Annotated in this window: 44 protein-coding genes and 1 pseudogene; 26 read left to right on the forward strand and 19 right to left on the reverse strand. The window is 51.9% G+C overall.

The genetic code is table 11. From position 1 onward, the window contains the following. The first annotated feature begins 492 nt into the window (after positions 1–492). The 3 genes from H6F91_RS18535 (at position 493) to H6F91_RS18545 (ending at position 4,710) form a co-directional block, all read left to right on the forward strand. Complete coding sequence (locus H6F91_RS18535; RefSeq protein ID WP_190775313.1) at positions 493–2,445, forward strand: ATP-binding protein; 1,953 nt, start codon at positions 493–495, stop codon at positions 2,443–2,445. 93 nt (positions 2,446–2,538) lie between these two features. Next, a complete protein-coding gene (gene proS / locus H6F91_RS18540; protein ID WP_190775314.1) occupies positions 2,539–4,347 on the forward strand; it encodes a proline--tRNA ligase in 1,809 nt (602 codons plus the stop codon). 165 nt (positions 4,348–4,512) lie between these two features. Beyond that, complete coding sequence (locus H6F91_RS18545; RefSeq protein WP_190775315.1) at positions 4,513–4,710, forward strand: hypothetical protein; 198 nt, start codon at positions 4,513–4,515, stop codon at positions 4,708–4,710. A 501-nt stretch (positions 4,711–5,211) separates the two neighbouring features. Here the strand turns inward: H6F91_RS18545 and H6F91_RS18550 are convergent. Both H6F91_RS18550 and H6F91_RS18555 read right to left on the reverse strand, forming a co-directional pair. Continuing rightward, positions 5,212–5,754: a late competence development ComFB family protein gene (locus tag H6F91_RS18550; RefSeq protein ID WP_190775316.1), complete on the reverse strand. Its 543-nt coding sequence runs from the start codon at positions 5,752–5,754 to the stop codon at positions 5,212–5,214. Positions 5,755–5,903: 149 nt separating this feature from the next. Continuing rightward, positions 5,904–6,815 carry a M23 family metallopeptidase gene (locus H6F91_RS18555; protein ID WP_190775317.1) on the reverse strand — a complete coding sequence of 304 codons (912 nt, stop codon included), beginning with the start codon at positions 6,813–6,815 and terminating at the stop codon, positions 5,904–5,906. A 384-nt stretch (positions 6,816–7,199) separates the two neighbouring features. Between H6F91_RS18555 and H6F91_RS18560 the strand changes: the two genes are divergently transcribed. The 3 genes from H6F91_RS18560 (at position 7,200) to H6F91_RS18570 (ending at position 11,124) form a co-directional block, all read left to right on the forward strand. Then, positions 7,200–9,500 carry a cation:proton antiporter gene (locus tag H6F91_RS18560; RefSeq protein ID WP_190775318.1) on the forward strand — a complete coding sequence of 767 codons (2,301 nt, stop codon included), beginning with the start codon at positions 7,200–7,202 and terminating at the stop codon, positions 9,498–9,500. 33 nt (positions 9,501–9,533) lie between these two features. After that, complete coding sequence (era, locus tag H6F91_RS18565) at positions 9,534–10,496, forward strand: GTPase Era (RefSeq protein ID WP_190775354.1); 963 nt, start codon at positions 9,534–9,536, stop codon at positions 10,494–10,496. A gap of 379 nt (positions 10,497–10,875) precedes the next feature. Next, on the forward strand, positions 10,876–11,124 hold the full coding sequence (locus H6F91_RS18570; RefSeq protein WP_190775319.1) for a hypothetical protein: 249 nt from the start codon (positions 10,876–10,878) through the stop codon (positions 11,122–11,124). Between the two features lie 139 nt (positions 11,125–11,263). Here H6F91_RS18570 and H6F91_RS18575 read toward each other — a convergent pair whose 3' ends face one another. Next, entirely contained in the window at positions 11,264–11,734 is a 471-nt protein-coding gene (locus tag H6F91_RS18575; protein WP_190775320.1) for a hypothetical protein, read from the reverse strand. Positions 11,735–11,745: 11 nt separating this feature from the next. After that, the gene (locus H6F91_RS18580) at positions 11,746–12,363 is read right to left on the reverse strand and encodes a hypothetical protein (protein ID WP_190789425.1); all 618 of its coding nucleotides are present in this window, start codon (positions 12,361–12,363) and stop codon (positions 11,746–11,748) included. 35 nt (positions 12,364–12,398) lie between these two features. Here H6F91_RS18580 and H6F91_RS28345 point away from each other — a divergent pair, with 35 nt between their 5' ends. Further along, positions 12,399–12,527, forward strand: coding sequence for a hypothetical protein (locus H6F91_RS28345; protein ID WP_277874406.1), 129 nt, complete (start codon positions 12,399–12,401; stop codon positions 12,525–12,527). A gap of 219 nt (positions 12,528–12,746) precedes the next feature. Then, positions 12,747–14,492 carry a CHASE domain-containing protein gene (locus H6F91_RS18585; protein WP_190775322.1) on the forward strand — a complete coding sequence of 582 codons (1,746 nt, stop codon included), beginning with the start codon at positions 12,747–12,749 and terminating at the stop codon, positions 14,490–14,492. Positions 14,493–14,767: 275 nt separating this feature from the next. Here the strand turns inward: H6F91_RS18585 and H6F91_RS18590 are convergent. The 5 genes and pseudogenes from H6F91_RS18590 to H6F91_RS18610 form a co-directional block, all read right to left on the reverse strand. Further along, positions 14,768–15,199 (reverse strand): annotated as a pseudogene (locus H6F91_RS18590) (solute carrier family 23 protein); the annotation flags it as partial. 415 nt (positions 15,200–15,614) lie between these two features. Next, complete coding sequence (locus H6F91_RS18595; RefSeq protein ID WP_190775324.1) at positions 15,615–16,415, reverse strand: ABC transporter permease; 801 nt, start codon at positions 16,413–16,415, stop codon at positions 15,615–15,617. Beyond that, positions 16,412–17,206 (reverse strand): ATP-binding cassette domain-containing protein, encoded by a 795-nt coding sequence (locus H6F91_RS18600; RefSeq protein ID WP_190775355.1) that lies wholly within the window; start codon positions 17,204–17,206, stop codon positions 16,412–16,414. The genes H6F91_RS18595 and H6F91_RS18600 overlap by 4 nt, the downstream gene beginning before the upstream one ends. A gap of 194 nt (positions 17,207–17,400) precedes the next feature. Then, a complete protein-coding gene (locus tag H6F91_RS18605) occupies positions 17,401–18,417 on the reverse strand; it encodes an ABC transporter substrate-binding protein (RefSeq protein WP_190775325.1) in 1,017 nt (338 codons plus the stop codon). Between the two features lie 436 nt (positions 18,418–18,853). Continuing rightward, positions 18,854–19,537 carry a response regulator transcription factor gene (locus H6F91_RS18610; RefSeq protein WP_190775326.1) on the reverse strand — a complete coding sequence of 228 codons (684 nt, stop codon included), beginning with the start codon at positions 19,535–19,537 and terminating at the stop codon, positions 18,854–18,856. Between the two features lie 291 nt (positions 19,538–19,828). Here H6F91_RS18610 and H6F91_RS18615 point away from each other — a divergent pair, with 291 nt between their 5' ends. After that, a complete protein-coding gene (locus H6F91_RS18615) occupies positions 19,829–21,301 on the forward strand; it encodes a CoA-acylating methylmalonate-semialdehyde dehydrogenase (protein WP_190775327.1) in 1,473 nt (490 codons plus the stop codon). 83 nt (positions 21,302–21,384) lie between these two features. Here the strand turns inward: H6F91_RS18615 and thrB are convergent, their stop codons facing one another. Both thrB and H6F91_RS18625 read right to left on the reverse strand, forming a co-directional pair. Next, positions 21,385–22,302 (reverse strand): homoserine kinase, encoded by a 918-nt coding sequence (thrB, locus tag H6F91_RS18620; RefSeq protein ID WP_190775328.1) that lies wholly within the window; start codon positions 22,300–22,302, stop codon positions 21,385–21,387. Between the two features lie 330 nt (positions 22,303–22,632). After that, on the reverse strand, positions 22,633–23,496 hold the full coding sequence (locus H6F91_RS18625; protein WP_190775329.1) for a metal-dependent phosphohydrolase: 864 nt from the start codon (positions 23,494–23,496) through the stop codon (positions 22,633–22,635). 620 nt (positions 23,497–24,116) lie between these two features. On the opposite strand from H6F91_RS18625, the gene H6F91_RS18630 reads away from it, so the two are divergent. Together H6F91_RS18630 and H6F91_RS18635 are read left to right on the forward strand one after the other, a co-directional pair. After that, positions 24,117–25,973 carry an AAA-like domain-containing protein gene (locus H6F91_RS18630; RefSeq protein WP_190775330.1) on the forward strand — a complete coding sequence of 619 codons (1,857 nt, stop codon included), beginning with the start codon at positions 24,117–24,119 and terminating at the stop codon, positions 25,971–25,973. 34 nt (positions 25,974–26,007) lie between these two features. Further along, positions 26,008–29,454 carry a GAF domain-containing protein gene (locus H6F91_RS18635; RefSeq protein WP_190775331.1) on the forward strand — a complete coding sequence of 1,149 codons (3,447 nt, stop codon included), beginning with the start codon at positions 26,008–26,010 and terminating at the stop codon, positions 29,452–29,454. A gap of 421 nt (positions 29,455–29,875) precedes the next feature. On the opposite strand, the gene H6F91_RS18640 is transcribed toward H6F91_RS18635, so the two are convergent. Next, complete coding sequence (locus tag H6F91_RS18640) at positions 29,876–30,274, reverse strand: hypothetical protein (protein WP_190775332.1); 399 nt, start codon at positions 30,272–30,274, stop codon at positions 29,876–29,878. A gap of 116 nt (positions 30,275–30,390) precedes the next feature. After that, positions 30,391–31,047, reverse strand: coding sequence for an iron-sulfur cluster biosynthesis transcriptional regulator SufR (gene sufR / locus H6F91_RS18645; RefSeq protein WP_190775333.1), 657 nt, complete (start codon positions 31,045–31,047; stop codon positions 30,391–30,393). Positions 31,048–31,207: 160 nt separating this feature from the next. Here sufR and H6F91_RS18650 point away from each other — a divergent pair, with 160 nt between their 5' ends. The 5 genes from H6F91_RS18650 to H6F91_RS18670 all read left to right on the forward strand — a co-directional run bounded on the left by H6F91_RS18650 (position 31,208) and on the right by H6F91_RS18670 (position 37,039). Then, a complete protein-coding gene (locus H6F91_RS18650) occupies positions 31,208–31,570 on the forward strand; it encodes a ferredoxin-thioredoxin reductase catalytic domain-containing protein (protein WP_190775334.1) in 363 nt (120 codons plus the stop codon). A gap of 143 nt (positions 31,571–31,713) precedes the next feature. Then, on the forward strand, positions 31,714–33,150 hold the full coding sequence (sufB, locus tag H6F91_RS18655) for a Fe-S cluster assembly protein SufB (RefSeq protein WP_190775335.1): 1,437 nt from the start codon (positions 31,714–31,716) through the stop codon (positions 33,148–33,150). A gap of 406 nt (positions 33,151–33,556) precedes the next feature. Then, positions 33,557–34,339, forward strand: a complete 783-nt coding sequence (gene sufC, locus H6F91_RS18660) for a Fe-S cluster assembly ATPase SufC (protein ID WP_190775336.1) — start codon at positions 33,557–33,559, stop codon at positions 34,337–34,339. Positions 34,340–34,395: 56 nt separating this feature from the next. Next, on the forward strand, positions 34,396–35,745 hold the full coding sequence (sufD, locus tag H6F91_RS18665) for a Fe-S cluster assembly protein SufD (RefSeq protein ID WP_190789426.1): 1,350 nt from the start codon (positions 34,396–34,398) through the stop codon (positions 35,743–35,745). Positions 35,746–35,776: 31 nt separating this feature from the next. Beyond that, entirely contained in the window at positions 35,777–37,039 is a 1,263-nt protein-coding gene (locus H6F91_RS18670) for a SufS family cysteine desulfurase (protein ID WP_190775338.1), read from the forward strand. Between the two features lie 79 nt (positions 37,040–37,118). On the opposite strand, the gene cobO is transcribed toward H6F91_RS18670, so the two are convergent. Beyond that, positions 37,119–37,802, reverse strand: coding sequence for a cob(I)yrinic acid a,c-diamide adenosyltransferase (gene cobO, locus H6F91_RS18675; protein WP_190775339.1), 684 nt, complete (start codon positions 37,800–37,802; stop codon positions 37,119–37,121). Between the two features lie 59 nt (positions 37,803–37,861). Continuing rightward, on the reverse strand, positions 37,862–38,059 hold the full coding sequence (locus tag H6F91_RS18680; RefSeq protein ID WP_190775356.1) for a CopG family transcriptional regulator: 198 nt from the start codon (positions 38,057–38,059) through the stop codon (positions 37,862–37,864). Positions 38,060–38,175: 116 nt separating this feature from the next. Between H6F91_RS18680 and map the strand changes: the two genes are divergently transcribed. Further along, positions 38,176–38,994, forward strand: coding sequence for a type I methionyl aminopeptidase (gene map, locus H6F91_RS18685; RefSeq protein WP_190775340.1), 819 nt, complete (start codon positions 38,176–38,178; stop codon positions 38,992–38,994). 178 nt (positions 38,995–39,172) lie between these two features. Next, on the forward strand, positions 39,173–39,919 hold the full coding sequence (lepB, locus tag H6F91_RS18690) for a signal peptidase I (RefSeq protein WP_190775341.1): 747 nt from the start codon (positions 39,173–39,175) through the stop codon (positions 39,917–39,919). Positions 39,920–40,163: 244 nt separating this feature from the next. On the opposite strand, the gene H6F91_RS18695 is transcribed toward lepB, so the two are convergent. The 3 genes from H6F91_RS18695 to H6F91_RS28350 all read right to left on the reverse strand — a co-directional run bounded on the left by H6F91_RS18695 (position 40,164) and on the right by H6F91_RS28350 (position 42,154). Beyond that, positions 40,164–40,580: a DUF4278 domain-containing protein gene (locus tag H6F91_RS18695; protein WP_190775342.1), complete on the reverse strand. Its 417-nt coding sequence runs from the start codon at positions 40,578–40,580 to the stop codon at positions 40,164–40,166. A 608-nt stretch (positions 40,581–41,188) separates the two neighbouring features. Continuing rightward, positions 41,189–41,845, reverse strand: a complete 657-nt coding sequence (locus H6F91_RS18700) for an HAS-barrel domain-containing protein (protein ID WP_190775343.1) — start codon at positions 41,843–41,845, stop codon at positions 41,189–41,191. A 183-nt stretch (positions 41,846–42,028) separates the two neighbouring features. After that, positions 42,029–42,154: a hypothetical protein gene (locus H6F91_RS28350; protein WP_277874407.1), complete on the reverse strand. Its 126-nt coding sequence runs from the start codon at positions 42,152–42,154 to the stop codon at positions 42,029–42,031. A 29-nt stretch (positions 42,155–42,183) separates the two neighbouring features. Here H6F91_RS28350 and H6F91_RS18705 point away from each other — a divergent pair, with 29 nt between their 5' ends. Next, the gene (locus tag H6F91_RS18705; RefSeq protein ID WP_190789427.1) at positions 42,184–44,034 is read left to right on the forward strand and encodes a glycosyltransferase family 39 protein; all 1,851 of its coding nucleotides are present in this window, start codon (positions 42,184–42,186) and stop codon (positions 44,032–44,034) included. Positions 44,035–44,132: 98 nt separating this feature from the next. On the opposite strand, the gene H6F91_RS18710 is transcribed toward H6F91_RS18705, so the two are convergent. Next, positions 44,133–46,895, reverse strand: a complete 2,763-nt coding sequence (locus H6F91_RS18710; protein ID WP_190775345.1) for an ATP-binding protein — start codon at positions 46,893–46,895, stop codon at positions 44,133–44,135. 488 nt (positions 46,896–47,383) lie between these two features. Here H6F91_RS18710 and H6F91_RS18715 point away from each other — a divergent pair, with 488 nt between their 5' ends. From H6F91_RS18715 to H6F91_RS18745, 7 genes are all read left to right on the forward strand, one after another. Then, a complete protein-coding gene (locus H6F91_RS18715) occupies positions 47,384–48,274 on the forward strand; it encodes a circadian clock protein KaiA (RefSeq protein WP_199307919.1) in 891 nt (296 codons plus the stop codon). A gap of 81 nt (positions 48,275–48,355) precedes the next feature. After that, a complete protein-coding gene (kaiB, locus tag H6F91_RS18720; RefSeq protein ID WP_190775347.1) occupies positions 48,356–48,688 on the forward strand; it encodes a circadian clock protein KaiB in 333 nt (110 codons plus the stop codon). Positions 48,689–48,721: 33 nt separating this feature from the next. Continuing rightward, positions 48,722–50,290: a circadian clock protein KaiC gene (gene kaiC / locus H6F91_RS18725; protein WP_190775348.1), complete on the forward strand. Its 1,569-nt coding sequence runs from the start codon at positions 48,722–48,724 to the stop codon at positions 50,288–50,290. Between the two features lie 332 nt (positions 50,291–50,622). Continuing rightward, entirely contained in the window at positions 50,623–50,784 is a 162-nt protein-coding gene (locus H6F91_RS18730) for a hypothetical protein (protein ID WP_206754951.1), read from the forward strand. Between the two features lie 17 nt (positions 50,785–50,801). Further along, positions 50,802–52,382 carry a glycosyltransferase family 39 protein gene (locus H6F91_RS18735; protein WP_190775350.1) on the forward strand — a complete coding sequence of 527 codons (1,581 nt, stop codon included), beginning with the start codon at positions 50,802–50,804 and terminating at the stop codon, positions 52,380–52,382. Positions 52,383–52,585: 203 nt separating this feature from the next. After that, complete coding sequence (locus H6F91_RS18740) at positions 52,586–53,185, forward strand: hypothetical protein (RefSeq protein ID WP_190775351.1); 600 nt, start codon at positions 52,586–52,588, stop codon at positions 53,183–53,185. Positions 53,186–53,451: 266 nt separating this feature from the next. Further along, positions 53,452–55,380, forward strand: coding sequence for a mechanosensitive ion channel family protein (locus tag H6F91_RS18745; RefSeq protein WP_199307917.1), 1,929 nt, complete (start codon positions 53,452–53,454; stop codon positions 55,378–55,380). Positions 55,381–55,543: the final 163 nt, after the last annotated feature.

Here is a 55,543-nt window from a genome sequence, read left to right on the forward strand (position 1 = left end):
CCAGGCTCTCCGTCACCGTGACTTGAAAAGGACGTCCTGTCATCGCCCATCACCTCAAAGAGGACTCTTCTAGTTTGGCGCAGCTTCATATTTGTTTGGTATCAGGTTAAATAGTGTTCTAGGCCTGTGGATGGGGTGAAAGGGGCACTTCGTACCCTTTTCACCCCATCCACAGGTTTGAAACATGACCTCTACCTAAAACATGAGATCCATCTTTGGATTGAGAAGTAGGTATATAGGGAGAGAGCGAAGTGCAAAAATCGACACTTCTACTTATCCCACCCTGACGTTAAGATAATTAAGAAAAAATAAACGCTGGCTGATTTTCCTTTTTTAGAAATAAAGATTCGGTAAGTTCAACCCCTTGGACATAAAGATTCTGGTGTTGCCAGAGTTAATATCAGGGTTTGCACGGCCCTCCCAAATGAGGCGCTGTTCAAGGGTGAGTTAAATTAGCTTCTACAGATCCATTTGGATTGGCAGGACTAAAAAATGGCGGATCAGCCTTCTTTCCGTCGGTTCCTCCTGATGCGGTTGCTGGTTTTCAGCATCCCAATTTTGCTATTGGGAATGGGAGTGACCTACCGCAAAACTCGGGCTACGCTCCTGGAAACTGCTCACCTGCACCTGACGGAGCGGGCAATTCGGCGAGCCGACGGCATCCGGGCCGACCTGGAAGCCGTTAAAACCCAACTGGCGATCGCCAGCCAAACCCAAACTGTGCAAAGTAGCCATCCCCAGATTGCTCAGGCTTACTTGCTATCGCTGTTGCAGCAATTTCCCTCGCTGATCTGTCTGCAATTAATGGACCTAAGTACCCAGGAATTAGTCGAAACGACCTGTGGAGCCCAACCCATTACTACAACCCCGCCTGAACCCTGGGGCATTCAACAACCGCTTGGATCTTCCCCCTATTCTCTAGCGGTCGTCCGTGCCGCGTCCCGCTTCCCTGATCCGCCCGATGCAAAGCGTTCTCTGGAGGTGGTCGTCAGCGTACCGGTGTACGATTCTAGCGGCAAGCTGATGTATATGCTCAGTGGGCAGACCGCGCTGCAAGCCGAGCAGTACACCAATCCCCTGGGGTACACTATTGTGCTGGATCAAAAAGGCACCATTCTGGCCCACCCCCTCAAAAACTGGGCCGGACACCATGCCCTGGAAATGGGGGATCGCAATTACCAGGCTCTCCTCAAAAACATTCAAAATATTCACTCTTCACCCGGAACGGAACCCCTGGTGGAGATGATGGGCGATCGCTCCCAATGGTTAGTGGGGGCCAGCCCGGTTTCTATTATGGTTAGCCCCAGCGAAAGTCAAACGTGGACGGTGCTCTCCGTTACACGGCTGGAGGATGCGCTTTATTCTCTCAATTCCATCACGCAAACCCTTGCCATCCTCACCATCGGTTTGGTGCTAGCCAATCTATTTGCCAGCATCTACACAGCACGGGGATTAGCCCGCCCCATTGAAAAATTGGGGGATTATGCCCGTCAAATTCAGATGGGAGCACCCGAACCTGCCCCACCTCACCAACTCGGTGTTCAGGAGTTAAATCAACTGGCCGACGTGTTGAATGACATGGTGGAACGGCTAGAAGAGCGCGCTACAGAGCTTGAAACCGCCTGGCAAACGGCAGAAGCCGCCAACCAGCTCAAGAGCGAATTTCTGGCTACCACGTCCCATGAATTACGGACGCCACTCAACGCCATTATTGGCTGTCTACAACTGGTCGCAGATGGCTACTGTGATAGCCCAGATGAAGAACGAGAACTTCTACGGCAGGCCGAAAAAGCCGCCCTACACTTGCTCAAAGTCATTAACGACCTGCTGGACATCCGAAGTATTGAGGCTGGCAGCATCCGTCTCTACCTGGAGAATGTCAATGTCTGTCAAATTTTGAGCGAGGTTATTGAGATAGAGCAGGTTGAGTTACAACGCAAACATCTGACCCTTCAGGCTCCTGATCTGAACCAACCGATTCTGGTACGGGCCGATGCCGGCCGTTTGAAGCAAGTGGTGCTCAACGTTGTTGCCAATGCAATCAAGTTCACAGATACCGGGCACATCACTATTACCACTCACCTTGAGCCTCGCATTCCAACCCCGTCACCCGATCTCATAACTGAAAAATCCGATGGAGTAGAACAGCCCTTCATCATCATTACCGTTAAGGACACTGGGATTGGCATTGCCCCTGATCAACAACAGAAACTGTTCCGTCCCTTTGTCATGGCTGACGGCTCAACTACCCGCAAATTTGAAGGAACGGGCCTGGGCCTGGCGATCTCTCGCAGCTTGATTGAACGCATGGGAGGCACCATCAGCCTTTACAGCGAAGGGTTGCAGATGGGTACCTGTGTCGAAATTGCCCTGCCCATCCTGGAATTGCCGGCGGCTGGACGTGGGCAAGATCCAGCGAGCGAATCCATGGAGTCGGTCGTCTAGGGAAGCGCTGCTCCTCAAATACCCAGGCGCATGACTTTCCCCCAGATGCTCTAGACTGAGATACGAATTGGCATATCAAAGGAATCCCTGGTCATGCGACTGTCGCAAATGCTTTTTGTCACCCTACGGGAAGATCCGGCTGAGGCGGAAATTCCCAGCCATAAGCTGTTGCTGCGGGCAGGCTATATTCGGCGCATTTCTAGTGGGATCTATGCCTACCTGCCGTGGATGTGGCGAGTTTTACAGAAGGTATCGCAGATCGTGCGGGAAGAGATGAATGCTACTGGGGCACAGGAGTGTCTGCTGCCGCAGATGCAGCCCTCAGAACTGTGGCAGGAGTCGGGCCGTTGGGATACCTACACCAAAGCCGAGGGCATTATGTTTGCCCTGACAGATCGGCAAAAACGCGAAGTGGCTTTGGGGCCGACCCATGAGGAAGTGATTACAGCGATCGCCCGCGATATGATTCGCTCCTATCGCCAACTTCCCCAACACCTGTATCAAATTCAGACGAAATTCCGGGATGAGATTCGGCCACGCTTTGGGCTGATGCGAGGCCGCGAATTCATCATGAAGGACGGCTACTCCTTCCACACCGATGAAGCCAGCCTGAAGCAGACCTACGCAGACATGGATGTGGCCTACCGCAACATGTTTCGGCGTTGCGGTCTGCGGTTCCTACCCGTAGAGGCAGATTCTGGGGCGATCGGTGGCTCCGGTTCTCAAGAGTTTATGGTGCTGGCGGATGCCGGAGAAGACGAGGTGCTGTACACCGAGGACGGAAACTACTCGGCTAATACAGAAAAAGCGGTGTCTCTGCCTCCCGATGCTGTACCCTCTAGCTTCGACACCTTTGAGAAATTAGAGACGCCGAATACGCCTACGATTGCAAGCCTGGCTGAATTCCTGAAGTGTTCGCCCACCCAAATCGTCAAGAATGTGCTGTATCAGGCTGTGTACGACAGCGGCATGACAGTGCTGGTACTCGTGAGTATTCGCGGTGATCAGGATGTTAATGATGTCAAGATTACCAATGAACTGGTGAAAGTGGCCGGGCAGTTTGGCGGCAACGCACTGCTAGCCCTGACGGTCCCCGACGAGGACGCCCAAGCGAAGTGGGCTGCGAAGCCTCTTCCTCTGGGATACATCGATCCTGGGCTGCCGGATGACCACATTGCCAAGGCCGAAAAAATCTATCCCAAATTCTTGCGGATGGTGGACAAAACGGCTGTGGATCTGAAGAATTTCGTGACGGGTTCTAATGATTCGGGGCACCACGTTGTAGGAGCAAACTGGGGGGTACAGTATCCCTTACCCGAATTGGTGGTGGATGTGCGCACCGCTAAGGCGGGCGATCGCGCCGTTCATGATCCCAACCAAACCCTTCAAAGTGCCCGTGGCATTGAGGTAGGTCACATTTTCCAGCTAGGCACTAAATACTCGAAAGCACTGGGGGCAACTTATACCAACGAGCAAGGGGAAGAGATGCCCCTGATCATGGGCTGTTACGGGGTGGGTGTGTCCCGCTTAGCTCAGGCTGCTGTAGAACAAAACCATGATGCAGATGGCATTATTTGGCCCGTCGCGATCGCCCCTTATCACGCGATTGTCGTTGTTCCTAACATTAACGACGCCGACCAGATGGCTGCTGCCGAGAAGCTTTATACCGATCTCAATGCTGCCGGAGTCGAAACCTTACTGGATGATCGCGATGAGCGTGCCGGGGTGAAGTTCAAGGACTCCGAGCTCGTGGGCATTCCCTTCCGGATTGTGACCGGGCGATCGCTCAAACAGGGCAAGGTCGAAGTGGTCAAACGGGCGACAAAGGAATCGCAGGAGGTTGCTCTAGAAGATGTTGTCCCCACGCTAAAGCAGTGGGTTGGTGAAGCCCTTGCAGGCTAAACAAGCTGATCAAAATTTTGCCAAACACAACAAACAAGGGATGGGGTGGAGCGTTGCTCCACCCCATCCCTTCTGGCTAAATTCGATCGCGTAAAACCATAAATAAGCAGGGTAACTCGTTCCTCTCGGGTACGCTAAGGGTGAAATTTCACATGAGGCAGAACCATGGGCAAACTTATAGCCGTCGTCGCCGCTGTTGGGGTTGGGGTTCTGGTATTCAGTACGTTCAAGAATGTCGCAAAACAGCCTGCAGCACAACCACAACAAGCGGTTGATACCATTAATCGTGCTACTGACAAGCTCAATCAGGCCCAGCAAACTGAGCAACAGCGAGCCGATCAGATTCAGCAGCAAGATCCCTAATACAACGTCAGTTCGGGATAAGCCGAACAGCCCATTATTGCGTGCGCGACGCGCACGCAATAATGGGCTGTTTCGAGTGCCGCGCTTCGCGCGGCACTCGAAACAGCCCTTAACCCGAACTGAGGTTAATACAAGGTCCCTAACACTAAGCGGCGAAGACCCACTCATCTTCAAACAGAGGCAAACCTAAGCCGTCGAGTACCAAAACGTGTTTTAAAGCTCGTAGGAAGTTGTGTTTTTTCGTGCGTTTCATACACGAAAAAACACAACCTTTAAAGCAAGCTCTAGCAGTCTGCCACATAGCAATCAACAAAAACGGTTGGATGAATTATCATCCAACCGTCTGCATCCACGAAACTCTCAACCTATCGGTCAAGGGTTTAAGGAGATTTCCAGATAAGAACTTCCCCATTATTTGGAAAAAAGGCGCGGCTTCGCCGCGCCTTTTTTCCAAATAATGGGGATATTGTTTCTCAGAAATCTCCTAACCAGAGGAGAGCTTTATTTCACTTGGGCTTCAAACTTGGGAGCGTAGGCTTGCAATAGCGTGCTGACCTGACTGAGCACCTCGTCGCTCGTATTCTTACCCAAGACCTGCCGTTCGGGAAAGAATTCGGGTTTATCCAGGCTGCGGGCGATCGCCTCACTCACCTGCTGCGCGATGATGGGGCTGAGTTCTTCTTTGGCTCGACCACGTTGATAGTCGGCCCCTTCCTCCGTGGTGGCATAGAGGGGAGGAAGACGGTTCAGAGCGTAGGCAGCGATGTCACCTAAATCGAGGGTGCAGTCACTCGTCGCTTCAATTTCAGCGACTCGGGCGATCGCCTCAGTCAGCACCAGTTCTTCCATCACGTTAATAAACTGCTTGCGTGGGACAGCCACTACTTCTCCAGTGAGTAGCGCACCCATCAGACGATCGAGGGCCATGTACTCTTCGATGGATAACTCCGAAGCCGTATCACAGATGCGTCCGACTTCCGCTTCCATTGCTGGGGTCAGGTAACCATCCTGAAGGGCCTGTTCCACAATTTTTTCGATACTCATATGCCTCTACAGCTCCACAGCAGGTCAGAACAAGGTGATGTCTGCATCCCTACGGACTTAGTTTTCCCAATCGTTAGGTAATACAACCAGATTAGAGCAGGAATTTTATATTCACTCCTCCGATAGATAGATTGCTTCTGGGTTATCTGCTATTCAAACCCACCCTGACGCCATGGCACGGGGTCGACAGATTTGCCATTAACATAAAGCCCCCAATGTAAGTTGGGCCCGGTAGCGAGGCCAGTTGCGCCAATCGCACCGATGCGTTGGCCGGGCTGCACCATATCACCCTCTTGCACATCGATCCGGCTGAGGTGGATGAAGACGCTGCCGACTCCCTGCCCATGGTCTACCGCGATCGTATTGCCATTCACCCGAAAACCATCTGCAACTCGCCCCACAACCATCACACGCCCTGCCGCAGGAGCGTAGATTGGGGAGCCTGTGCCGCCAGCGTAATCCACCCCTTTGTGGTAGTAGTCTTGGGCAAACTCACCGTTGTAATAACGGCGGATACCATATTCTGAGGAGACACGACCGTCAGCAGGACGGGCAAAGGGGCCACTCCAGAATTTTTGGGGAGAGACAGCTTCCCGGAATTCCCGTAAGCGGTTGAGTTCATAATCTGTGGCCTCCGTGCTGGTGCCACCGCCGACACGAATGCTCTGGGTAGGGAAGCGGCGATTACGCAACTCTACGGCAAAACTCCGTGGTTCCCCATTCAGGGTGAACTGAATTACTTTGCGCCCAGGACGATCGAGCGGAGTAGTCGGGAGTAACGCCCGATAACGATTAGAGCCTACAGGGAAGCTGGAGTAGGAAGCCCCGTCATAGGCGATCGTTGGTGCAGTTCCGTCATTGGTTTGCAGAATGACCGAGATGGTGTCCCCCAGTTGGGGGCTGGTGGGGCGAATGATTACGTCCGAGGTTTGAGCGGGTGTGACGGTTGCGGTAAGGAGGGCGATCGCTCCCACCAGAACGCCCAGCCACCAAAACCGTTTGCCTAGATACTTCCGGATAGCCTGCCAATGCCTGCCTTGAGGAATAACCGTGTTGCGCATAGAGAATGATAGGGTGCTTGGAGTGATTGACCAGAAAGGTAGCATGTTTTGGCCAATCCGGTCGTCTCCTCCTTGGGGAGGACAATTTAAAGTCTTAATTTTGTGGAGTATTGATTGGGTCACCTCTCAGCAATGGGCTGGGAGGCCGAACGGCAATTTTCGATCCAACTCCTCAAAGACCACCATATATAGAGTGCTTTGAGAAGTGGGGTGGACACTTAACGCCAATTGCCACAGCACGAGCCACTTCAAAGCTAAAAACTCTTTAAACCTGCGATCGCTGACACGGTTGGGACCGTTCAAACCCGCTATGCTTTAAAAATGAGAAATTGTGAACATTTCTTATAACTCTTTAATTAAAAACACCATTACGACCCGCCTTACATGCCAGAAGATTTTCGATTAATCGTTGATTTAGTCATTGTTTTTTCAGCAGCGGCAGTAGGAGGGCTTCTGGCAGCACTTCTACGACAGCCGGTTTTGCTAGGTTACCTGGTCGGTGGAGCTCTCGTTGGGCCTGCCGGGTTAGGGCTGGTGAAGGAACTGATTCAGGTGGAAACCCTCGCCCAGTTTGGAGCAGCATTCCTGCTCTTTGCCCTGGGGGTTGAGTTCTCCTTCTCTGAACTAAGTAAGGTTAAGAAAATTAGTTTGGGGGGCGGTGGCCTGCAAATCGCCCTGACAATTCTTTTGACGGCCCTGGTTTCCGTGGTCATGGGGTGGGTCACGTCTCCAACTCAGGGGATTTTCCTGGGAGCCATCCTTTCACTCTCCTCCACGGCGGTGGTACTGAAATCGCTAATGGAGCGAAGTGAAACGGAAACGGCCCACGGGCGGGTCATGTTGGGCATCCTGGTAATTCAGGATTTGGCGCTGGGGTTGATGTTGGCAATTTTGCCCGCCCTGGACAAGCCATCCGAGGAAATTGGGATTGCCATTGGATGGGCACTTGCTAAGACCGGATTACTGGCGTTGGGGGCGATCGCTGCCAGCATCTGGCTCATCCCAGGGCTGCTGCGGCTGCTGGCCCGAACTGAGAGCCGCGAGTTGTTCCTGCTGGGGGTCGTCGCCCTGTGTCTGGGCATTGCGCTTCTGACGGAATCCCTTGGCCTCTCGATCGAAATGGGAGCTTTTATCGCGGGTCTGATGATCTCGGAGGTGGAATACGCTGACCAGACCCTCACCTACGTCGAACCGATTCGAGATATTTTCGCCAGTCTATTCTTTGCGGCGATCGGGATGCTGATCGACCCAGGGTTTATCTGGAATAATCTGGAACTGATTCTAGGATTGGTGGGATTAACCTTTCTGGGCAAGTTTCTTATTATTACGCCCCTGGTACGAATTTTTGGCTATCCCCTTAAAACTGCGTTAATTGCCGGTTTGGGTCTGGCTCAAATTGGGGAATTTTCCTTTGTTCTGGCGAGTCAGGGGCAAACCCTGGGCCTGGTTTCTCGACAGGCTTATCTGTTAATTTTGGGAACCACAGCAGTTACCTTATTGCTGACGCCGTTTGTTCTGCGCCTGATCCCTCGGCTTTTTGCCTGGGCTGAAACAGTTCCCTTACTCAACCAATGGTTGGAGGGCTCCGACCAACCCCTGGAAATTTCCACAGCGATGCCGGAGAAGAATCATGTCGTTGTCTGCGGCTATGGCACAGTAGGGCGCAATATTGTGCAACTACTGCGCGATCACGAGTATCCCGTGGTGGTGGTTGATCAATCTGAGCAGACCATCCAGAAGCTCCGGGATGAGGGCATACCTTATATCTATGGAAACGCTGCCAGTCTGCATGTGCTGGCGGCGGCGGGTGTTGATCAGGCACGGGGGATGGCGATCGCCCTGCCTGACCCAATGAACACTCGCCTCTGCCTGAAGCGCTCTCTGGAACTCGCCCCCGAACTGGATGTCGTGGTGCGAGCCGCTCAGGATAAAGATATTGAGTTGCTTTACCAGCTTGGGGCGAAGGAAGTGGTTCAACCTGAGTTCGAGGCCAGCATTGAGTTGTCCAGTCACCTGCTGGTGGGGACAGGTCTTGCGGTAACGGACGTCGCGCAAGACATGACCGCTATCCGTAACAGTCATTATCTGGAACTGCGTCCGGAGCGATCGCAAGAGGAACTCTCCCGCGACCTGCGCGAAGCCGCCCAAGAAATGAACAACCGTTGGTATACCCTGCCAGAAAACTCACCATTGCAAGGGTTGAGTTTGGAGGAGGCTGATCTGCGCCGGATCACGGGGGTTACTCTGATGGCGATTCACCGGGAAGCTGGGGAGATGGTGGACTACCCTGAAGGCAGCACGGTGATGCAGAAGGGCGATCGCCTACTTATTGTCGGTGACCCCGATGAAATCCACGCCTTCGAGAACCTGGCTACAGGAGAAGCCCCTGTACCGACTAAGGATTTATCCTGTCAATGGGTACGAGTGCCCATGGTTAGCCCAGCGGCGGGCAAAAACCTGGGGGATTTGGCTATTAGCTCAACCTATGGCGTACAAATTCAGGTCATTCGACGCGATGGTAAATTTGTCCGTTTCCCTGATGGCCGGACTGACATCTTAGGCGGCGACCACCTGCTGCTCTGTGGCACTTCAGATCAACTTCAGCAGATTTGCCAGTGGCTCAACTCCACCCATGAAAATCTGCCCGAGGTGGAACCCAGTGTGACCCTAGAGATGCAACACTGAACAAGGCATATTTGATTTTTTCTGATGGATGAAATGCAATCGGCTGCGTCCGATGGTTTGCCCGGAGTGCCCCTAGATTTACCGCTGATTCCCCTTGCCCCACCCAATTTTCGGTCGGGCTTTGTGGGCATTGTGGGCCGTCCCAATGTGGGCAAATCGACTCTGATGAACGAGCTGGTGGGGCAGAAGGTCGCCATTACTTCCCCCATTGCCCAGACGACTCGCAATCGTCTACGGGGAATACTCACGACTTCTCAAGCACAAATCATTTTTGTAGATACTCCGGGTATCCATAAGCCCCATCACGAGTTGGGCCGCGTTCTGGTGCAAAATGCACGAATTGCTATCGACTCCGTTGATGTGCTCTTGTTTGTCGTGGATGGAACGGCAGAGGCTGGTGGGGGCGATCGCTACGTCGCATCTCTGCTCAGTAACACCCAGACCCCTGTGATATTGGGTATCAATAAGGCTGATGTGCAGCCGGGCGATCGCCCTACCATCGACGAAAGTTATCAGGCGTTAGCCGCCGAGCAAGGCTGGGAAGCCGTCAAGTTCTCAGCTCTTACCGGAGAAGGATTAGATAGCCTACAGGCTCGTTTGATTGAACGGCTCGACCCTGGGCCTTACTACTATCCCCCGGATTTGGTAACTGACCAGCCCGAGCGCTTCATTATGGGAGAACTGATTCGGGAGCAAATTCTGCGGTTGACGCGGGAAGAAGTACCGCATTCGGTGGCGATCGCCATTGAGAAGGTGAACGAAAAAGCCAACATTACCGAAGTTCAAGCGAGCATTCACGTCGAACGAGATTCTCAAAAGGGAATTTTGATCGGCAAAAATGGTGCCATGATTCGTGAAATTGGTAGTGCAGCCCGTGAACAAATCCAGAAGCTCATTATGGGCAAGGTCTATCTGGAATTGTTTGTTAAAGTGCGTCCCAAATGGCGGCAATCTCGCTTGTATCTATCTGATCTAGGTTATCGGGTTGAATCCTAATCTCAACTTCTTTTGATTTTGGCTGACCTTGTCATACGTAACCTCAGTTCGGGTTAAGGGCTTTTTCGAGTGCCGCGCTTCGCGCGGCACTCGAAAAAGCCCATTATTGCGTGCGCGTCGCGCACGCAATAATGGGCGGTTCGGCTTATCCCAAACTGACGTTACGTAGCTCAACTAAACACAAACCTAAAAGCTATGCCGCCCGCTTCATGGTCGACACAGATTCTTGGTTTGTGTTTAATTACGCTCACTTGCTAAACCTAAAATCAATTCATTCTATTAATGGAGTCGGGGGGCGATTAGTGCCTCATCGCTCCGTATTAATTAACAGAATGTCATATTAGACTAGAAGCTCTGTCTATCAATCACTAGTTCTAGAATGGCACAACATACTCAGGCTCATCTCACTCGTAAAGTCGAAAAATTCCGCTCTGAAGCCTACAAAGAGCAAAAGCGTGAACAGATGGAATATTACATGGGGGCCAAACTCCTGGAAGTAGGTGTTGACCCCAACTCTGTTATTTATCGCTGGGCAAAGGAAGTGAAAGGCAACGAAGAAGAATGGACAATTAGCGCCTACTGGGGTGAGTCCAAAGACAAGATTCTTCAGGAAGAAGGTCAGTTGTAACGAGTCCATTTCAGGGTGCTTTGGCGATCGCCAAAGCACCCTGAAAATTCATCTGGTAATCCAGAACGTTGAACCGGGAGGCCACGGAATGTTTTTGAATGTGAAATCTTCGGTTTCACATTCAAAAACATTCCAGAAATCAGCGCAGCCTTTTATTACTCTGCATGGGTCTAGGATTCCAAAAAGCTGCTCGCACCTGCCATAAATACCAGGCAGCCCACAGCGAGAACAAAGCAAAGGGCAAAAATAGCAAGGTTCCAGGCCGAATAGATTGGGCACCTAAGTCGCGTACCAGGATAAAGGTAAACGAGTAACAGTAGAGAATATTCGCCATTTGTGCTGCTAACCAGCCCATTAGCATTTGTCTGCGAAGCCAGAATGAACCGATCGCCAGTGTAGGAACTGCCCAGAGTAGATCGGCGGCCCCTAACCCGTAGGTCACCATTAGATCAACCTTTTCTGCACTTACATTCAGGGCCGAAGGTTGTGGAAGAAGGAAGAAGATCAGAATCCAAAAAATGAGATGTAAAATAGCAGCTATTCCATTGACCGCTGCAATGAGTTTGATGCCACGCCGTACTTTTGTTTGATATTGAATGGTTGCCATCATCCTATTGCTCCTTAATTATGAATTTTTTGACAAAAGCAGTGCGCATCGTTGCCATTGCAGGCATTACTGTAAACAAAAGTCGTATCTGGTGCCGTAGCGAGATAAGGTTTTCCCATAAAGCCGCACATCCACCACTCACCTGTTAAGTTGAGGGCTGTCACCCATTCTTGGATGGCCGGTTCTACGTGTGCGACAGATGCATTAACCCCAAGCCAGCCGCACGTTCTACCGATCGCCAAAATAGCTTCCTGATAATTTCCAGACGCTGCTAGCTGTGCAGCCCGCCCTCTCCAGCACTGATTCAGTAATTGCTCGGCTTGTTGCACAAGCTCCTGATATGCATTCCATTCAGGTGTATTCCAATCAACCTGGCGATCGCGCAGTGTCCCTTTTACATCACTAATACAGGCTAAATACTGCTGCTGTTGCCAAAATTGCTGTGCCCTTTCCATGGTGGGATGCTGTTCTGCGGGGGTTGCCACAGGCTCCAGCTCTTGAGAATGGAAAACTTCATTGGTTTGGGAATCCTCAGGCGTAGATGCGGGGGCCAGATTGTTGCATCCACCGAGCGTAGCAATCACCATCAATCCAACAACACAGCACCAGGTAAAACACGGTTGAATCAACATAAACGCAGCATGGTAATGGATATATATGGAGTGCTATGAGTCGTTTCTGGCTGGATGAGCATATGAAATACCCTTACCAAATTGGGATTGGAGCCGTACAAATTGTTGATCCTTCATTCGTGTTGACTTATTCATTGCGATCGCCATCATCCCAGGAACGATAGGGGCGATTGCCACGAGAGATATAAGAATTGATTTGGGGACGGCTGCCTAACAGGAACTAAACCCTATGACCGCAGTTTAGGATGTTGTTCCCATTGCTACCTCCTCTGATTAATCTCAATAGATCGGTTCACCCGATCGGGTAAATTGGCTTACATCTATTCAGACTAATTTTTCCTAATTCCTTTGTTTTTCCTTCTGCTCTCTGCCTTCTTTCTAAAATGATTAAAACCTTCCCGCACTATCGCATTACTGTGGCTTTAACGCTGTTTTTGGGTGTGGGGTTGTCGATATTCGCTGCAACGCTGGTCAACCAGTGGGAAGCATCGCGGCGGCAATTACAGTTTCAGCGGCAAATTGAGAATTTGGGAACGGCGCTTCAGCGGAGCGTGAATCGCTATACGGATATGCTGGCGTTTTTGGGGGATTTTTATGGTGCCAGCCAGGAGGTGGATCGGCAGGAGTTTGCTGAGTTTGCGGGGCGATCGCTGCAAATCTACTCCGGTATCCAGGCTCTTGAATGGGCACCCATCGTAACCCTAACAGAACGACCCACCTATGAACGAAACTTACAGGCAAGTGGGTTTTCAGGGTTCCAGATTACAGAACTGGGCAGTGATGGATCGTTAATGCGGGCAAGCGATCGCCCCTACTACATCCCTGTTACCTACCTGGAACCTTTAGCGGGCAACGAGTCAGCCCTAGGGTATGACCTGAATTCGGATGCAACACGGGGGATGGCGATCGCTCAGGCCAGAGATGCCGGTAAAATCACAGCCACGGGCCGTATTCGTTTAGTCCAGGAAACCCGTGACCAGTTTGGGTTTCTGGTCTTTCTACCGCTATACCGAGAGAATGGTATTCCAACCTCTGATACGCTGCAACAACGGAATCTCAGCAGCTTCTTGCTTGGGGTATTTCGCGTATCTGACGTGGTGGAAGAAGCGCTTCAGGAGTTGCAATATGACATCGATTTCTCGATTTATGACCAAAACGCAGCTCCGACAGAGCAGTTTTTAGGCCGATATGAAGCAGCGCTCCAACAAGTTGTCACGGTAGATAGAACAGCTCCATCCGATGGACTGTACGACTCCCTCTGCCCGTGGGTAACGAACTGTAGCCAAACATTAGCCGTGGGTGAACGGAAATGGCAGATTGTGTTTTCCCCGGCAACGACTTATCCCCTGGAGCGGGAGTATGGAGCGATCGCCACTCTCATCAGCGGCCTGCTCCTTACCAGTGGGCTGGTCCTCTTCCTCCATCGCCTTAACCGCGAACTGGAGCAAACCCGCAGCCTCAATGACTTAAAATCTCGCTTTTTCTCCATGGCCTCCCATGAGCTGCGCACACCGCTGAGTACAATCCTGTTATCGAGTGAATCGCTTCAACTCAATCAGCGCACGTTATCGGAGGAACAGAAGCAGGCCAATACTCAACGCATCTACTCAGCGGCAAAGCGGATGGGTCAGCAGATCACCGATCTCCTGTTACTAACCCGCGCTGAAGTAGGCCGCCTGGAGTTTCGCCCTGAACTCTTGGATGTCCATGAGTTTTGCCAACAATTGCTTGAAGAGATGCAATCGGATGTCCCTCAGACCATCCAGTGGCAGAGTAGTGGATCGGTGAAAGCATTTTTGGATCGAGGGTTGTTGCGATCGCTCCTCACCAATCTACTTTCCAATGCATCCAAATATTCCCCCTCTGATGCCCCCATTCAATTCACCCTAACTTCGGATGGCCGGGTGGTAATGTTTGAGGTGAGCGATCGCGGCATTGGTATTCCAGTACAAGACCAATCACGAATTGCAGAAACCTTTTACCGTGGCAGCAATGTAGGGAATGTGACGGGGACGGGCTTGGGATTGGCGATCGTGAAGACCTGTGTGGAGTTACATCGGGGACAATGGGCGATCCACAGCCGGGAAGGCGAAGGGACGACGGTAGCAGTAACATTACCGCTGGAATAAACGCTTACTCATAGTCAATTTCATCAGGCCAAAAAGAGTGAGGCAGGGTGTTGCGCCACTCCTTTTGGCCTAACGAAATGAGAGAGGTGGCGCGTACACACTACCGCTCTCATGACGGGCAGTTTCACGTTAATTTGCTACAACGATTCCGAGTCTACTGGTGGCATGGAATTAGCCGCTTGCGGAGCTTGAGGTAGCAGCCAGCTGAGCAAGATGGCCGTCAAACCACCTGTTGAGGTAGCAGAACCAAACATATTTTTGATAATGGCGGGTTGAACGCCAAAAATTAATGCTAAAGCTTGTTGGGGGGTTCTTCCGGCATCAATCGCAGTACCAGCTACGCCCAAAATGGCACCGAGAAATGCAAAGCTAGTCCCCTGCAAACTGAGCAGTCCTGAGCCAACAGGCCCAAACGTTTTGCATTGAATAAAGGTGCAAATACCAGAGGCCAAAAGTGACATGCTGACAATAAAACTGGTGTTTGTAGGATCTAGCCCCAGGCTAGTGCTAATGATCAGAGGTGGCGTCACAATCCCAACAAAGGCGGCTAAAACATGCTGAATAGCAACAAAAATTGACTCCAGCAACGGGGGTCTGTCATGCAATTTGTAGATTAATTCAGAACTTGTTGCCGATAACTCTGGAAAACCTTCGGCTTCTGGTAGTTCAAGGCTGTGTAAAATGTTGGATTCTTCCCGCTGTACCATAGGGTTGCGACCACCTCCCAACTACACTATTTTTCAACTCCAAGCTGCCATATTGTAAACGCGAGTAATAGTTCCGAAAAGTAATTGAACATACATCTTGCACCTATTCAACCTCAGTTCGGGATAAGCTGAAGTGCTCATTTTGGCGTGCACATAGTGCACGCCAAAATGAGCGTTTTCGAGTGCCGCGCGTTGCGCGGCACTCGAAAACGTCCTTAACCCGAACTCAAGTTATTCAAAACAAAACTCAAAGGTTTGATTCTGCGATCGCAAAGCATCAGCAATATCAAGGTTTTAATACAAAATATGAGTTCGATCAGATAACGTTCAGGTTTCCTAGAGCTAGCTGAAAGAGCCGTTTTTTCAGGCCTGCCCACAAATGAATTGCGGGCCAACATAACCATGTTTGGGCTGCTTATTTCCCACTCCAATGGATGACGCGTTTTTCGAGCAGGAGAAAGAGCATATTCAGGAAGTAGCCCAGAATACCTGTCACCAAAATAGAAGCGTACATATCTTTCACATTGAGAATTTGTTGGGCATCAATAATACGCTTTCCCAAACCATGCTCGGTGCCGATGAACATTTCAGCAACGATGACGATAACGAGAGCGATACTGATACCGCTACGCAAACCGATAAAGGTTTGTGGAAGACTTTCCATCAGTAATACATCTTTGAAGATTTGCCAGGGGTTGGCACCCATCACCTTCGCAGCGAGAATGCGGGATTGCTTTGCATTCAACACACCATAAGCACTGTTGAACACAATTAGCAGAAATGCGCTGAAAGCAGCGATCACAACCTTTGAAAAATCGCTAATCCCAAAGAACAGAATGAACATGGGAATGAGCGCACTGGCAGGCGTGGAACGGAAGAAATCAATGAGAAATTCCACGCTGCGGTAAAGCTTCTCAGAGCTACCCAGGGCAACCCCGATGGGTACTCCCAGGGCAGCGGCCATGAGGAATGCGCCGAAGGTTCGTAGCACCGTTGCTAAAAAATCTCCAAACATGGTGCCCGTAACCATACCGCCGATTAAGGTGGTGAGAGTCGCGATAGGCGTCGGCAAGAGAACAGGATTGACGAAGCCGGAGATAGCGATGAGCCACCAAAGGCCAAAGAGAGCGAAGATGCCGATGAAGGGGAGTAGGCGATCGCCCATCTTGACCGAAAAGGATTGCACACGCTGCTTAGAGCGAAGGGATGTCGTCATTTCCGCATCTCCTGACGAAAAATATCTAAACAATGGCGGCTCACTTCAATAAATTCAGGGGATGTGAGAGTATCGGGGGTACGGGGACGAGGAACCTTGAAGGAAACCGCTTCCACGAGATGGGTAGGACGCTTGCTCAATAGCAGAATCGTATCCGCCAGGAACACGGCCTCCTCCAGGTTGTGCACCACCATCAACATGGGAATGGAGGTCGCCATAAATATTTCTTGCAGTTTGTCGCGCACGAATAGCGTCGTTTCAAAATCCAGAGCCGAGAAGGGCTCGTCCAGAAAGAGAACTTCTGGATCAGCGACTAAAGCTCGCAGGATGGATACCAGTTGTTGTTGCCCACCCGAGAAGCTGTAGGGGTAACGCTTCAAATCCAGGCGAATATTAAAGGTGCTGAGGAGGCGATCAATGCGATCGCGACACTCCTTCTCCGGCACACCTTTGGTTCGCAGAGGATAGGCAATGTTGTCGTAGGCACTGAGCCAGGGAAACATTGAGTCGCGATAGTTTTGAAACACATAACCGATGCGAGCCCGACGAATGGGTTTACCATTGATGCGAATTTCGCCGCGATCACACGGAATCAAGCCACTAATCATGTTGATTAAAGTGGATTTGCCACAACCATTGGGCCCAAAAATTGAGACCAATTGATTATTTGGTAAATCTAAATTGAAATCCTGATACAGGGGTTGCCCTGCAAAGGATTTGCAAAGACCTTGAACAGAAATGAAATGGTCAGGAGGGGCGATCGTTGACTCTATTCGTGTGTCAGAAACCATGGTGGTTTTAGGAGAAGGGTGAATTGTGAAATGGCGAAGGTTGACCTGTTGAGTAGATAGTTTCTGTAGGGGCAAAAGGCCATTTGTTCCTACGTAGTGGATTTGCAGGTGCCATTCGCCATTCATCTCGGCAGACCAGATGGCCCTCCCGGAGTGAATAGCCATTCACCTCTATACATCCCAAAGACCTGGTGTTAGCCTGCATAGAGCAATCCTTTAACATCAACTGTTTTTTCGAACACCTTCTTCTCGGTCATGAAGTCAAAGAATTTTTGAAATTGACCCACTTCTTCAGGCGTGAATTCGTCGTACATCCGATAATCCACCATGGGCACTTTTTCAACCAAATCCCCTTCGATCGCGGTATAACCAACCAGATATTGACGCACTTCATCCGGGTTCGTTTTGATGTCATTCACCGCGCGACGATAGGCTTCAATATAGGTCTTGGCTGTCTCAGGATATTGCTGAATAAATTGGGTACTGAGAACCGCCGCACCTCCAAACCAGGGAGCCTTGGGGTCGCCCAAAATATATTTGGAAACCACGCCATTTTCCAAGGTGCGTGTGATACCTTTTAGCTCGCCTACGGTACCTGTTGGCTCTAGAGTATAAGCCGCGTCAATTTGGCCTGCTTCGATAGCCGCAACGTGTTGACGAATTTCCAGTTGTTGCACCTGGGGGTTAGTAACACCAGCAGCGGTGAGGATAGCCTGGGCGATCGCTAAGTTCTGCGCTCCTGGACCCGTAGCAAACTTTTTGTCCTTCAAATCAGCGATGGATTGAATGGAACTATTCTTGGCAACAATTACCTGATCTAGCTTGTAATCGACGTTGCTAGGATTAGCTGCAATGATTTTGAAAAGGCCAGGCGAGGTGATTTCTGATAACCCTAATACGCCACTGGCTACCCCGTTACCGGTGCCTTGAAGTCTTCCCGCAATGAGAGCTTCTGCCACCTGGTTAGGAGAAGCAAATTTTGCCACTTCTACATTCAAAGCGGCGTCTTTAAAGTATCCTTTCTTTTCAGCTACGAATAACGGCAAACCTGATGCAACAGGCCAAAAACCGATGGTAATTTTTCCAGGATCTTCAGCTGTTGTAGTGTTGGCTCCGGATGTTTCAGCTTCGGGTTTAGTGCAACCGTGGGCAGCGATCGCCAACACGACTCCTGCGCCCAATTGAAGAAAATGCCGTCTGTGAATGATCATCGTTCTCTCCTTTACAAATAATCGAAATAAGACTAGGATTCATTCATGAAATGCATCAAACGATACAGATTTTTACTGGGTGTTTCGAATGACCGAATCTGTATGACTTTGATACTCCCCGCCTGAAATTTATGGATTAGCGTATCGATTCGGCGTGAACGTTTTAGGGATAATTTGGTGAAGAAATCGTGGAGAATGTCATGATTTCTTTATAGCGACAGCATTTTCGTTAGAGTAAGAATGGCCATGGGTATAGATAGCAGAAGTTAATGAATTCAATATTGTATTTGTGTTGTGGGTGGGGTGCGAAGCACCCCACCCACAACACAAATGTGTAAGTCCTGTTCAAGTCAAAGAAACCCGGTGTTTTTAAAAACACCGGGTTTCTGGCAGTCAGGAAATCAAGTTAAACAGGCTTTCAAAAGAGCGATTTTTTCTAATAGAAATCCAATGATTTCAATCGATAACCAACGCCATGGACCGTCTCAATCAAATCCTTCGGTGCTCCAGCCGCTTTAAGTTTGCTCCGCAGGTTCTTGATATAGGTTTTGATGGTGGATTCTTCCGGTAATTCCTGCCATGTCCAAATCTGCTCCAGCATGGCGGAAGGGCTGAGCACTCGCTTTCCATAACGGAGAAGGGCTTCCAAAAGAGCAAACTCCTTGGGGGTCAGGTGGATGGGCGATCGCCCATACATCACCTCATAGGTAGCCGGGTCCAGGGACAAATCGCCCCATCGTAGAATAGGTGCGATTCCTGATTGCCCCCGCCGTAACAAAGCGCGAATTTGAGCCAGTAATTCCTGCAAGTTAAACGGCTTCACCATATAAGCATCGGCCCCGGCATCCAGGCCCATCACCTTATCCAGGCTGGTGTCACGGGCAGTGAGCATGAGCGCAGGGGTAAAGTTACCGCGATCGCGCAACCGCTGGCATAACAAGATTCCATCCAGTTTTGGCAGGGTCACATCGAGCAGGAGCAAATCATATTGAAAGGCCTGCGTTTGCTCCCAGGCTGCTTCGCCATCCCGCACACAATCCACACTGTACCGTTGAGCAGTCAGGGCTTCCATCAACGATTCAGACAGTTGGTTATCGTCCTCGACCAACAGAATTCGCATCGTCGATCTTCCGTATGCTTCTACCGTGAGGTCATTGAATTGAGGTGATGTTTGAACGGGTGGTTTAAGCGTTTGCCAAGGCCAAAATTTAATCAGCTATGACATGCCGTTTTCCCTCAAGTTTTTCCATCCTGCTATAGAGAAAACAAGCAAATTGTTGTCTTTAATACATTTGTTTAATTGTGTCGATGCGTTCTCTATTTTTGAGGAGATCAAATAGAGCACCCGCCTCCGCCACTACGCTGTCATTGCTATTCTGAGGAAAGCGTTTTATGGGTGTGGGCGATCGCTATGGCAGAACGATTACAAAACTACATCAATGGCATTTGGTGTGACTCCAACGCGACGGAGACATTAGATGTCATTAACCCGGCCACCAATGAGATTCTGGCGCAAGTGCCCCTCTCCCCCGGAAGCGAAGTTGATGCCGCCGCCAACGCTGCTGCCGAGGCGTTCAAATCCTGGCGACGGGTGCCTCCTAACGATCGTGTGCAATACCTCTTCAAACTTAAAGGTTTAATGGAAGAGAACCTGGATGAGTTAGCCCGCACCATTACGTTGGAGTGCGGCAAAACCTTTGGGGAAGCGCGGGCTGAAATGCAGCGGGCGATTGAAAACGTGGAAGTTGCCTGTGGGGTTCCCATGCTGATGCAGGGGGATGTGCTGGAGGACATTGCGCGGGGCATTGACGAGATGATGATTCGTCAACCTGTGGGAGTGTGTGCCGCGATCGCCCCCTTCAACTTCCCCGGCATGATTCCCTTCTGGTTTTTGCCCTATGCGATCGCCTGTGGCAACACCTACGTCATTAAGCCCTCGGAAAAGGTTCCTTTGACCCTGCAAAAGGTGATGCAGCTCATCGAGAAGACAGGGCTTCCTGCTGGGGTCGTCAACCTGGTCAACGGTGCGAAGGAAGCGGTGGATGCGATTCTAGATCATCCAGCCATTCGGGCTATTAGCTTTGTTGGGTCGAGTCCCGTTGCCAAATATGTCTACAGTCGTGGTGCTGCTAATGGGAAGCGGATGCAGTGCCAGGGCGGCGCGAAAAACCCGATCATCATTCTGCCGGATGCGGATCTGGATATGACGACTCGTATCACGCTGGATAGTGCCTTTGGCTGTGCCGGACAGCGCTGCCTCGCTGCCTCGCTGATGGTGACGGTGGGTAAAGCGAAAGAGCCATTTACGGAGGCGATCGCCGAAGGGGCCAAATCCCGCGTGGTCGGTTTTGGGTTGGATGAAGGCGTACAAATGGGACCCGTCATCAATCATGCCAGTCGGGAGCGAATTGAGAGTCTGGTTGCTCAGGGCGTCGAGGAGGGCGCAAAGGTGCTGATCGACGGTCGCAGTCCTCAGGTAAGCGGCTATGAGCAGGGTAGCTTTGTACGGCCCACACTTTTACAAAACGTCAGGCCCGATAGCCTGATCGCTCAAACAGAGATCTTTGGTCCGGTACTGGGGATGTTGAACGTGGAGACGATTGAAGAGGCGATCGCCCTCGTCAATAGCGGCCACTGGGGTAACATGGCCTGTCTTTTCACGAGCAGTGGCGCAGCAGCCCGCAAGTTCCGCTACGAAGCCGAGGCTGGAAATATTGGTATCAATATTGGAGTAGCAGCCCCGATGGCCTTCTTTCCCTTCAGCGGCTGGAAAGATAGCTTCTTTGGAGACTTACATGGGCAAGGCCGCCATGCAGTTGAATTTTTCACGCAAACGAAGGTCGTAATCGAGCGCTGGTTCCAGGACTGGTCACGGCAGTTTTAACCCCCACGACAAAACCAGGGACTAAGAAACCCGATGTTTCTACAAACACCGGGTTTCTAACCTCTCAGAACCTCTTACAACTCCTAAGGCGTCTCAATACGCGTTCCTGTAGGGTCTATCTTTAAAACCTTGACTTCCGATTGGATAGATTGACTTGTCCAGGCCGCCTGCATCGCCTGGGCAATCTTTTCTCCATGGGAGGGGTGAGCGATCGCTAACAATGTAGGCCCAGCCCCGCTAATCACCAACTCATAAGCTCCAGCGGCGATCGCTCCCTCCCGCACTGCATCAAACCCATGCATCAACGATTTGCGGTAGGGCTGGTGAATTCGGTCTTTCAAAGCGCTACGGAGCCAGTCAGGATTACCTGTCTCCAACGCACGTACCAGCAAACCCAAGTGAGCCATGTTAAAAATGGCATCAGCCCGGCTGTATTCCTGGGGCAACACGCGGCGTGCTTCAGCGGTAGATACCTCAAAGTCGGGAACGCCCAACACAAATGCAATGTCGGGATGACAGGGTAACTCGCAAATCGTCCATTCGCCCTCACTTTCGGCAGCGAGACGGCAGCCTCCGAGGAGAGCGGGAACGATGTTGTCGGGATGGCCTTCGATGGCGATCGCCATTTCCATCACCTGCTCCTGGCTCAGGGGTGAGCCTGCCAGAGCGTTGGCTCCCACTAAGCCCCCAACGATAGCTGTGGCAGAGCTACCCAAACCACGGGAGAGAGGGACTTGAAGGTCAATGGATAAATGCAAGCCCGGTGCGGGTTGGCCGATGTGGTCGAAGAACTTGAGGAAGGATTTGTAGGCCAGGTTGGACTCGTCGCGTACGACGCGATCGGCTTCGGCTCCGGTTACGTCAATTTGTAAGCCAGATTCCGCTCGGGTGAACTGGAAACGGTTGTATAGGGTGAGTGCAGCACCTAAACAATCGAAACCCGGCCCTACGTTTGAGGTGGTTCCCGGTACGGTTACAACAACGGAATCAGGCATTGTCATCAATCCAATTCAATACAAAAGACGGGTTTTCCCGGGGCGTTTTTGTAAGGCTGATTTTTTGCGGGTGTAGCGCATGTAAATCAACGGTTGCCGGGAATTTTCAAACATCCCTTAATGTACTGGACTTTAGACGCGTTTTGTTTGCTGCATTGGTAAAGACCCTGCTTGGAGGTGCGCCGCCCTCCAAATCTCCCGACTGGGGGACGGGCGTCCCTCCCCCAGACCCCCTAGACAAGGAGGTTTTGCAGGGGTGGTGTCAGGCCGCTTCGCACCTGTGGGGTTTGGATCAGGTGTGGGTGATGTCGTTGCATGGACCGCTCTATCGGTGTTTTAGGCGGCTAGGAGGGGGCGATCGCACTCCACTCGGTATAGGTTCATTTTCAGGTTTCGGATGGTTTGGCGGCCGTCTTGGGTTGCTTCTAAGTAGAGCAAGGCGTCTTGAATGAGGGGGCGCACAATGTTGCGGTAGAAGGAGGGATAGGCTGCTCGCATATCGCTCGGGTGGCGGTAGCCGAGGCGCTCGGTCATGCCGATTTCCTGGAACTCGTAGAAGAGGGTTGGCAGTTTTTGTAAATAACGGGGGTCGCTCAACTGGCCAATCAAATCGGCAGCACGGGTTAAGCCAGGATAGTGATGGGTATCTTGATAGAGGGCAACCGCTGGAACTGGGAAGCGGGTGAATTCGATGTGGTCTTTGATGCGATCGCCCTCGACTGACGGATGGCTTGTCAAATGCTCATCAACAAATTGCTGGCTGCGATCGACATGATAAGGAGCGAGGCTGGCATCTGTCGCGCCAATGGGCAACGCAATAAATTTGCAATCTTTACCCGTAACAAAGAGCCGTTCACGACGGCGATCGAGGCGGCAAACCCCTTTGACATAGCCAATGTCATGGCATAGCAAACCCACGATGAAATGCAACCAATCTTCGGGGGTTACGTTGCCTTCGAGTCGCTGTTTACCGCGCAAAATGTCTTGCCCAACGAGGGTGACAAGAATGGTGTGTTCGATGTCGTGGTAGGGCGCATCGCTAAATGCCAGGGTCGATAATGTTAGGGTCGCGACCTTTTGAAGCACATCTATGTGCTGGCTACAAAGGTTACGGGAATGGGAGCTGCCATAGACGTGGTAATAGCCTTCAATCAAGCGATCGATGCAGTTTTGTATCATCACGGCGGTGATATCAAACATTACCTACTCCTCTGAGAATGCCTGTTCTGAACCGCCTCCACTATCTCCAAAAATTCATATAGACAACACCAAAAAAAGTCATAATTTTTGCGGTTGCCCTTGTAATTTAGTATTTGGGCAGGAAATTGCGACTCAAGCATTTTCTGTAACGTAATTAGCAACAAAATCCTGCACCGCCGTGCAACGAGCGGGGCAGGATTATAAGAGCGTCTTTGAAAAGTTAGTTTTGCATGCGCTAAGCATACGCAAAATCAAGCCATTTCGGGGCTTTTCAAACATTCTCCTAGCTTGATAAATTTCCGTATCTCAGGGTGTCTGCGTCGTAAAAATAACCCATAAAACCTCATGAATTCTCAGCCCGGCTATCAGCGAGAATCCTTGGGAAATCATGGTATTGCGCCTTTGGGATTAGTGCTATGACCTGTAGGAACACGGAGATCAACCGTATTTCCTGTGATCTGGATCTCAAGTTGTGACATCCATCCGGCCTACAATTAGGTCACTTTCAGTACAACAACGGATTCTGCCCCCAATCCAGAAAATCAGCAATTGATCACCCAGTCCTCGGTTACGGTCATTGGCCCTAGCCCTATTTCACCTGCGAATGTTCCTGAAAATGTATGGATGTCAACGTTGCTTTAGAGTTTACTGAAAACCTAATTTTTAACCAGACCGGCAAACATTTGAGTGATCTGGAACGAGATATTTTCATTGGTTCCTGGCAACAGAAAACCTATGAGGAAATCTACCCCAGTAATCCTGAATATGTCGAGAAATACGTGGGTTACAAATTCTGGCAAAAATTATCTGCGGCTCTCGGAGAGAAGGTGACTAAAAAGATGTTCCGGGGGGCGTTAGAGCGCGCTTTCAGTCAAACCTCATCTGTTACTGAAGGTAGTCCAGCCATTCCAATTCCTTCAGAACAGCGAGTTTTCATCAGCTATCAGCATCAAAAGCCCGATATTCAGTTGGCTCAAGCCTTAAAAGAGGCGATCGCCGCCGAAGGCTACTCCGTCTTCCTCAACCCTGATCCACCCGCGGATTCAGCTAAAGACTGGCTCACCCGTCTCAATACCCATCTGTCCCGCTGCCACTATTTTCTGGTGTTACTCTCACCTCAAGCTGTTTTCAGCGAAATGGTTCTCGAAGAACTGCGGCGGGTCAAAGAGTTGCAGGAACTCCAGGGCAACCAAATCCCCACTGTTCTCGCCATTCAGATCAACTGCCCTCCCAACATGCCTCTCAATGTCGAACTACAAAACTACCTGAGCACCGCCCATCAATGGTCCTGGCGTTCCCCCCAAGACACCCACTTCATCATCAAAGACATTCTCACAACCTTGGGCAGCGATTCAACCAACAGTTCACACCTGCTCCCCGCTCCCTCTTGCTCCCCTCCCCCTCCGCTCCCCTACTCCCCGGCCCCCTTACCCCCCTACCCTGTCGCTGACCCCGAAGTTCCCCAAGGGCAGGTACGGTTAGACTCGCCGTTTTATGTGGAGCGATCGCCCTACGAAGCCCAGTGCTACCGCGAAATCATGGAGCCTGGCACACTGATTCGGATTAAAGCCCCCCGGCAGATGGGCAAGACCTCTCTCATGTCGCGTATTTTGGAGCGATCGCGAGAGCGAGGGTTGCTCACCGTTCCCCTCAGTTTTCAGCACGCCGATAAAGCCGTCTTTGAGAACCTCAATCACCTGCTGCAATGGTTTTGTGGCCGAATCGCGCGGCGTTTGCACCTGCCCTATAGCGTCGAGCATGTCTGGTCAGACACCTACGGCAGCAAAGACAACTGCACCGCTTACTTTGAGGATTGTTTGCTGTCCGAAATCGAAACCCCGCTAGTGCTGGCGCTCGATGAAGTGGATCGAGTATTTCAATATCCCAAGATTGCTGACGACTTCTTTGGGCTATTGCGGGCCTGGTATGAGGAAGCGGGCTACGGCAGCAGTGATAGCCAGCTCTGGGAAAAGTTACGGCTAATAGTAGTGCATTCCACAGAAGTCTACATTCCGTTAGACGTGAACCAATCGCCCTTTAATGTAGGGTTGCCGATTGAGTTATCAGAATTTAGCGCAGCTCAGGTGCACGACTTGAGTTTGCGGCATGGACTGAATTGGTCGTCTCGGGAGGTTGAGCAGCTGATGCAGATGGTGGGAGGGCATCCCTATCTCGTGCGGGTGGCCCTCTACCACATTGCCCAGCAACAACTCACCCTGGACAAACTGCTCGAAACGGCTCCTACAGAAGCGGGCGTCTATGGCGATCACCTGCGACGGCATTTGTGGAACTTACAGAATCATCCAGACTTAGCAACAGCCTTTCAACGGGTGGTGACGACGGATGAGCCTGTAGAGTTAGCATCCATGCTGGCATTCAAATTACATAGCCTGGGCTTGGTGGAATTAATGGGCAATGAAGTAATCTCCCGTTTTCAGTTATATCAGCGATATTTTCGCGATCGCATCCTCAATTAATTCCTGTTCGCTTCCTCGTCACTTTTAACATCCTATGTATTACACCTATAAGGTTGGTGGGCATTTACCGGTCAATGCACCCAGCTATGTGGTTCGACAGGCTGACCATGACCTCTATGAGGGCCTAAAATCCGGGGAATTTTGCTATGTCTTAAATTCCCGGCAAATGGGCAAAAGCAGCCTGCGGGTACGGGCGATGCATCAGTTGCAAGCCGAGGGAATTGTGGGAGTGGCGCTCGATTTAACCCGCATTGGCAGCCAGGATATTACGGCTGAGCAGTGGTATGCCGGACTGATGCGCGGCCTGGTCAGAGCTTTGCGCTTGCCATTGGACTTGAAAAGCTGGTTGCACGAACGGGAATTTTTGCCCCCCTTACAGCAGCTAAGCGAGTTTATTGAGGAGGTTTTGCTGGAATGTGTATCCGGCAAAATCGTTATCTTTATCGACGAAATTGACAGCATGCTCAGCCTCAATTTTCGAACGGATGACTTTTTTTCGTTTATTCGCAGTTGTAGTGAGTACGATCGCCTCACCTTCGCTCTCTTAGGCGTTGCCAGCCCCTCCGATTTAATTCAAGACAAGCACCACATCCCCTTCAATATTGGCCGAGCGATCGAACTCCACGGGTTCCAACTCTCCGAAGCAGAACCCCTAACTTGGGGCCTGGAACCCAAGTCAAGTAACCCCCACGCGGTACTCGAAGCTATTTTGGATTGGACTGCGGGGCAACCTTTTCTAACACAACGACTGTGTCAACTAATTGCATCCTCTGAGGAATTTATTCCAGCCGGGAAAGAAGCTGATTGGGTGCAGCAACTGGTGCAAAGCCGACTGATCGACAACTGGGAAGCGAAGGATGAACCGCCCCACTTAAAGAGCATTCGCGATCGCCTCCTCCGCATTAGCCAACGCCATCGTGGCCTTCTCGACACCTATCAGCAAATCCTCAACCGGGGCGAGATCGAAGCCTCTGACACATCTGAGCAGATGGATTTGCGGCTGTCGGGCCTGGTGGTAAAACACGGTGGCAAACTGGAAATTTCAAACCGGATTTATGCCGCAGTTTTTAATCAAGCCTGGGTTCATAAAGCGCTGATTGATCTGAAAGCTGACTTTATGGAAGTGGTCGCTGACCAGGAGAAGAAACTGCTTTCTATGCTGAATGTCATGGAAGGGAAGGATTTTGCCGAAGTCCTCCACCAAATTCTCGGCTCCATTACCCTCCGTTTAGGAGAACTGCTGAGCGTCGATCGCACCACTATCTTCTTCATTGATGAGGAGAAGAATGATATCTGGTCAATCATCGCCTGGTATGAACGGAGTGATGAACCCGAAATTCAGGTCATTGCCAACAAAGGAAACGAAGGACAGGTTACGTATTTTCGCAACATGGTCAAGGGTTCCTTCCAGTTCGACAGTGAGTGGGGCGATCGCAAGGAAGCCCAGGTAGCAGACGGGAGCTATCAGGTACACAGCAATTTTTTGTTTCCGTTGTCGAGCGATCGCAAAAATCTCTTCGCTGTCTTGCAGTTGGTGAATAAATTAAAGCGCTTCACCTATCCCGAAGCGCCTCTAAGGGAACGGGTTAACCCTCAAGGGTTCACCAAAGCCGACGAAAAGCAACTGGAGGAATATGCCCCGGCCATTCTCAATATTCTGGCCCGCTGCCAGGAGTGTTACAAGCTCACCCAACGCTTGCAAGCATCCGAAGCCCTAACCGAAGCCACCCGCTCTATCTCCCAGAGCAGCCTCGATTCCGATGAGATTATTCGCCGGGTTATGGAGGCGGCCAAAAAGCTGATGAACGCCGATCGCACCACCCTCTGGCTTCTGGATCCATCCAATAACGAGTTGTGGACAAAAATTTTGTTTGAGGATGGCACAGAAAGAGAAGTCCGCATTGGTGTGGGGCAGGGTTTTGCGGGGATGGTGGCCAAAACAAAAGAGCCGCTAAACATTCCCTTTGATCTCTACGATCACCCCGATTCCGAAACCTCAAAACTCACCGATCAAAAGACGGGCTATCGCACCTGTAGTTTGCTCTGTATGCCTGTCTGGAGCCCCGATGGCGACCTGTTAGGCGTCACCCAACTCGTCAACAAACGCAAGCATGGCGATTATCCCGACTATGACCCCGCCGATTGGCCCGAAGCCCCAGAGTGCTTTAATGCCAGCTTTGACACCAACAGCCAGAAGTACATGCAAATCTTCAACGCCCAGGTCGGCGTCGCCCTGCAAAATGCCAAGAAATTTGCCGAAATTAGAGAACAGAGCCAAAACCAGCCCCACAACATCGTGACGCAAACCCTCACTCTGTTAAATCAGGTGATGGATAACCAGGGCTTCGATGACATCCTCGACACTACATTGCGATCGATCACGCTGAAAATTGGCCGCTCCCTCCGAGCCGATCGCACCACTATCTTTCTCCTGGATGAGGAGCGGCAGGAGTTTTGGTCAATTGTAGCGGAGTCGGATGGGAGCGATCGCTCCCTGGAAATTCGCGTTCCTGCCCAGAAAGGCATCGTTGGTGAAGTTGCCCGCTCCCAACAAGTGATCAACATCGGCTACGACTTCTACGACGACCCCCGCTCCGCCACCGCCAAAGAGCAGGACAAGCGCAATCGCTACCGCACCTACACCATGCTCGCCATCCCCATGTTCAACGAGCAGGGCGACCTCATCGCAGTTATTCAACTGCTCAACAAACTCAAATTCACCCCCGATCCCACCGCTTCCTTAGAAAACAAAATCGATCGCCAAGGCTTCAGTCAGGCCGACGAAGACCAATTCTTCGCCAACGCCCCCATGATCCGCATGATCCTGGAAAGCTTCTTCTCCTACCACAAAACCGCCCGAGGCCGACGTGTCGCCGCCACCCTCATGGCCGCCACCCGCTCCGTCAGCCAGGGCAGCTTAGAACCCGAAGATATTGTGCAACGCGTTATGGACGCTGCAAAAGAGCTGATGAATGCCGATCGCAGCACGCTTTGGGTACGCGATCGCGACGCCCATGAACTCTGGACAAAAATCCCCTTCGGAGACGGCACCCTTCATGAAATTCGTATCCGCGTTGGAGAAGGCTACGCCGGAAAGGTTGCCGAAACCGGCAAACCTATCAACATCCCCTTTGACCTCTACGACGACCCTAATTCCGCCAAATCACAAGAAACTGATCACCGCACCGGTTACCGCACCTGCAGCCTTCTCTGCATGCCCGTCCTCAACCCTGACGGCGAACTCATCGGCGTCACCCAACTGATCAATAAACGTCGCCCCGGCGAATTTGATGAAACTCCCCTAAGCTATAGCCAACCCGTACCCGACTGCTATCAAATCAGCTTCACCCAAAGCGACCAGAAGTACATGGAAATCTTCAACAACCAGGCCGGAGTCATCCTGCAAAACGCAGAACTCCTAGCCGCCGTCAAACGCCAGGAAGAAGCCCTACGCTATAACCGCAACACTTCCTCCATATAACCGACCTCCGCTCCCATTAGGCTCCTGTGTATACCCAAGCTACCGGTTCTAGCGATCGCCCTCAAACCCACACCCCCAGCCCTTTCCCAAGAGAGGAGAGATCGAGCACATCACTATAACCCCACCCAAACCTGATTCAAACCCCACAGATGCGAAGCGGCCCAACACCACCCCTGCAAAACCTCCTTGTCTAGGGGGTCTGGGGGAGGGACGCCCGTCCCCCAGTCGGGAGGTTTGGAGGGCGACGCGCCTCCAAGCAGGGTTTTCGCTATTCATCACAATCTTCAAACACCAACACCCTCAAGCTTCCGCATCAAAGGTACTCCAAAGCCCAAGGAAAGAGGCGCATTACGCTCCTTTCCTTAGGCTTTAGAGCGTTTTGGTCGTGCAAACCACGCCCAAAACGCTCGTTTGCGATCGCCTAAGACTCACCCGCCTCAATTCGGCTCTTCGCTTCCTTCTCAAACCAAGCCAACACCTGCTGAATCGTCAACGACTCAATATCCGTATTAAACTCCTGCGCCATCAACCGCAAAGGCCGCAACGACGCCATCACCAATTGCAAAAAGAACCCCTTGAAATTGCTATCAAACCCCTTCTCCGGGTCTAAATTAGGATCTCGGCTAATCCAAGCCCCAATCTGCTGAGCATTGAGATCCGCGATCGCCATCCCCTCCTCCTGCGCCACCTGCTTTAGGGACCGCAACGCATACACCGCCACCCGAGCCGAAAAGCGATCGCGCGACGGCAACAACGACTGGTCAATCTCCAAACACTCCTCAGTCGTCAAAAACTCTGGAGCCGCTGGTTGAGCATCCATACTTCGTTCCCCACAAAATAACGTTCCAGACGAGATCAGTGTAGCGCTTCAGATTAAACCCATAATTCTGTGGGAGGGAGGTAGATATAATCCACCTCCCTCCCACAGAATTTTTTCTATTTTTCTTGAATCAAATATCCACAACGATGCTCACCATTTGCCAACCAGTGAGTCCGCTCAACCTTACACCCCTGCAGCGCAATCTGAAACATCTCCAGCTCATGACCGCAAACGCTGGGAAACGACTCCGCAATTTGGGAAATTGCGCAGTTGTATTCCGTCACGATAAAAGCTGGAGCTGGCAGATTCTCTAGATTCTCTGGCTCAACTCGATGCCACTCCGCCATATACCCCTCAGCTCGCCGCAGATCTACCAGCTTCGCTACCCGCTCCTGTAAAGAGCCTGTACCCACGAGTTGCTGATATTCCTGAGCCTTACGCTCCCACTGCTTACGGAGGATATCCTTCATCTGGTCCTTACCGACCGTCTCGGCAAGAGTATCCAGTAAAGACAGAGCAAAGTTGTCGTATTGGTCAGGGAGGCGATCGCGCCCCTTCTTACTCAGCTGATACACATAGTTGGGCCGCCCCATGCCAACCTGAACCGCATGGTGCTCCACCAACTCCTCCTCGGTCAGGTCTTTCAGATGACGACGTACGGCTTGAGGGCTAATGTCAAAATGCTCAGCAAGCTCTTGAGAACTGGCCTGGCCCTGCTTGGCCAAGTAGTGAAGAATGTCTTGCTTTGTGGAAGGGTGTTGCGTCGCTGTCATCGTCTTACCAGAGACCTGTCCAGGAAAGGCGGCAAAAACAATCAGCCAAAAAAATACTTTGACAACTGTTTTGTTGCTAAATTAGCCTACAATTGAGTTAAGCAACGAGCAAGTTGTTTTAATTATAGAAGTTATTGACGGTTCTGTCGCCCGATCCCCAATGAGCACCGAAACGAACACCACCCAAGCTACCGATAAAAGCCTCGAAGCTATGCGGCATTTCTCTGAGCAGTATGCCAAGCGGACAGGCACCTTCTTCTGCGTCGATCCGGGCGTTACCGCCGTTGTGATCGAAGGGCTGGCCAAGCATAAGGATGAATTGGGCGCACCCCTCTGCCCCTGTCGCCACTACGAAGACAAAGAGGCCGAGGCCGCCGCTGCTTACTGGAACTGCCCCTGCGTTCCTATGCGTGAGCGCAAAGAGTGCCACTGCATGCTGTTCCTCACCGAGGACAACGACTTCGCGGGCGACAAGCAAGAAATCACCTTCGACGAAATTCGCACCATTACCGCCCAGTACTAGGGTCTGTCTTACAAGTTATTTTGCGTGAAGCGCGAAAATAACACTTTCAGCGAGAGACATTTTCTAGGTCGCATCTGGGGTAGCCCGACGGAACTGGAACACTTTTCCATCCATTACGTGCCTAATCTGTTGAGAGAGAATCCATGACGGCATCAGTCAAAACCCTCGTCAATCAACCCTACAAGTACGGCTTCGTTACTGACATCGAGTCCGATGTCATTCCTGCTGGCCTCAGTGAGGATGTCATTCGGCTGATTTCGGCCAAGAAAAACGAACCCGAATTTATGCTGGAGTTCCGGCTTAAAGCCTACCGCCAATGGTTGAAGATGGCCGAGCCAAACTGGGCAGAAGTGGGCTACCCAAAAATCGACTACCAGAAAATCATCTACTACTCCGCTCCTAAGAAGAAGGAGAAGCTGAACAGCCTGGAGGAAGTCGACCCCACCCTGCTCGAAACCTTTGAGAAGCTGGGCATTCCCCTCTCCGAGCAAAAGCGGCTATCCAACGTGGCCGTAGACGCTATCTTTGACAGCGTCTCCGTCGCCACCACCTTCCGCGAAAAGCTGGCGGAGCAAGGCGTTATTTTCTGCTCCATCTCCGAGGCGTTGCAGGAGTATCCTGACCTGGTTCAGAAGTACCTGGGCAGCGTCGTACCTGTAGCCGACAACTACTTCGCAGCCCTCAACTCAGCGGTGTTTACAGACGGTTCCTTCGTCTACATTCCCAAAAACACCAAGTGCCCAATGGACCTGTCCACCTACTTCCGCATCAACAACGGCGAGTCGGGACAGTTTGAGCGCACGCTGATTGTGGCCGAAGAAGGCAGCTCCGTCACCTACCTGGAAGGCTGCACCGCCCCTATGTTCGACACCAATCAGCTCCATGCCGCTGTAGTGGAACTGGTCGCCCTCGACAACGCCGAAATCAAATACTCCACCGTTCAGAACTGGTACGCCGGAGACGAGAACGGCAAAGGCGGTATCTACAACTTCGTCACCAAGCGAGGTCTGTGCAAGGGGGTCAACTCCAAAATCTCCTGGACGCAGGTAGAGACGGGTTCCGCTATCACCTGGAAGTATCCCAGCTGTGTACTGGTAGGCGACAACTCCGTGGGTGAGTTCTACTCGGTAGCATTGACCAACAATATGCAGCAGGCCGACACGGGCACCAAGATGGTGCACATCGGCAAGAATACCCGCAGCACCATTATCTCCAAGGGGATCTCGGCTGGCCGTTCGAAGAATAGCTATCGCGGTCTGGTCAAAATCGGTCCTCAGGCCGACAATGCTCGCAACTACTCCCAGTGCGACTCCATGCTGATTGGGGATACCGCAGGAGCCAACACCTTCCCTTACATTCAGGTGCAGAACAGCAGCGGTCGGGTTGAGCACGAAGCATCAACTTCCAAGATCGGGGAAGACCAGTTGTTCTACTTCCAACAGCGCGGCATTGCTATGGAAGATGCGATCTCGATGATGATCAGCGGCTTCTGTAAGGACGTGTTCAGCCAGTTGCCGATGGAGTTTGCGGTAGAAGCCGATCGCCTCCTGGCGCTAAAGCTAGAAGGCAGCGTTGGGTAACTTCAGATGCAGACGCTCCTGGTTAGTCATGTGACGTTACGGGATCTGCGGCAGCTGTTTGGTTTACAGCCTGCCGCAGACCTAGATTCCTCCCCCAGGCAAGTGTCTGCACTCTCTGCTTTTCCCGACACCGGAAATTATTGTTGCCTGAATGTTGGCAAACTCACATCTCAATTGTCCTTGCTCCGATATGGTAATGACGAGCATTACAGTTATGTTCGTCAAGATCGTCAAAGATCGTACTCAACAGTATGCAATTTCCTGTGAATTTGCCACGTGAAATTTGGGGAATGAGCTATATCAAGTTCTTCAAATTCTTAAAAAAATTGCAGAAATACCTTAGGCTGTTCGCCGTTTCTGTTGATGAATTGATGTTACTCCAAGTATTTGCCAGAGGACTCTAACCGTGATTCGCGAGAACAGTGATGTAATTCTTTCCGTTAAGGATTTGACTGCGGAGGTGGATGGTAATTCCATTCTCAAAGGCGTCAATCTGGAAGTACGGGCTGGAGAAATCCACGCCATTATGGGCCTGAACGGCTCCGGTAAGAGCACGCTGTCAAAAGTACTGGCAGGGCATCCGGATTATGAAGTAACTGGGGGTTCTGTCAGCTATCTGGGCGAAGACCTGTTTGAGTTGGAAGCGGAAGAGCGATCGCGCCAGGGCATCTTCCTCGCCTTCCAGTACCCTCTAGAAATCCCCGGTGTCAGCAACCTTGACTTCTTGCGTGTCGCCTACAACGCTAAGCGCAAGCAAGCCGGAGAAGAAGAACTGGATGCCTTTGACTTTGACGAACTGGTACGCGAGAAGTTGGGCGTCGTGAAAATGGATCCCTCTTTCTTGAACCGTAGCGTTAACGAAGGTTTTTCTGGTGGTGAGAAGAAACGCAACGAGATTTTGCAAATGGCTCTGCTGGAGCCACGCTTGGCAATTCTGGACGAGACGGATTCTGGTCTGGACATTGACGCACTGAAAATCGTTGCTGAAGGCGTAAACACCTTATCCAACGAGAACAACGCTTTGTTGGTGATCACCCACTATCAGCGTTTGCTGAATTACATCGTGCCGGATTATGTGCATGTGATGGCCAACGGTCGCATTATCCGCACGGGCGGCAAGGAATTGGCGCTGGAGTTGGAAGAGCGCGGGTATGACTGGCTGACGGCGGATACCGCAGCAGCAGTTTAGGGCGATCGCACAACCACGGGAGACGCAGGTAGGAATCAGAGGGAAAGGAAGCCGTGATGACGATTCAAGTATCACCAGAAATCGATGGGGGACGCTTCAGATCAGCGGAGAAGCGGGAAGCCTATTTGGGCCGGTTGCTAGAGCTATCTCAAGCCAATCAACCCCTTGTGGAAGGCTTGGGTGAGTTGCGGGAACGTGCGGCTACCCTCGTCAAAGAGCGGGCTTTCCCCACTACCCGCGACGAAGAATGGCGGTTCACCGACCTTTCTTCCCTCCTGGAGATCACGCTAGGATCAATCAGTAGCATCCAGATTGATTCGCTAGACGACTACCACCTGTCCGACGCTGCAAATCGTCTAGTCTTTGTGAATGGGCAGTTTTTTCCCGCATTGTCTGCCATTTCTGAGCTTTCCCCTGGCGTTTTCGTTGGCAACCTGACCTCTGTTCCCGATGCCATTCAGGAGCGGATCTTTTCCCGCCTGGGCCAACAACCCGGCACTGAGGAAGTCTTCACCGCCCTGAACACCGCTGGACTGAGTGATGCAGCCGTGGTTTACGTTCCCAAAAATCAGGTGGTCGAGACTCCTATTCACCTGTTGTTTGTGACCATTGGGGAACAGCCGGTAATTGCCCAGCCTCGTGGTCTAGTCGTAGCCGAGCCAAACAGCGCCGTAACGCTGATTGAAGAGCACATCACCTTAGGAACCAGTGCTTCCTTGACCAACAGTGTTCTAGAAATTTACCTCGACGAGAATGCTCAGGTGAACCACACTCGGGTTCAGGGGCAGGCTACCACGGCCTATCACGTGGGCAAAACCGCTGTGTCTCAGGCTCGTACCTCTCGCTATGTAAATCAATCTATTGATTTTGGTAGCCTGCTTTCCCGGCACCACTTGGAGATCTATCAGACGGGAGAGCAGACCGAGACGATTCTGAATGGACTGACCTTCATTCGGGGTGAACAGGTGGGAGATACCCATAGTGCGATCGCCCTCACTCAACCCCACGCCCACACCCGCCAGCTCCACAAAACCATTGTGGATGACCGCGCCCATGCTATTTTCAATGGAAAGGTATTTGTGTCCCAGAAGGCGCAGATGACGGATGCGGGGCAGCTGAACCGAAACCTGCTGCTATCTTCGAAAGCCCGCGTCGATACGAAGCCACAGCTCGAAATCGTGGCCGACAACGTGAAGTGCACCCACGGCGCAACAGTGGGTCAGCTGGATTCCAATGAGGTGTTTTACCTGCAAAGTCGCGGTATTGATGCGGCCAGCGCCCGGAACCTGTTGATCTACGCCTTTGCTTACGAAATCCTCGATACGGTTCCATCGGAGTCGCTGAAGCAGCGATTGCTGCGGCAGTTGGCGCTCGGCTCTACCGCTCCTAAGGGAATCGCCCGCTAATCCCTCCACCCTCTCATCACCCATCCCTACCATGACACTCGCTCAAGCTCGTACCCTGGCATCTCTGGTTCGCCAAGACTTCCCGATTCTGCATCAGGAAATCCATGGCAAGCCGCTGGTTTACCTGGATAACGCTGCCACCTCACAAAAGCCCAAGGCAGTGCTGGATGCGGTGCGCTCTTACTATGAGTACGACAACGCCAACGTCCATCGGGGTGTTCATACTCTGAGTTCCCGCGCGACCGAAGCTTATGAGGGAGCCCGAGATAAAGTTGCCGCTTTCGTCAACGCCAACTATCGGGAAGAGATCATCTACACCCGCAATGCCAGCGAAGCCATTAACCTGGTGGCTTACTCTTGGGGCATGACGACACTGCAAGCCGGGGATGAAATCATCCTGACGGTTATGGAGCACCACAGCAACCTGATTCCCTGGCAGTTTGTGGCGCAGAAGACGGGAGCAGTGCTCAAGTTTGTCGAGTTGACCGACACCCAGGAGTTTGATCTGGAGCAGTACAAGTCGCTGCTATCGGACAAGACCAAGCTGGTATCGGTGGTGCATGTATCCAACACTCTGGGTTGTATCAACCCGGCGAAAGAAATTACGGCCCTGGCTCACGGGGTTGGCGCTAAGGTACTCATCGATGCCTGCCAGAGCCTTCCCCACATGCCCGTAGATGTGCAGGATATGGATTGCGATTGGCTGGTGGGCTCAGGTCACAAGATGTGTGCGACCACGGGCATTGGCTTCCTCTACGGCAAGCGAGATTTGCTGCGGGCTATGCCACCGTTCCTGGGTGGCGGTGAGATGATTGCGGACGTGTTCCTCGATCACTCTACCTATGCGGATCTGCCTCACAAATTTGAGGCGGGAACTCCAGCCATTGGAGAGGCGATCGCCCTCGGTGCAGCCGTTGATTACCTCACCAACATCGGCATAGACAAAATCCACGCTTACGAGCAGGAACTCACTCTGTACCTGTTTGAGCAACTGAACCAGCTTCCCGAAGTCACCATCTACGGTCCTCAACCCAATGAGGATGCCAGCAATCGGGCTGCTCTGGCCTCATTCACCACAGGTGCCGTGCATCCCCACGACCTTTCCACCATCCTCGATCAGGCGGGGATTGCGATTCGGGCAGGGCATCACTGCACCCAACCCCTGCACCGTTACATCAAGGCCCAATCCACCGCACGGGCCAGCCTCTACTTCTACAACACAAAGGAAGAGGTTGACGTGTTTATCAAGGCACTGAAAGAGGCGATCGAGTTCTTCGGCAGCATCTTTGGATAAGCTCTGAATATGGAGAAAAGCCCCCTATGTTCTCAAACACAGGGGGCTTTTCTTCTTGAGTAAGTAACAATCGCCTAACCTAAAACTCAATCCCTGGCTGAGCTTTCACGCCTTGCTCTCTGAAAGGATGCTTTACGAGCGTCATTTCGGTCACCAGATCCGCTTGCTCAATTAAAGCAGCAGGGGCTCCTCGTCCGGTCAGGATTACGTGGGTCATCTCGGGCTTCTCGGCCAAGCCTGCCAAAACGGCATCAACGCTGAGGTAGCCCATTTTCAGGGCAATGTTGATTTCATCCAGCAGGATTAGGCGGTAATCGGGGTTACGGATAAGAGCGATCGCCCGCTCCCACGCCTCCTCTGCCTTCTGAATATCCCGCTCCCGATCCTGAGTTTCCCAGGTGAAGCCTTCACCCATGGCGTAAAACTCCAGCTGGGCAGACTGTCCATCTCGGCTCTCCGTCCAGGGAGCCAGAACCGTCTTCTCCGCAGGTTCCCAGGCTCCTTTGATGAACTGCACGATCGCCACTCGATAACCATGACCGAGAGAGCGCAACACCATTCCCAGAGCAGCAGTGGTTTTGCCCTTGCCGTTGCCGGTGTTGACGACGATCAACCCCTTCTCCAGAGTGCGTTCTGCTAAACGCTGCTGCTGTACTTCCTTGCGGCGAGCCATCTTGCGCTTGTACTGCTCGTCGGTGAGGGCGATCGCCTCCTCATTCAACCGTACAGCTTCGTCATCAGCACCGGGAACAGATGCAGTCATAGCCTGAGTCTCCAATCATTGACTCCTACCAGAGTATCAAGAACTCTGGGAAGTTTTCCTCACGGGACACTCGCAACCTCTGAGGCTTGTTGAACGGTCTGGGTTATCGGACGCCGTTCTTGCAAAGCGCGATCAATCAGCTTCGATACCAACCAGGAAACCGATCGCTCCTCTGCTTCGGCCCATGCCTCCAGTTCTTCCTTCCACTCGGCAGGAACGTAGGCTACAACCCGCTCCAAATCTGTTTTTCCGCCCATGATGATGCTACTTTCACAGATTTCTTCACTGTGTCTAGCATACAAGTAATCACTGGGATGTGCCATGCTAGACCATGCTGTGCTAGCATGGCACAGCAACTCAACCCTGTAATGCAATGATTCAGTCAAATCCTGTCACTATCCAGGGCGATCGCCCATCTCCTGTCCCTTCCGGCTTAGTGCTGATGTCATCTCGTGAACTGGAGAAGATGCGGCAGGTGGGGAAACTGGCAGCGCAGTTACTCGACTACCTGGAACCTTTAGTGCAGCCTGGAGTTAGCACCCAAAGTTTGAATGATGAAGCTGAGCGTTGGATGAAGGATCACGGAGCTATCAGTGCAACCATAGGTTATGCACCTCCCGGACATCCACCGTTTCCAGGTGCCCTCTGTACTAGCGTGAATGAGGTCGTGTGCCACGGCATTCCCAACCCCAAGCAGATTTTGAAAGATGGAGACATTCTCAATATTGATGTGACGCCAATTCTGGATGGCTTTCACGGCGACACTTCCCGCATGTTTTGTGTGGGTACACCTTCGGCGATCGCCCAAAAACTTGTTTCTGTCACTCAAGAATGCCTGTATCGAGGCATTGCTGAAGTGAAACCGGGAGCTCGTATTGGAGACATCGGCGCAGCCATTCAGGAACACGCCGAAGCAGAAGGCTTTTCTGTCGTGCGGGAATTAGTGGGGCATGGCGTGGGGCGGCAGTTTCATACGGAACCGCAGATTCCTCACTACGGGAAACGGGGTACTGGGATGAAGCTGCGGCCCGGCATGGTGTTTACCATTGAGCCGATGTTGAATGAGGGCACTCGCAGTATCAAGGTTTTAAAGGATCAGTGGACAATTGTGACAGGCGATCGCAAACTCTCGGCTCAGTTTGAACACACGGTGGCTGTCACAAACGATGGTGTGGAGATTTTGACGCTGTAAGATTTGTGCTTACCAAATTCGCAAATTACGCTGAGCCATTCTAACGGCCCCTGAATATGATTAAGAGAAGGCGATCGCGCTGTGCCACCTAACCCGTTGATACAACGTTGACGCCGATTGTTAAAGTTGAACACTATAGTGTTTAGATAAGTTGATCCCGTATTGATTGCGGTCGCTCATGTCCAACCAACCCGATCCTACCTCCCAGACGAACTCCAAGAACGTGCCAGAATCGGTTGCTCGTTCGAATGGTCACCCTACGGACCCAACACCCCAGGGTGCCCCTGTGAATGTGCCAGTGGCTGCCACGCATGAGGAAAATCCGTGGGTCGAAGCGCTGAAAACCATTGGTATTAGCGTTGTTTTGGCCTTAGGGATTCGTACAGCGATCGCCGAGGCTCGTTACATCCCCTCGGAGTCGATGCTGCCGACACTGGAAGTCAACGATCGCCTGATCGTTGAAAAAATGTCGTATCACTTCACCAACCCTGACAGGGGCGACATCATCGTCTTCTCCCCAACCGACAAATTGCGGGAAGACAACCCCAGTCTTAAAGATGCTTTGATCAAGCGTGTGATTGGGCTTCCAGGCGATACGGTGCAGGTGTCCAACGGCACTGTCTATGTTAATAACGAACCCCTGGAAGAGAACTATATTCCCAAGGAATATGCCCCGACTTATGAATGGGGGCCTGAGACCGTTCCTGAAGGCTCTTACCTGGTTCTAGGCGACAATCGCAACAATAGCTACGACAGTCACTTCTGGGGCTACGTTCCCAAGAAGAATATTATTGGACGCGCGGTTCTACGCTTCTGGCCTCTTCCACGGGCAGGCACGATTGGCCCTACCCCTGTTTATGTCGAGCATCCTGGAGAAGCACCAGCAGAACCGGCCAATAATCCTGCTGCGGAACCGGCCAATTAGGTGAGATAGCGATCGCAATACGACTTTCACACAACAAGCGGCTGACGAGGTCAGCCGCTTTGTTTTAATGGCAAACTCAACCAACACAAATGCGTAAGTCCTGTTCATACTGAAAAGCCGCGCAAAGCGCGGCTTTTCAGTATGAAGTTTAAAGCCATAACCCAAGAAAAGGGGGACACCTCCCCGTGTGTCCCCCGGCCTGAGCGTTACGCTCCGTCTTCTGGAACCAACTCAAGCCTCAATGCTAGATATGGCAGACCATCTGGCTCATTTCATCTTCCAGGGCAGCAACAAGGGCTTGATCGCCCCGCGCTTGGGCCACTTCAATGCGATGTTGCAGACGCTTTTGAATATTTTCCAGGTGCATCTGCTCAACCTCACGCATCAGGGCGCAACGGGTTTTAAGGCTGGTGCGAGCATCGGGTGACACAGGTGCAGCAGGATAACGGCGAAAGGAGCCTAGGGCTTGCTCTCCCACTTCGTCGGTCTGATAGTGAACCCCACGATAGGTTAAATTGCGGGGAACTTGCGGTACCGGAATATGCCGGGGATAAGAAAATTGAAATGATTGCCAACGGTTTGACCCGGACATTTCAGACTCCTCGACAGTAGCGTCAACAGGCTCGTATTCATAACTTTGGCCCCGGTATTTCAGCCTCATGATCTTCAAAATCCCTGTATTAAGTGAATGGGCTATCGATCCTGGAAGCGGGAACACACCGGAACTTCTAAGGAGGCGATCCCTGAACTAGACAACCGGGCTCAACCAGTTAGCTAGGGAATGCTCATATCTATATTCTGTATTCTATTTTACGATTTAGGCAAGTATCTTGAAAAACAAGAAAACTTAAATTAGAGAAAATTTTTGGATAGAGAACTTTATAGTCTTCTCAGAAAACGAGTAGATCGGCATCTACAAACCAGAAGGACGTTTTTAGCTACCGCCCTCAGCCTTAAGCCTACGGATCCAATAAGATGGCATATTTTCTGATAGAAGTCCGTTAATATCGAGTTTTCTTAATACCCCTATCAAGTTTTATGGCAGCGAAAGTGACACCTTCACAAGAACGGTCATCAAGGCATCCGGGTTAAACCTACAGCGCTTTGCGCTTGAATAAAATGCAGCTATTTTTGTGAGAGCCTCGCTCCGCGAGGCTCTCACAAAAATAACTTGTACCTCATAGACTTGAAAAGTGCTGTATATAGTGGTTTTATCATCCCAAATAGGATGAATATCTCTATATCTAGAAGACAGACAAAGCCCCGGATTTATGAAAGATAGATCTGGCTCAGCACGACCTGGAGCCTATCATAATCATCCTTAAGAATTAGGCTCAGCATCCGACCAGCCTGCACCAGCCAGGAGCGATCGCCCTGCCGCAGTTGATAGATTTCCCGAATCGCTGCCGCAATCAGGGCGTCTACTGGAGCTTGGGTTACTAGAAGCAGGGTTCGCAAAAACTCCAACTGCTCACTGAACTCGATCACCTCATCGGGGCTACAGCGATAAACCGCCTGATGAATTTGAGGTGGGCGGGGTGGGATGTGCTGAAATATTCGGTTGTTGTGGGGCGAAGAAGAATCCGGGTGAAAGCCTACAATAGCGGCGCGAAACTCGGTCTTATGCATGGCAAAGATCTGAGGTTGTTGCTCGCGTAAATCCTGCAAAGACAGGCCCAACGCGCGGGCCCGGTGTACAGAGTCGATAGGGCTAGTGGTGACATGGTAAACCACAGCATAAATCTGGTTGCCCGATTCCTCATCCAAGGATTTGACCCAACTTCCAAAGGGCGGCATCGCTGCAAAGTTCAACTCTTCGGGTTCCAGGCATTGGGCCAAAAATTCGGTGGTGGCCGTTTCGATCACCTCACCCAGTTGATCAGCAGGGCGGGTTTGAGGCGTAGACGATGGAAGGGATAGCCGCATAGCTGTGTCGCAACGCAGGACGGACAAATGACAAAGCTTTCAGCAGAGGCTCTAACTAGAACACCTGCATTATCTGTTCAGTTTAGGCTGAATTCCAATTTATGACGCATTTTTATCAGCCACATTGATTGAAGGATGAACGGTGAGGGCTATGCCGTGTATGACCCAGCGTTCATCCTTCAATTACCCTAAAAGGTTAGCGATCGGGCAGATCGAATGGGTGTCACAGAGGGATAAGGGGCGATCGCCCGTTTCCCGGTAAAGTGATTGATTGATGATGGCTATCCTGCCATCCGATCGATTATTCAAACGCTTCCTCACTCTAGCTGCGATCGCTCATGGCGCTCAACTCCCTTCCTCCGGTTCAGTTCTTCACCCGCCGCTGGACAAAAGACCCGGCCTTCGCCTGGGTGATGTCTGCCCTGTGGCTAGTATTGCTATGTTTACTGGCCTTTTGGTGGAACCTGGGCAGCGTGGGGCTAATCGACGAAACCGAACCCCTGTTTGCCGAAGCAGCCCGCCAGATGACCATCACGGGGGATTGGATCACACCCTACTTTAATGAGGCGACTCGGTTTGATAAGCCGCCTCTGGTTTACTGGTTGATGGCGATCGCCTATCAGGTCATTGGGGTGAATGAGTGGGCTGTGCGCTTCCCCTCCGCTCTCTCAGCCTCGGCTCTGGTCATCTTTGGCTTTTTTGTATTACGCCGGTTTGGCTATCCTACGCCCCTGGTAGGCCAGGACGCTGAAGGCGAAGCCGTTACTGACAGCTCCGGCGATGCTCCCCGCTGGTGGGCCGCCTGGATTGGTGCGGGGATGATGGCGTTAAACCTGCAAACCCTGGTGTGGGCTAGAACAGGCGTTTCCGATATGCTGCTGAGCGGCTGCATGGGCTCCGCGCTGTTTTCCTTTTTCTGGGCCTATGCCTCTCCGAATCGTGCCACAAAACGGTGGGGGTATTTGGGGTTCTATGTCCTGTGTGCCTTGGCGGTGTTAACGAAAGGCCCTGTGGGAATTGTGATTCCAGGCTTGATTGTGCTGGTGTTTCTGTTTACAGTAGGGCAGTTTCGGGCCGTGTGGCGTGAGGCCAAGCCCATTTGGGGGACGCTGTTGTTGCTGGCGATCGCCCTCCCCTGGTTCATTCTGGTGATCCAGGCCAACGGTGATGCCTATATTGATTCTTTCTTTGGGTATCACAATGTCGAGCGGTTCACCCGAGTTGTTAATCGTCACTCGGCTCCCTGGTTCTTCTACTTTTTAATTGTGCTGGCCGGGTTTGCACCCTACTCCATATATTTGCCAGTGGCGATGGCCCGTCTGCGGTTCTGGAAACTTCAGGCATGGCGATCGCAGCCCCGCCATACCCATTTAGGCCTGTTTGCTCTGGCCTGGTTCGGGGTGATCTTCGGCTTCTTTACCATTGCCGTTACCAAGCTCCCCAGTTATGTGCTGCCGCTGCTACCTGCCGCTGCCATCCTGGTAGCACTGCTATGGAGCGATGCCCTGACTCGGCCTAGGCTGGCCCACAGCCTACGGCTGACCCATTGGATAAGCCTGGTATTGCTGCTGGGTATGGGAGCGGTCATGCTAGTCAGTCCACGCTTTGTTGGAACGGATTTGGCAACACCTGATTTCCCGGCAGCTCTGTGGAATGCAGGGGTACCTATTACAGGAACAGTGTTTTGGGGTGGAGCGGCGATCGCCTCCCTACTGCTCCTACTACGTCGCCAGAGCCGTTGGCTCTGGGGCGTACAGCTCACCACCTTTATCCTATTTATTCTATTTACGCTGACCCCAGCCCTGTTTGTGATGGATGCTCAGCGGCAACTACCCGTGCGACAAATGGCGGAGGAGATTTTGCGAATACAGCGCAAAAACGAACCCATCGTTATGATCGGCTTCCCCAAACCCAGCCTAGTATTCTATACCCGCCAGCATATAGAATTTATTCCCAACTCCGAAAAAGCCAGCGAGTTCTTCTTCAACCAACCGCAAAATCGACGGTTCTCCATCCTGGCCCTTGGGCTGCGCTATCGCATTCTTGAATCCGATTTGTATCGGAAGGAGTACCGTGACCTGAAACGGATTGGGAAGTACAGCCTTGTGCGGGTCTGGTTTCCTCTAAGGCGATACATCAAACCCGGTAGCGCTCGCCTCCGTGAAGCACCTGCACAGCAATCCCAATAATCAAGCTTTTCAAACGGCAAGGGTCTGCTTTAAAGGTCCTTGTTTCGTGCGCAAAGCACACAAAGTAAGGACCCTTTCAGCCAGCTTTAAAACACGCCCTAAGACCCTGTTGCCTTGCGGATGACAGTCAATAGAGAAGAGATATCGGGGCGATCGCTAACACGACTGGAACGGGCACCCTTTCCCTTCTTCGTTAAAGACTGCGCTTGGCTTTTTTCTTTAAGAGGCTCTAGACACGGAAATACGGACAGTTCGCGCATTTGATGGGCGGCCTGAGTATTTTCTGGACTGAGGGTAATCAGAGGCAAAGCTGCCAGAGCGGCGTGTCGGTTTAGATTCCGCAAATAAGTGAGAGGCTTTGGTAAAACACCGTCCAGTAATACGAGATGGGGCTTCCAGACGCGGGCCAGCAAGTCTGCCTGATCCAGGTCATCTACCTCCAGCACTCGGCAAGGGTGGGGTTGCAGCAGATCGGCCAGCACCGGTAAGGGATGCGGTTGGGGCATAGCATCCTCAGCATCCGCCGGAGTCATTCCCTCATGGGCCGCAAACGCCAGAGGCAGATCGGGAACAGTGGCGATCGCCGGACGCAGATGCAGAATCGTTAGATGAAGCATTTTGTCGGCATCTTTGGGCTGCTCTAACCCGACCTGCGCCAACACTCCTTCCACAGTCTGGCGCAAGCCTTCCGGTTGCACGGGCACAGTCAAAAAGCCGCTGGCTCCGTGGCTAAAGGCCTTTCCTCGCTCGGTGCGACTGGACGTAATCACAATTGGAATCTGATGGGTTTCATTATGAGAACGCAGAAGCGTCAACACATCCCACCCCGAAAGCTGCGGCAAGAGTGGATTTAGGAAAATCATCAGGGGTTGCAGTTGGCGAGCTTTCTTAAGGGCTTCGGTGCCAGAACGGGCGATCGCCAACCGAAATCCCAACTGACTCAGTTGCTGACTCAAATCATCCAGATAATGCGGTACCACTTCCACCAGGAGAACAAGATGATGCCCCGTACCTCCAGCCCAGGTTGTCCCTAAAGTACGCGGTTTTACACCCTTTAGCGATGGGTCAGGTGGCAGAAGCAACGTAAACTGGCTGCCCTGGCCTTGAGTCGAGGTGAACGTCACATCACCTCCATGAAGCCAGGCCAAACGCTGGGTCAACACCAACCCCAACCCTGTCCCCTCAAATTGCCGAGTAAGGGGGTGCTCCAGTTGTTGAAATTTCTGAAAAATCAAGCTTTGTTGATCCTGAGGAATTCCAATGCCGGTATCCCAAACCGTAAAGGCCACCCAGCCATCCCACTCCTCGACTCGTAATCCTACCTGACCATTGTCATCCGTAAACTTCAGCGCATTGGACAGCAAATTGGTCAGCATTTGCCGCAAACGCAACTCATCCGCCACGATGGTACTAACTTCAGGCTGAATTTCTAAGGAGAAGGTGGAGCGGTGGGCCCGCAGCTTCGCCTCTGGAGAGTCTTCGTCCAAGCCATCAGCCCCATGAGCCTGCCGGGCCTGAGACAAGGCCCGCAAACAGACCCCTTCGACCGCTAGAGGAGCCATGGTTAATTCCAGTTGGCCTGTCTCGATACGGGTTAAATCCAAAATGTCATTCACGATCGTCATTAAATGACGACCACTCTGATAAATCAGCCGGGCATAGCGGGCCTGCCGCTCATTCAAGCTTCCAATGACTTGATCCTTCAGCAGATTCGATAGACCCAGTACTGCTGTCAGGGGAGTCCGTAGCTCGTGGCTAATACAGGCTAGAAACTCGTCCTTGAGACGATTGAGTTGTACGAGATCCGCATTTTTGGCGGCTAATTCCTTCGCGACCTGGTGCTGCTCCGTCACATCCTGGGCCAGAATCAGCCAGATTGGAATAGCATTCGGCGTCGGAGGCTCGGCCCCCAGAGCCGTCTGAGTAATCTCCGTAGGATTTAACGCAGGATCTCCAGGCTGGGGCATGTAGCCCAGAAATGTACCGCAAAATTGCCAGACCCGTTCCACCTGGCCATCCCGGTGGGCATCAACGGACTCACCCATCCCGCACAAACAGACACATACACTGGAATTTGGAATTTTCTGGCAGGTTCCAGCGGCGTGCAGCCCACTGGCATATTTCAGCAACATCTCCCAGCTACTATCAGTACCCGGCTCGGTGAGCTCGGATTCTGTCACGGGAGGGGCATCTGCATCATCAAGACTTGCCCCCATCAACGGGGGTTCTCCCATCAGGAAAGCCGCCACCTTTTTCCAAACCTCGTCAGGGTTCTGCAACCGAGCCAGTTGATACCGCCAGATGCCATTTTGAGACAGCACCTGCCCATCGCCCGTTAGCAGCATCAGCGGTAGAGGCACGTGCTCTAGCAGCGGCTCTAACAGCGGTAGAGAAACGGTTGAGATTGTGGAAGCCACCGGAATGGAAGGCTGGAACTGGGGTGGAAGGGGTTCCCCATCTGGTAACAGTTGTCTGGCCCAGAAGGCCCACCAGCGGGTTTGATCCAACACCCCCTGGCACCCCCCCGATTTGTCCATCAGAAGCCAGTGGCACGCCTCTGCATTTTCGGTCGCTTGGTAAATCCGCTCTAGAGACCAGTGGTCTGGCACCAGCTTAATCGGCTCTAAAACACACTTGGAGATGGTCGGTGGTTCAATCGCACCCGGCTGTACGTGGATAGGCAACGCACAGGACAGCAATTCAGACAGGCTTAAGACCCCTACCGGCTGCTGCTGACGATCCTGCACCACAGCCAGGTTGGCACGGCTACGCACCAACGTCTGCAACACCTCTGCCGCACTGGCATTGGCATCAACCAGAGGCACCTGTTCACTAAAATGTTCGACGGTTAGACTGAGCATGATGTCCACCGTTCGCCTGCATAACGTTCATTGAAGTGGAAGCATAGACCTGCAATCTAGCGACGGATTACATCCGCGCACTGAGCCTGCTCGAACCTTGGAAGGGATGTTACAGCAGTGGCTATACCTTGGATATCCGGCGCACTAGGCAACAAAAGCGTTGGCCGGAACTGATAGATCGACGATCATGGGCTTCCCTAACCCATCTTGAACACAAACGATGTTGACACCGAAGAACCTAGCTCAATTATGGCGTTGCTGGAGAGCGAGATCCGGCGTTTCCTTTTACAATATATGTAAAGTATTTTAACTGAACCGTAATACGGACAAGTATTTGTCTTAGCTCAGAAAAATAATAGGAATAGCTCTAATTTTTAGATTAAAACGCCTGTTTTTTCCGTTTACCCGCCTGATCCACGGCCCTACAGAATTTGTTAGTCCTCTGCGCCCTGCTTACCTCTCACGATCTAGCAGATACCCTCCTGCCCTTGCTCCAGGAGTCAACCGCTGATTCCAGGTTAAATCCATCGAGCGCTTCGAAATCCTCAAAACCTCGTTACAATCTCACCTACTTTTCGCAACCCTCCGAATTCCTTCGTTACATTGAGCAGGAAAAGCGATCGCTAGATTGCCTGCTGATAGAGGCCAGTGACATAGAGGCCAGTGACAAATTACCCCTGTTATTTAAAAAACTTCAGCAGCTCACCATCCTCCTTCCCACCGTTATCCTTGAGACTGCTCCGCCCTGTGTGGGTGAGAAGGAGCATGACCCGCTGCTAAACCTGGAAAATAAGCCGTACCACAATGCCGTTCTGCGGGTTGCGAAGACGGATGTTCAGCATGTTGACCGCTATGTGGAGGAGGCGATCGCCAAATTCTTGCGCCTTTCCACAAACGATCCGCCCGTTCATGACACACCAGCCGATGCGGTTGCTAATCTTACTATCATCAGCTCCCTTTCCCAACAACAACAGCGGCTGGCTGAAAAGCTCAAAGAGCGGTTGGGATACCTGGGCGTGTACTACAAGCGCAATCCCGCCAACTTTCTCCGGCACATGACACCCCTCGAACGGCAGGAACTACTTCAGCGTCTGAGAGAAGACTACCGGAAGATTATTCTGGAGTACTTTTCTAGCAAGCCTGGGCAGGGCGATCGGATCAATCAGGCGATCGATATATTCGTTAACCTAGCGTTTTTCTCGGATGTCTCGGTATCGCAGATTGTTGAAATACACATAGAGTTAATGGATGAATTTTCCAAACAGCTTAAACTCGAAGGGCGGAGTGATGACATTCTGCAAGACTATCGATTAACTCTGATTGACGTCATTGCTCACCTGTGCGAGATGTATCGTCGCTCCATCCCCCGTGAAGCCTAACCCGCTACCTTTCCCGCATTCCGTTTACCTTGGGTCTTCCCGTTAACCACCTGCGAACGCTAACCCAAATCCCACACGACCATGAGTCCTGCTAAGAAGACCTACATCCTGAAACTTTATGTGGCGGGCAACACCCCCAACTCGGTGCGGGCACTCAAGATGCTCAATCACATCCTGGAAAAGGAATTCCAGGGGGTATATGCCCTGAAAGTGATAGACGTCCTCAAAAACCCTCAACTGGCCGAGGAAGATCGAATTCTGGCCACACCGACCCTGGCAAAAGTCCTGCCACCGCCTGTTCGCAAAATTATTGGAGATCTCTCGGATCGCGAGAAAGTCTTGATTGGTCTCGACATTTTAGATCCAGACCTTCTGTATGATGAGTTGCATGACGATGCCCCAGACGTGCAATAGTTTGCAAATTTAAAGACCTGATAATAACAATCCATGACAGACCTGGAGCAGCCCGGACAACTGAATGGTGCCTCTTTTAAGGGGATTCAAAAAATCCGCACCATGATCGAGGGGTTTGACGATATCAGCAATGGCGGTTTACCCATTGGTCGTACTACCCTTGTAAGCGGCACCTCAGGAACCGGAAAGACCCTTTTTGCCGTTCAATTTCTTTATAACGGCATTGTCCATTTCAACGAACCCGGTGTATTCGTCACCTTTGAAGAATCCCCCGCTGACATCATTAAAAATGCCTACAGCTTTGGCTGGGATCTCCAAAAGCTGTTGGATGAAGGTAAATTATTCATCCTAGATGCCTCTCCAGATCCTGATGGTCAGGAGGTCATTGGCAGCTTTGATTTGTCTGCGCTAATTGAGCGGATTCAGTACGCGATCCGTAAGTACAAAGCTAAGCGAGTCTCTATTGACTCCGTTACAGCCGTATTTCAGCAGTATGATGCCGCTTCTGTGGTCCGGCGGGAAATTTTTCGCCTAGTCGCTCGCCTGAAGCAGGTGGGAGCAACTACCATCATGACCACCGAGCGCGTTGAGGAATATGGCCCGATCGCCCGTTTTGGGGTCGAAGAATTTGTCTCCGACAATGTGGTCATTGTTCGCAACGTGCTGGAGGGGGAACGTCGTCGTCGCACGATGGAAATCCTCAAGCTACGCGGTACGACCCACATGAAAGGGGAATATCCCTTCACCATTACCAACGACGGGATCAATATTTTCCCACTGGGCGCTATGCGGCTGACCCAGCGCTCCTCCAACGTACGGGTATCCTCAGGTGTCAAAACCCTGGATGCCATGTGTGGGGGTGGTTTCTTTAAAGACTCGATCATTCTGGCAACCGGGGCCACAGGTACGGGCAAAACCCTAATGGTGAGCAAGTTCCTGCAAGATGGTTGCCGCGTTGGTGAACGCGCCCTGCTGTTTGCCTATGAAGAATCACGCGCCCAGTTAGCTCGTAACGCCTACTCCTGGGGCATTGACTTTGAGGATCTGGAACAGAAAGGATTGCTCAAAATTATCTGCGCTTACCCTGAGTCAGCGGGTCTGGAGGATCACCTCCAAATTATTAAGTCTGAGATCGCCGAGTTTAAACCATCACGCATTGCGATTGACTCGCTCTCGGCTCTGGCTCGGGGAGTGAGCAATAACGCCTTCCGCCAGTTTGTGATTGGGGTAACAGGCTACGCCAAGCAAGAAGAAATTACCGGCTTCTTCACCAACACCACTGAGCAGTTCATGGGGGCCCATTCCATCACAGACTCCCACATTTCCACCATCACTGACACCATCTTGCTATTGCAATATGTAGAGATTCGTGGGGAAATGTCTCGAGCAATCAACGTCTTTAAGATGCGGGGTTCGTGGCACGACACAGGTATCCGCGAATACATCATTACCGAGAAGGGACCGGAGATCAAAGACTCCTTCCGCAACTTCGAGCGGATTATCAGCGGTTCTCCCACACGGGTTTCGGTGGACGAGAAGGACGAGCTGGCCCGCATTATGCGTGGGGTACAGGAACGCCGGGGTGAATTGAGCGACGACTAGCTGTAGAAAATCAGTTTTTTAGAAGAAGGGTGGGTGTTGAACGCCTATCCTTCTTATTGATGCAGCAAATTAACCATAAATACAGATTCCGGTTGAATAACTCTGAAGCCCGTATATAAAATGAGCCTAGCGTTTCATATCATGCCCATCTTCATAAATCCATGGGCTTGGTGAACAAGTTGATGTGAGGGGCGATCGCCCTCAGGGCACCTTTATAAAAATGTGATAAAGATCACATCCTCCTGCGGTCTTAATCACGCGGTTGGGTTCGGAATCAGGGAATGATGAGAAGTAGATAATTCCTGATAATCGTTGCCATGATGGAGGTCGCCGTGAGTGTTACGACCCGTACCGAGAAACTGGTCAATGCGCTACTAGCGCTCATGGCTTTTTCGGCACTTTATGCCTTTACAAAGGCCCCTGCACCATCGGTTCACCCTACAATCTTTGAGTTCAATAACCTCGAAGTTCAGCCTCCTTCCTGGCATTCGTAACGGTTTACTTTTATTCCATGGAAACACCCCTTGCCTCTAAGCCCCTTCCCTCCATCTGGCGAATTATCCTGATTACAATGCTGGTGCTGGGGGTGTTCTTCCGACTGGTGAATCTGGATGGCAAGGTTTTCTGGGTAGATGAAGCCTTCACGGCTATGCGGATTTCGGGATACACCGAAGCCGAAGTCGTGCAAGCCTGGACGGAGAACCCTGTGACCACGGTGGCAGAACTACAACGCTACCAATTTCCCCAGGGCGATCGCAGTGTCATTGGTACCGTCCAGGGTTTAGCCAAATTTGAACCCCAGCTGCCGCCCCTATATTTTGTGCTGACCCGCTGGTGGGTGCAGCTTTTTGGCGATTCGGTCAGTGTGATCCGGAGCTTCGGGGCGATCGCCAGCATCGCGACCCTACCTCTCCTGGCCCTGCTTTGCCGAGAGTTGTTCCCCAGCCGTGTCACCGCTTATATTGCCGTATGCCTGATGGCGGTCTCGCCCTTCCAGGTGATTTATGCCCAAGAAGCTCGTCCGTACAGTTTGTGGACGCTGCTGACCGTCGCGGCAAGTTGGGCCTTGCTGCGAGCGTTACGTCTCCAAACGCTCCGCAGTTGGATGCTCTATGGTTTGATGCTGACGCTGTCGCTCTACACCTTCGTCTATACCGTCTGGGTCATTCTGGCCCACGGGCTTTATGTACTCTGGCAAGAACGACGGCACCTAAAATCCTTTATCTATAGTGCTGGAACAGCGGTGCTGCTGTTTGCACCGTGGCTTACGGCGATCGCCCTCAACTGGCAGAGTGGCTTACGGCTGGCCTCCTGGCAGCGGCAACCGCTGGAGAACCGATTTCTGGCCTTACCTCTGGCCTGGGCTCTGCATGTTACTCGAACCTTTTTAGACTTTGACGATGACGTTGGGCTCGACCAGCTCATGCCCTACGGTCTGCTGGTCCTACTCACGTTAGTCGGGGTAGGTTACGCTTTATACCTTTTTCGTAATGGTGGGCCAGAGTTAGCCTGGCGCTTTGTCGTGCTGTTGCTGGTCGTGCCAGCGCTGGCGATCATTCTGCCAGACCTGCTAACTGGAGGCCAACAATCCACTGCCAGCCGTTACTTTGTGCCTTGCTGGATAGCCCTTATTCTGATAATGGCCTATGCCCTAACACTGCTGCTGAACGAGCGGCTGGGTCGGATTGCTCTGGCAGGGCTACTCACATTTCAGGTACTTTCCTGTGCTACGAGCAGTCTGGCCTCTACCTGGTGGAACAAGGAAGGTGGCTATATTCCCTATGTTGCCAATCAAATTAATCAGACTCAGAAGCCTCTAGTCGTTAGTTCCAGTGACTGGTGGGTCTTTTCTCTGGCCCACGACCTGCGTCCTGAGACCAGTTTAGAGATTGTCACACGTCCTGAGGTCTTACCGGGGATCCCGATGGGCCACAGCGACTATTTTCTCTACAGCATGCCAGAGCCAATTCGCAACGCGCTCATTCAAGGCGGCTTGCAAATTCAACCCTTTGAGGGGTTAGAACAAGTACCCATTCAGTGCATGGTGCCCCCCGGCCAACAACCGGGTCCCTGCCCTCCAAATGTCGGTTAGATAGTGTTGCAATTGGCAGTTGTGAGAGGGGCATTAAGTGCCCCTCTCACAACTGCCAAGCTTTATGTCTAGAGCCGTACCTATTCGGCTTTAAAGCTGACTTGCCTCACTTAGCAAAGCCAATTCGAAAAGTGAGCTTGCAGAAGCACTTGCCCAAAGATGGGCTTGGCAGAATAGCGCCATTGCTGGGTTGGTATTTCCCTATGGCACAGAGTAATGAGGTTCCGAGGCGGCGTTCTGCGATGCCCCTACTTCTGGGGTGGTTGGTCGCAAATGCAGTAGGAGGGGCGATCGCTAACATCCTAGAGATCCACGTCCAATTTCTAGGGATACTGGTGCTCACGGGTATCCCCATCGGCTTTGTTCAAGGGTTTGTACTACGCTCCTACATGCGCCAGGCCTGGCGTTGGGCCGTTGTGACGGCAATAGCCTGGCCGCTAGTCAACCTTCTCGAGGTTTCGCTGCTACAACAGCCCGGTGATTGGCTGATCCAATCCCTTACAGCAACAGAGCTGTTATGGGAGGTGTTTTGGTTGAATCTTGTGCGGATGGCGATCATTCTGGCTCTGTTGGCGGTTCCTCAGGCCTGGTTACTGCGAGAACAGGGGGGCCGGATTTGGGTATGGATTGTCGCGAGTTTCGTGGGTGGTGCGCTGTTAGGAGCAATCGGAGCCACCACCTGTTTGTGGTGGTGCCCAGTGCTGCGGGGTAACGTGCTGGGTTTTGTGCTGGGGGCAGCGAGTTGGCTGGGTTATGCCCTGGTCACCGGGTTGGCTCTGAAGCAGATTTTAGACCGTCGTTAAACCTGTCCCTTAGCTAGCCAGCAATTCTCATTTTGGAATCCAACCCGAAAATAGCTCACCTTCGGCGGGCTATTTTCGGGCTTCAAAGCTGAGAGTTCGTGCCCGAAGGGCACGAACTCTCAGCTTTGAAGCTCATACTGAGAATTGCTGTTAGCTAGCTCCTGATGTCCCAACTGACGCGACTCTCGCAATAAAATGGTGTGCTACGGTTGAGAACCGCTGGATGCTCTAAGCGATCGCTCCTCCCCTGACATTTTGTTTGTTTTATGGCTTTTTCCGGACAACGGTTACGTCATGCAGCCCAGTTACTCCGGCCTTTGAGTCGGAAGGGTTCTTGTCGGCAAGCTGCCCATCTGGGCGCTTGGGACCTCCGTGACTTTATTCCCCGATTCCCCAAATCCTTAGGGCACTTTTTGGGGCTGGTGATCGCGACTTTCCTCCTGGTGCTTACGATCCCAGCAGTTGCCCTGGCACAGTTTCCACCCATCCAAACGGACAATAATCAGCCGCCTACGGGAGTCGTACGGCAAGGGCTTATCGAAGTCACAGACCTGGAGCTGGACGGCCGTGACCTGTTTACCATCGCAGCCCCAACGGTGTATAACCGGGCTGATCCGGGCACTCAAGTACCCGTCGAGGAACGTGCTCGCCAGATTGAAACCACACTGAGACAGCTTACGGCCAGAGCACCAGAGGGGGAGCGATCGCCCTCTCAAACCCATGTCACGGTGTTAGACCCCGAATCCCTGAAGGTGTTCTATGAAACAGTAAACGGCTTACCCGTCATCTTTGCTGATGATGACTATTTGGCCGAGGCCAAAGTTTTGGTGACGGTGACCAACACGGATGCGGAGTACCAGGGCATTCCTCGGAATACCTTAGCTGAACGTTGGCAAGACATCTTACAGAAGCGCCTGTATGAGTCGTTGCGGAATCGGCAACCCGATGCCTTCCGTGCTCAAATGAAACGGGCGTTGGCCTTGGCGATCGCCATTTTGGTTCTCAGCCTTCTGTTCCTCTTCCTACGGCGGGTGTTGGGCAAGCGGAAAGAGGCGATGGAAGCCCTTCAAGTCAACCAGGCTACCGGTAACACGGCTGAAATCCGGCTCGATGGCACTGAGGTTCCCTGGCCATTACGGTTCGGTCGTCCCCAGCAACAGCTCAGCCTGCAACGTCGCCTGCAACTGGTCTCCCTGTTTCGCTGGTTAATGCTGTGGCTGGTGGGGTTTGTATGGGTCGTCGGAGTTGCCGCAACCCTCTACACCTTTCCCCAAACCCGTGGGTTGGCCCTGAGTGTGGTCTCGACCCCCGCTCTCATTTTGGGAGCCTGGTTTATGACAGGGCTCTTAAACCGCCTGTTAGATGTCACGATCGATCGCTTAACCGATGTGTGGGAGGAGGGGCAAGACGAAAGCCTAACTCAAGCTGAGCTTCAGCGGATCTTGACTATCAGCACCGCATTTAAGGGCCTCAAAACATTTCTGGTCTATGCATTTGGCGTCTTGTGGGTGTTGCAGAGACTCAGCCTGGTGCCCGGTTCTGTACTGGCTCTGGGTGCCTTACTCGCCTTGACCCTATCCTTTACAGCTCAAAGCTTAGTGAAGGACATGATTAACGGCTTTCTGATTCTGCTGGAAGACCACTATGGCATTGGCGACCAAATCACTGTAGGTACGGTGACAGGTATTGTCGAAAACCTGACCTTGCGAGTAACCCAGATCCGCACCGACAACGGCAACCTGGTCACGATCCCCAATAGCCTGATTAACCAGGTAGAAAACATGAGCCGCACCTGGGCCCGTTGTAATTTTGTCATTGATGTGGCCTATGACACTGATGTGGACAGGGCTCTAGCAATTGTGCGAGAGGAAGCCCATCGCATGGCGGAGGATGAGGAATGGCGATCGCTCATCCTCAACCCTGAAGAGCTCCTCGGCGTTGACAACCTTTCCCACACCGGCATTCGCATTCGTCTATGGATGCGCACTCTGCCCCTCAAACAATGGGCCGTCGGCCGAGAGCTACGTCTTCGCCTGAAACGCGCCTTTGACGCTTACCAGGTTCAAATTGGCGTCCCTCAACAGTTGCTCATGGGTGAAGTCTCTGGATTAATTCAGGAGGACGAGGAACAACACGTTGACCTGACCCAGAAATCGCCTAAATCCCCTCCAAAACTATCGGAGCAGGGGTCATAACCCTTTCGCGCTTGTGGAGCACGAGATACTTAGGGCTGCGTCTCACATTCCTAGTACTCAGCGGCTTAAGTTTGCCTATGATTAGAGGGTTGCACTGCTCCCTAAGATTATGCCTGGACTCCGCCCTCCAGTTTTGACCCTTAGCCCCAGCGACCAAGCAGCT

Origin of the sequence: Leptolyngbya sp. FACHB-8, from assembly GCF_014695575.1 — a bacterium.
GTDB lineage: Bacteria > Cyanobacteriota > Cyanobacteriia > Elainellales > Elainellaceae > Vacuolonema.

Coding starts and splice junctions, on each gene's coding strand:
- H6F91_RS18535 (WP_190775313.1), top strand. CDS start 493: ATGGCGGATCAGCCTTCTTTCCGTCGGTTCCTCCTGATGCGGTTGCTG.
- proS (WP_190775314.1), top strand. CDS start 2,539: ATGCGACTGTCGCAAATGCTTTTTGTCACCCTACGGGAAGATCCGGCT.
- H6F91_RS18545 (WP_190775315.1), top strand. CDS start 4,513: ATGGGCAAACTTATAGCCGTCGTCGCCGCTGTTGGGGTTGGGGTTCTG.
- H6F91_RS18550 (WP_190775316.1), bottom strand. CDS start 5,754: ATGAGTATCGAAAAAATTGTGGAACAGGCCCTTCAGGATGGTTACCTG.
- H6F91_RS18555 (WP_190775317.1), bottom strand. CDS start 6,815: ATGCGCAACACGGTTATTCCTCAAGGCAGGCATTGGCAGGCTATCCGG.
- H6F91_RS18560 (WP_190775318.1), top strand. CDS start 7,200: ATGCCAGAAGATTTTCGATTAATCGTTGATTTAGTCATTGTTTTTTCA.
- era (WP_190775354.1), top strand. CDS start 9,534: ATGCAATCGGCTGCGTCCGATGGTTTGCCCGGAGTGCCCCTAGATTTA.
- H6F91_RS18570 (WP_190775319.1), top strand. CDS start 10,876: ATGGCACAACATACTCAGGCTCATCTCACTCGTAAAGTCGAAAAATTC.
- H6F91_RS18575 (WP_190775320.1), bottom strand. CDS start 11,734: ATGATGGCAACCATTCAATATCAAACAAAAGTACGGCGTGGCATCAAA.
- H6F91_RS18580 (WP_190789425.1), bottom strand. CDS start 12,363: ATGTTGATTCAACCGTGTTTTACCTGGTGCTGTGTTGTTGGATTGATG.
- H6F91_RS28345 (WP_277874406.1), top strand. CDS start 12,399: ATGAGTCGTTTCTGGCTGGATGAGCATATGAAATACCCTTACCAAATT.
- H6F91_RS18585 (WP_190775322.1), top strand. CDS start 12,747: ATGATTAAAACCTTCCCGCACTATCGCATTACTGTGGCTTTAACGCTG.
- H6F91_RS18595 (WP_190775324.1), bottom strand. CDS start 16,415: ATGACGACATCCCTTCGCTCTAAGCAGCGTGTGCAATCCTTTTCGGTC.
- H6F91_RS18600 (WP_190775355.1), bottom strand. CDS start 17,206: ATGGTTTCTGACACACGAATAGAGTCAACGATCGCCCCTCCTGACCAT.
- H6F91_RS18605 (WP_190775325.1), bottom strand. CDS start 18,417: ATGATCATTCACAGACGGCATTTTCTTCAATTGGGCGCAGGAGTCGTG.
- H6F91_RS18610 (WP_190775326.1), bottom strand. CDS start 19,537: ATGCGAATTCTGTTGGTCGAGGACGATAACCAACTGTCTGAATCGTTG.
- H6F91_RS18615 (WP_190775327.1), top strand. CDS start 19,829: ATGGCAGAACGATTACAAAACTACATCAATGGCATTTGGTGTGACTCC.
- thrB (WP_190775328.1), bottom strand. CDS start 22,302: ATGACAATGCCTGATTCCGTTGTTGTAACCGTACCGGGAACCACCTCA.
- H6F91_RS18625 (WP_190775329.1), bottom strand. CDS start 23,496: ATGTTTGATATCACCGCCGTGATGATACAAAACTGCATCGATCGCTTG.
- H6F91_RS18630 (WP_190775330.1), top strand. CDS start 24,117: ATGGATGTCAACGTTGCTTTAGAGTTTACTGAAAACCTAATTTTTAAC.
- H6F91_RS18635 (WP_190775331.1), top strand. CDS start 26,008: ATGTATTACACCTATAAGGTTGGTGGGCATTTACCGGTCAATGCACCC.
- H6F91_RS18640 (WP_190775332.1), bottom strand. CDS start 30,274: ATGGATGCTCAACCAGCGGCTCCAGAGTTTTTGACGACTGAGGAGTGT.
- sufR (WP_190775333.1), bottom strand. CDS start 31,047: ATGACAGCGACGCAACACCCTTCCACAAAGCAAGACATTCTTCACTAC.
- H6F91_RS18650 (WP_190775334.1), top strand. CDS start 31,208: ATGAGCACCGAAACGAACACCACCCAAGCTACCGATAAAAGCCTCGAA.
- sufB (WP_190775335.1), top strand. CDS start 31,714: ATGACGGCATCAGTCAAAACCCTCGTCAATCAACCCTACAAGTACGGC.
- sufD (WP_190789426.1), top strand. CDS start 34,396: ATGACGATTCAAGTATCACCAGAAATCGATGGGGGACGCTTCAGATCA.
- H6F91_RS18670 (WP_190775338.1), top strand. CDS start 35,777: ATGACACTCGCTCAAGCTCGTACCCTGGCATCTCTGGTTCGCCAAGAC.
- cobO (WP_190775339.1), bottom strand. CDS start 37,802: ATGACTGCATCTGTTCCCGGTGCTGATGACGAAGCTGTACGGTTGAAT.
- H6F91_RS18680 (WP_190775356.1), bottom strand. CDS start 38,059: ATGGGCGGAAAAACAGATTTGGAGCGGGTTGTAGCCTACGTTCCTGCC.
- map (WP_190775340.1), top strand. CDS start 38,176: ATGATTCAGTCAAATCCTGTCACTATCCAGGGCGATCGCCCATCTCCT.
- lepB (WP_190775341.1), top strand. CDS start 39,173: ATGTCCAACCAACCCGATCCTACCTCCCAGACGAACTCCAAGAACGTG.
- H6F91_RS18695 (WP_190775342.1), bottom strand. CDS start 40,580: ATGAGGCTGAAATACCGGGGCCAAAGTTATGAATACGAGCCTGTTGAC.
- H6F91_RS18700 (WP_190775343.1), bottom strand. CDS start 41,845: ATGCGGCTATCCCTTCCATCGTCTACGCCTCAAACCCGCCCTGCTGAT.
- H6F91_RS18705 (WP_190789427.1), top strand. CDS start 42,184: ATGGCGCTCAACTCCCTTCCTCCGGTTCAGTTCTTCACCCGCCGCTGG.
- H6F91_RS18710 (WP_190775345.1), bottom strand. CDS start 46,895: ATGCTCAGTCTAACCGTCGAACATTTTAGTGAACAGGTGCCTCTGGTT.
- kaiB (WP_190775347.1), top strand. CDS start 48,356: ATGAGTCCTGCTAAGAAGACCTACATCCTGAAACTTTATGTGGCGGGC.
- kaiC (WP_190775348.1), top strand. CDS start 48,722: ATGACAGACCTGGAGCAGCCCGGACAACTGAATGGTGCCTCTTTTAAG.
- H6F91_RS18735 (WP_190775350.1), top strand. CDS start 50,802: ATGGAAACACCCCTTGCCTCTAAGCCCCTTCCCTCCATCTGGCGAATT.
- H6F91_RS18740 (WP_190775351.1), top strand. CDS start 52,586: ATGGCACAGAGTAATGAGGTTCCGAGGCGGCGTTCTGCGATGCCCCTA.
- H6F91_RS18745 (WP_199307917.1), top strand. CDS start 53,452: ATGGCTTTTTCCGGACAACGGTTACGTCATGCAGCCCAGTTACTCCGG.